Source organism: Amycolatopsis sp. NPDC045836 (assembly GCF_056431745.1).
This window is the reverse complement of record NZ_JBWKKF010000035.1, coordinates 1-56403: the sequence shown is the minus strand read 5'-3', so window position 1 is coordinate 56403 and position 56403 is coordinate 1. Positions and strand designations below refer to the sequence as shown.

Genomic DNA, 56403 nt, shown 5'->3' with positions numbered 1-56403 from the left:
TAGGGAGGCGTTCGAGCGACGCGTAAGGATCAGCGGACGAATCGACGGGCCGTGCGACGAACGGTTGACGAACGACCGCTCGTCCGCGATGAGTGGCCTGGATCACGGCCCAGCAACAGCCGCTGGTTCAGGTAGGGGCTGCGGCCTTCCCCGAGGTGCAGGCGCAACATCGCGTCGCGGGACCACGCCGGAGGACGGCCGCGCAGGGACACCAGCACCATGGTGGCGAAGGCGAGCGGCACCGACCACGGGGCCGGTTGCGCCACCAGAATAGCCTGCCAGCCGGTCAGCGCCGGGCCGGACAACGTGGTGGCGATGGCACCCGCCGACGCGGTCAGGCCGACCAGCACCCCGCTGATCGCCCCGGTGGTGGTCAGCCGCGGCCACCAGATGCCCAGCACCAGCAGGGGGCAGAAGGTGGACGCGGCCACGGTGAAGCCCCAGGTCACCAGCACCCCGGCGTCGAGCCGGGCGGCGGGCAGCGCCAGCAGCACCACCGCGGCGGCCGCGGCGAGCACGGTGAACCGCATCTGCCGCAGCCCGCCCGCCAGCAGGTCGTGGGAGATCGCCCCGGACACCGCGAGCAGCAAACCCAGTGACGTGGCGAGGAAGGCGGCGAACGCACCGGCGGTGAGCAGCACGGTGAACAGGGCACCCGCCGGTCCGGGGTCGACCACCGCGGGCAACGCGACCACCGCGGTGTCGGTGGCCTCCGACAGGTACAGGTGCGGCACCAGCACCGTGCCCAGCGCGCCGTACACGCCCGGGAACAGGTAGAAGGCGCTGAGCAGCAGCACGGTCAGCGCGGCGGTCTTCCTGGCCGCGCGGCCGTCGATGCTGGTGTGGAAGCGCATCAGCACGTGCGGCAGGCCCATCGTGCCGAGCATGGTGGCCAGCAGCACCGCCCAGGTGCTCAGCACCGGGTACCCGGCGTGCTGCAGGTCCAAAGTGGGCAGGTCCCAGCCCGCTCCGCCCGGTGCTTCGTTGCCCACCGACGGCGCCGGGGTGCCCGCCGGGAAGACGATGGTCCGGCCCGCCTCGATCTCCTTGGTACCGGCCGGGATCAGCTCGGGGGTGCCGTCGGGGGCCCGCACCGCGGTCGGCACCTGGAACTGCAGCGTGGCACCCACGCGGAATTCGATGGTGGTGTCGCGGGTGAAGTGGGTGAACTTCGCCGGGTCCACCGCCTGCGCCCGCACCTCGGGCCCGGCCTGCAGCACCAGCCAGGCCGCGGGCACCAGGAACAGCACCAGCTTCAGGAAGAACTGGAAGGCCTGCACGTAGGTGGCCGCGCGCATACCGCCCAGCGAGAGCGTGGTCGCCGCGGCCACCCCGGCGATCACCACGCCCACCCAGTACGGCGTGCCGCCGACCGCGCCGAGCACCAGGCCCGCGGTCCGGAACTGCGGCACCAGGTAGAGCCCGCCGATCACCAGCACCACCACCGCGGCGATCCGGCGCAGCACCGGGGAAGCCAGCCGCGCCTCGGCGAAGTCGGGCACGGTCAGCGCTCCCGAACGGCGCATCGGCGCGGCGACCAGCACCAGCATCGCCACGTACCCGGCGGTGAAGCCGACCGGGTACCAGAGCGAGCCGATGCCGTCCTTGACCACCAGCCCGGCGACGCCGAGGAACGAGGCCGCCGACAGGTACTCCCCGGAGACCGCGGCGGAGTTCAGCAGCGGTGACACCCGGCGGGAGGCGACCAGGAAGTCCGAAGTGGTCCGCATCGCGGCGACCGCCCGCAGGCCGACGAGCAAGGTCACCAACACCACCGGCGCCACAGCGAGCGCGGCGATCACCCGCGGCCCCCGTGTGCTCGACCCGCCGCGGTCGCCGGCGCCACCTCGGGCGCGCCACCCTGCGCAGACCCCACGGGCACCACCCGCCGCACCGGCGAGCCTCCACCGGGCACAGCCATCATCCGCGGCCCCCGGTGAGTCCGGCCCGCAGCCGCCGACGCGTCGACCACAGTCCTCCGCGGGCTCGGCCCGCCGACCGCAGCAGCACCGCGCTCAACACGGCCACCCGCCTCCCCGGGCACCTCGCCCACCGCAGCCGCGAACCGGCACCGCGGCTTCACCAAGAGCACAGCGGTCATCCGCGGTCCTCCGCGTGTTCCGAGCGGCGCAGTTGCCAGCGGGCGAGCAGGACCAGCACCGGGTACGGCAGCGCCGCCACCGCCAGCCACGAAACCGGGATGCCCAGCCACCGCACCTCACCGAGGACCGGCAGCAGCGAGAGCGCCAGCGGCAGGCCGAACAGGAAGGCGAACAGCAGCGCCAGCGCGGTCACCGCCAGCCGCCGCTGGGCGCGGTAGACCCGCACCGCGCGGTCGGCGTCGGCGGCCTCCAGCTTCGCCACCGGTGAGCGGGTGCGGGCACGACGGCGCGAGTGCGCCAGTCGTGTCTGCGGGCTGGTGACCGCGACCCGCTTGGTGCGCACCGGCTAGGCTCCCCGCTCCGGCCGGTCCAGTTCCCCGCGGTGGGCGGCGCTGAGCAGCTGTTCACGCAGTTCACGGGCGTGCCTGCGGCTGACCGGCACGTCGCCCAGCTCGGTGTGCGCGAGCAGGCCGCCGGCGGAATCGCTGCGCAGTTCCCGGACCGCGCCGAGCGCCACCAGGAAGCTCCGGTGCGCGCGGACGAAACCCGCGCCGCCCCAGTACTCCTCCATGCGTGAGATCGGGATGCGCACCAGGTGCACCCCCGACGGCGTGTGCAGGCGGACGTAGTCGCCGTGCGCCTCGACGAACTGGACCTCGCTGCGGCGCACGTACCGGGTGCGCCCGCCGACCTCGACCGGCAGCGCGGCCATCGCGTCGGTCTGGCGGGTGGCCGGTTCGGCCGCGCCGCCCCCGCGCGCCATCTTCACCACGCGCGCCAGGGTGGCCGAGAGCCGTTCCGCGCGCACGGGCTTGAGCAGGTAGTCGATCGCGCCGATGCCGAACGCGGCGACCGCGTGGCCCTCGTGCGCGGTGACGAACACGATCACCGGCGGTTCGCTCAGCTTGGCCAGCAACCCGGCCATCTCCAGCCCGTCCAGGCCGGGCATGGAGATGTCCAGGAACACCGCGTCGAACGGCTCGCTCTGGATCATCCGCAACGCGGTCAGCGCGTCCGGGGCGCCGCTGACCGCGGCCACCTCCGGTGCCTCCTCCAGCAGGCGGCACAGCTCGGCCAGGGCCGGCGGCACGTCGTCGACCGCGAGCACCCGCAAGCCGCCGGTCCTCACGGCAGCACCCCCGGCTGGAACCGGGGCACCCGCAGCACCACGCGGGTCCCGGCGCCCTTCGCGGTCTCCACCACCAGCCCGTACCAGGGGCCGTAGACGCTGCGCAGCCGCTTGTCCACGTTGGCGAGGCCGAGGCTGTCCGGCTCGCCCTGCCCGGCGAGGATGGCTTCGGCCTTCTCCGGGTCCATGCCGACCCCGTCGTCCTCCACGCTGATCACGCAGTCCGTTCCCTCGGCGACACCGGAGACGTGCACCACGCCCCTGCCCGGCGACGGTTCGATGCCGTGGCGCACCGCGTTCTCCACCACCGGCTGCAGCACCAGGTACGGCACCGCCACCGCGAGCACCTCCGGGGAGACCCGCACCTGCACGGTCAGCCGCTCCCCGAGCACCGCCCGCTGCAGCGCCAGGTAGGTCTCGATGGCGTGGAACTCGTCGGCGAGCGTGGTGTACTCGCCGTGCCTGGCCAGGCTGTACCGGATGTAGTCGGCGAAGTCCAGCATGAGCTCGCGTGAGCGGTCCGGATCGGACCGGACCAGCGAGGCGATCACGGTCAGTGCGTTGTAGACGAAGTGCGGGGAGATCTCGGCCCGCAGCGCCCGCAGTTCGGCGCGGGCGGCGTTCTCGGCGGAGGCCTCCAGCCTGCCGCGGTCCAGCGCGTCGGCCACCCAGCCGGCCACCTCGCGCACCGCCGCCCGGTCCGGCCTGCCGCAGACCACCAGCACCCCGGCCAGGTCGTCGCGGGCGTGCAGCGGGAGCGCCTGCGCCGGTGGGCGGCCGCTGGCGGCCTCGGCGTGCAGCACGTTGTGGACCAGTGCGTCCGCGTCCACCCCGGCGGGCGGGTGCCCGGCCCAGACCAGCGCACCGGAGAGGTCGGCCAGGCCGACGGCGTCGGCTTCGAGCAGCCGCCGGATGCCGCGGGCGGCGTTGCGCGCCCCGCGCCCGCCGAGCCCGCCCTTGAGCTCCGCGGCGATCTGCCTGGCGGCGTGCAGCACCTCGGTCGGTTCCGCCCTGGGCAGCGCGCGCAACACCGGCATGCGTGCTCCCCTCCTCCTCGAAGTGGAGTAGATCGTAGCCGCTCAGCGGGCAGTGAGCGCGTGACAGCGCGCTGCCAGAGCAAGGCCGTACAACTTTCAACGAACGTTCGAAACAAACGCACAGGGGTGGGGGCACCCGATGTTGAAGATTCATTTCAGTCCGGACGACCTGACCAGGGTCAAGCTGCTCGACAGCCCGGACCCGCTGTGGGAGACCGTGCTCAGCCTGCACCAGCTCCAGGACCGCAACCCGGACCTGCTGTTCACCGGCTGGCGCCGTCGCGCGCGCGAGCGGATCGGCCGCTCGCACCGCTACCTGGCCACGCTCGCTCCCCCGATCGGCTACACCGCCGACTTCCTCACCCCGGGAGCCGGCTTCTGCGATCTCGAAGCAGGGATCGACGAGCTGCTGCGGACCCCGAAGAAGCTGCTGGCCGAAGGCACCACGCTGCTCGCCGAGACCCGGCAACTGCCGCCGTGGAACGTCGACCTCGCCGAAGGCAGGCCCGCCGCCCGCAAGCAGCTCGGCGACGCCGTCCGGGAGTACTTCGCCGGCACGCTGGCACCGCACTGGGCGTCGATCCGGTCCACCGTGCGCAGCGACACCGCCGAGCGCAGCCGCACCCTGCTGCGCGGCGGGGTGGAGCGGCTGCTGTCCACCCTGCACCCGGCCATCCGCTGGCGTTCCCCGGTGCTGGAGGTGGACTACCCGGTGGACCAGGAACTGCACCTGCAGGGCCGCGGCCTGGTGCTGGCGCCGTCGTTCTTCTGCTGGCGGCTGCCGGTCACGCTGAAGAACCCCGAGCTGCCGCCCACGCTGGTGTACCCGGTGGCCCGGCAGCTGGGCTGGGACTCCCCGCCGAGCACCCGCTCGCTGGACAACCTGCTCGGCCGCACGCGCGCCACCGTGCTCGCCGCGATCTGCACCTCACCCGGGGTGAGCACCACCGAACTGGCCAAGCAGCTGGCCATCTCGGCGGCGGGCGCCAGCCAGCACGCCACCGTGCTGCGGCAGGCGTCGCTGGTGGAAACGCGGCGCGAAGGCGGCACGGCCCGGCATTCGGTGACCACGCTGGGCAGCGCGTTGCTGGAGTCGTCACTGGCGGTGTCCGAACTGGCCGGTTGCCGTAGTTAGGCCTCCAGGAAGACGATCCGCTCGGGGTCGGTGGTGAGGCGCAGTTGCTGGCGCCTCACCTCGACCAGGGTGGCCAGTTCGGTGGACCGGCCCTCGGGGGTGGTGAACAGCCGGTCGTTGCGCGTGTCCAGGTAACGCGCGAAGTTGGCCAGCGAGACCCCGCCGCCCTCGTCGAGGGCCAGGTAGTCGACCAGGCGCCGGAACAACTTGGGCAGCAGCACCACCTCCTCCTGCAACTGCTTGCGCGAGGTCAGCCGGAAGCCCGCCGTGGAGGCGTCGTGCGCCCAGATCCCGGCGTTCTCCTCGCGGGCGGCCACGGCGGCGTCGGCGAGCGCCTGCCGGAGGTCGAGGTAGAGCAGGGAGTAGAAAGTCGGATACGCGTGCCCGGCTTCCAGCAGTTCGTGATTCGCGGAATCGGCGACGCCCTTCGTGTCCAGGTGCACCTGGCTGCCGTCCTTCGCGCGCCCGCGCGAGCCGCGGAATGCGAATGCGACCGGGCGCCCGTACTTGTCGGCGAACCGGGTCAGGATGTGCCCCGGCACGCTTTCCGGTTTGGCCGAGGTGACCGTTCCCTCGTCGTCCCTTTCCACGGTTTTGAAACCGAGGTGTCTCAGCAGCGCGTCGGCCGCGGTTCTGGCCAGGGCGGGGTGCTGGTGCCACCCCCTCCCCCCGGAGCTTGGCTCTGGTAATGGGTTTCCAGCGCGTCGATGCCTTCGAGGCGCAGTTGTGCCCCGCCACGCGCGTTGAGCCGGACCCGCAGTCCGGCTTTGGTGAACGCGTCCACATCGGTTGGGTAGAACCGCACCGAATCACCGTCGGGCGACGCGCCGACGATTTGGAAACTGCCTTTGATCAAGGTGAGAGTCATGCGGCCATGCTAAGTAGCCGAGGTTGCGATTACACCGCTGTCAGCCGTTCAGCCCAATGAATGGAAGAATGTCGGGCGCCCTTCCAGCACGGTGGCGAGCACCGGAACCGCACGCAGGTCGGCGGTGCGCAAGTCCGCCGCCACCACGACCAGATCGGCCACGTCCCCCACCGCGACGGTGCCGCGCCCGCCGGAGGCCGCGGTCAACGCGGCTTCCAGTGGCAACGCCTGCTCCGGGTGCCAGCCGGGACGGTCGTCGTCGGTGCGGGTGACCGCCGACGCGATGGCGTCCCACGGATCCAGCGGCGCGACCGGTGCGTCCGAACCGAACTCGAGCTTCGCCCCGGCGGAAAGCAGGGCGCGGTAAGGGAAAGCGTCGGCGGTGCGGGAGGCCCAGTGGTGGTCGGCGACGTCGCGGTCGTCCGGCTGGTGCGCGGGTTGCACGCTCGCCACCACGCCGAGCCCGGCGAACCGCGGGAGGTCCTCGGCGCGGACCAGCTGGGCGTGCTCGATCCGGCCGCCGATGCCGAGTTCTTCGAAGGCGTTCAACGCCAGCGTGTTCGCGTGGTCACCGATCGCGTGCACCGCGGCCGAGATGCCGTGCTCGGCGGCCCGCCGCAGCAGGGCGACGAGTTCGTCGTAGGGCAGTTCGAGCAGGCCGTGGTCACCGCCTTCGTAGGCGTGGTGGCAGTAGGCCGTGCGCGTGTTGAGCGAACCGTCGACGAACACCTTGACCGGGCCCACGCTGAGCAGGCCGTCGGTGTCCCCGGTGCGCCTGCCGAGCGCGATGGCGGTGTCGAGCAGGTACCGGGCGATCACGCAGGACACCCGCACCGGCAACGGCCCGGCTTCGCGGCGGCGCTGCCAGGCACCCATCGTGTCGGTGTACTCGAAGTCGGCGATCTTCGTCACACCCAGCGCGGCGGCGGCCTCGGCGGCTTCGAGCACCCAGCGGTCCACCACCTCCGGCGGCGCCGAGGGCAGTTCGGCGGTGGCGCTCATGCAGTCCTGCTCCAGCAGCACCCCGGTCGGGTGCTCGCGGCCGATCAGCGCGAGCGCGGCCGGGCTCAGCCACACCGTGTGCAGGTCGGCGCTGAACAGGGCGATCGGCTGGCCGGGCAGCGCGCGTTCGAGCAGGTCCTTGTGCGGGGTGTCGGGCCAGAGCCCGTCGCGGAACCCGTGGCCGAGCACCAGTTCGCCCGGCCGGTGCCCGTGCCGGACGAGCGCGTCCACCACTTCGGCCGCCGACTTCGCCTCCTCCAGCGGAAGGCGACGACGTGAGCTGGCCCACTGTTCGCAGTGGACGTGCGAGTCGACCAACCCCGGCAGCAACGTGCCGCCGTCCCCGTCGATCACCTCGGCCCGCCCCGGGCCGCCGTCACCGATCTCGACCACCCGCCCACCGGCGATCCGCACGCCGACCAGCGGCCCGTCCAACCCCAGCCGCACGTCGCGCAGGAACAGCTCACCCACCGAACCACGTCCTTCCCGGTTTCCCCTCGACCCGATCATGCCCGGACGGGGGCACCCCCGGGTTTCAGCCGGTCCAGCGCCGCCTGGCTCCGCTCGTCCGCGGCGCGGTAGAGGACCAGCAACTGGTCCGGGTCCTGCAACGGCCGGAGGGTTTCGAACTGCACGGTGAGCACGCCGACCTCGGGGTGCCGCATGACCTTGCGCCCGCGGCCGCTGACCTTGACGTCCCGCTCGGCCCACAACCGCGCGAAGTCCTCGTTGCCGTCGGTGAATTCGGCGATGAGACCGGCCAGCGTCCCGTCGTCCGGGTGCGCGGCCCACGCGGCACGCAGGTGGGCGATCCCTTCCCGCACCACGCGTTCGCGGTCGGGGTAGAACTCGCGCACCCGGGGGTGCATCAGGCACAACCACATCGAATTGCGCTGCGACGGCAGCAGGGTGCCGAGGTCCACCAGCAGCGCGGCCATCTCGGCGTTCCAGGCCAGGATGTCGTAGCGGTGGTTCAGGAGCATGGCGGGCAGCGGGGACAGGTCGTCGACCAGCCGGGCCAGCGGCGGCGCCGGTACGGTGGCGAGCTTGTCGGCGTTGCGGGGGCGTTGCCGGGCCAGGTCGAACAGGTAGGCGCGTTCGTCCGGCGCCAGGTGCAGCGCCCCGGCCAGCGCCTCCACCACCTCCGCCGACGGCCGCAGCCCGCGTGCCTGTTCCAGCCGCACGAGGTAGTCGACGCTGATCCCGGCCAGCTCGGCGACCTCTTCGCGACGCAGTCCCGGGGTGCGCCGGGCCTGGCGGCGCGGCGGCAGCCCCGCGTCACGCGGATCCAGGCGCTCACGCCGGGTCCGCAGGAACGCGGCCAGCTCCCGGGTCCGGTCCACCGCTGCGGTTGTCATGGTCACTGCAACCGCCGGGGTGGGACCGCTGTTCCCAGGAAGTTCCCTCCCTTACCGCGCCCCCGCCGCGGTCGCAGACTCGCTGTCGACCACGGAGCACAAGCACAGGAGGACTTCCGATGTCGCTCACCCTCGACAGCTACCGGCTGCTGGGCCGGTCCGGGCTGCGGGTCTCCCCGCTGGCGCTGGGCACGGCGACCTTCGGCACCGAGTTCGGCTGGGGTGCCGGGAAGGACGAGGCACGCGAGCTGTTCGACACCTACGTCGAGCGCGGTGGCAACTTCATCGACACCGCGAACACCTACACCAACGGCAGCGCCGAGCGCCAGCTGGGCGGATTCACCCGTGACAACCGCGAAAGCCTGGTGCTGGCGACGAAGTACACGACGCTGCGCCGTCCCGGTGACCCCAATTCCGCCGGGAGCCACCGCAAGAGCATGTTCGCCTCGGTGGAAACCAGCCTGCGGCACCTGAACACGGACTACCTGGACCTGCTCTACCTGCACGTCTGGGATTTCACGACACCGGCCGAGGAGATCCTGCGCGGCTTGGACGACCTGGTCCGGCAGGGCAAGGTGCTGTACACGGCGATGTCCAACGTCCCGGCCTGGGAGGTCTCCCGCCTGCAGGCGATCGCCGACCTGCGTGGCTGGTCACCGCTGGTCGGGCTGCAGGTCGAGTACAACCTGGTCAACCGGGCCGCGGAACGCGACCTGATCCCGATGGCACGGGCGATGGGGCTGGGCGTGACCCCGTTCTCCCCGCTGGCGGGCGGTCTGCTCACCGGCAAGTACACCCGGGCGGACCTGGCGGCGGACGCCGGGGCGGGCACCCGCAAGAGCTTCAACGCCGGTCTGGGGCTGGTCACCGAACGGAACCTCGCCATCGCCGACGTGGTGCGGGAGGTCGCCGCGGAGGCGGGCTGCACCCCCGCCCAGGTCGGGCTGGCGTGGACCCTGCGGAACCCGGACGTGACCGCCCCGATCATCGGCGCCCGCACCGTGGCACAACTCGACGAGAACCTGGGTGCCTTGGAGGTCGAGCTCACCGCCGCCCAACTGGCGCGCTTGGCCGAGGCCAGCGCCATCGACCTCGGCTACCCGCACGACCTGCTGGCCAGCGACCACATCCGCACCGTCACCCGAGGCGACCTCAAGATCGACGCCCGCCGCTGAGGAACCCACCGCTCCCAAGCCCCCACCGCGGACGAAAGGTGAGCGCCCCCGAGCCCTCACCGGCACCGGGGAACGACAGGTGAGCAGACAGCCCACCCTCAAGCGCCGACCGGGAGCGGAGCAAAGCCGGAACCGGGAAGCAGGCACCCAACCCGCCAGCAGGGGCCGGAAGCCGGAACCGGGAAGCAGGCACCCGCCAACCGAGGCCAGCACCGGAAGCGGGCACCCAACCACCAACCGGGACCGGAGCCGAAACCGAGAAGCAGGCACCCGCCAACCGAGGCCAGCACCGGAAGCGGGCACCCAACCACCAACCGGGACCAGAGCCGAAACCGAGAAGCAGGCACCCGCCAACCGAGGCCAGCACCGGAAGCGGGCACCCAACCACCAACCGGGACCAGAGCCGAAACCGGGAAGCAGGCACCCGGCCAGCAGCCAAGGCCAGAAACCGGGAACGGGAAGCGGGCACCCGGCCGCTCACCCACCCCATCCCGGTCCGAAGCCAGAACACGGCGGAGGCCGGCTGGTCAAGGCGTCTTTCCCGCCTTGACCAGCCGACCTCCGCCGTCACACTGGAGAACCGTGGTGGATCCCACGGAACTCACATGTTGATCATGTGCCCGGCCAGCCCGTGCACCGCTTCCTTCACCGCTTCCGAGAGCGTCGGGTGGGCGTGCACGTTCCGCGCCACCTCGTGCACCGTCAGGTCCCACTGCTGCGCCAGGGTCAGCTCCGGCAGCAGCTCCGTCACGTCCGGCCCGATCATGTGCGCACCGAGCAGTTCCCCGTGCGTGTTGTCGCTGATGATCTTGACGAAACCGACCGGGTCGGCCAGGCCGTGCGCCTTGCCGTTCGCGGTGAACGGGAACTTCGCCACGTTCACGTCGAAGCCCTTCTCCCGCGCCTGCTCCTCGGTCCAGCCGAACGAGGCGACCTGCGGCTGGCAGAACGTCGCCCGCGGGATCATCACGTAGTCCAGTTCCATGGTCTCCGCACCGCCGATGGTCTCCGCGGCGACGATGCCCATGGACTCCGCCGCGTGCGCCAGCATCAGCTTCGCGGTCACGTCCCCGATGGCGTAGATGTTCGGCACGTTCGTCCGGCAGAAGCCGTCGATCTCGATGGCACCGCGTTCGGTCAGCTTCACGCCGGTGTTCTCCAGGCCGTAGCCCTCCACCCGCGGCTGGAACCCGATCGCCTGCATCACCTTGTCGGCTTCGAGCGTCTGCTCCTTGCCGTCCTTCGACACCGTCACGCGCACCTTCGCGCCCGACTCGTCGATCGACTCGACCCTGGTCGAGGTGAGCACCTCGATGCCCAGCTTGCGGTAGCGCTTGGCCAGTTCCTTGGACACCTCGGCGTCCTCCAGCGGCACCATCCGGTCGAGGAACTCGACGATGGTGACCTGGACGCCGTAGTTGTGCAGCACGTACGCGAACTCGACGCCGATCGCGCCCGCGCCGGCGATGATGATGCTCTCCGGCAGCTCGCGGGTGAGGATCTGCTCCTCGTAGGTGACCACGCGGTCGCTGACCGCGGTGCCCGGCAGCAGCCGGGTGGTCGCGCCCGCCGCGATGATGCAGTTGCCGAAGGTGATCGTCTCGCTGCCACCGTCGGTGAGCGCCACCTCGAGCGTGTTCGCGTCGGTGAAGCTGCCCCAGCCGGAGAACTCGGTGATCTTGTTCTTCTTCATCAGGAAGTGCACGCCCTTGACGCGCCCCTCCGCGACCTGGCGGCTGCGGTCGTGGGCCGCGCCGAAGTCGAAGCTCACCGACCCGTCGACCTGGATGCCGAACGTCTTGGCCTCGTGGTGGAACAGGTGGGCCAGCTCGGCGTTGCGCAGCAGCGCCTTGGACGGGATGCAGCCCACGTTCAGGCAGACCCCGCCCCAGTACTTCTCCTCGACGATCGCCGTCTTCAGCCCGAGCTGAGCAGCGCGCACGGCCGCGACGTACCCGCCGGGCCCCGCTCCCAGCACCACCACATCGAAATGAGCACTCATGCTCGCCAGCCTATGCCCCTAACGGGTGACGGGTGGGGTCTGGCCGCGTTCTTCACCGAGGAGGGTGGTGACGGCGGTCATGATCCGGTCGGTGGCCTCCCGCAGCACCGCGGCCGTCGGCTCGGCACCGGCCAGGTCGGACAGGTCGACCGGCGGCCCGGCCACCAGCCGCACCCGGGGCCGGTGGTGGAACCGCGGCAGCGGGCTGCCCTGCGGCAGCAGCTCGTGCGTGCCCCAGTTGGCCACCGGCACCACCGGCGCCCCGGTCTCCAGCGCGATCCTGGCGATGCCGGTCTTGCCGCGGGACGGCCAGTGGTCCGGGTCCTCGCCGAACCCGCCCTCCGGGAAGACCACCACGCACTCGCCGCGCCGGACCGCGCCCACCGCGTCGCGGTAGGCCCCCGACGCCGTCGGCTTGCCGCGGTGCACCGGGATGTGCCCGCCGCCGGACATGATCGAGCCGACCAGCGGCAACCGCCACAGGTCGGCCTTGGCCAGGTACCGCGGCACCCGGCCGGCCGACAGGCAGAACGCGGTCAGCGTGGTCGGGTCGGCGTAGGACAGGTGGTTCGACGCCACCACGACCCCGCCGGAGGCGGGCAGGTGCTCGGTGCCGCGGAAGCTCAGCCGCGTGCCGAAGACCAGCATCGGCCAGATCACGTCGATCGCCAGGCCGTAGAAGAACCCGCGGCGACGGCGGGGGAACCGCCTGGTCGCCGCCCACAGTTCAGCGGGTGTGAGCGGACCCCGCCCGGTTTCGAGCGGGGTCCACCGAAGACTCCTCCTGCGCAGCACCTCGGACCTCAGCGGTCGGAATCGGCTTCCACCGGCCAGTCCGCGAGCTCGCGCACGATGCGCTGCGCGCGGGCCAGCCCCGGCACCTCCGCGGGGTTCAGCTCGCCCCGCTCGGCCTGCCGTTCGGCTTCGGCGAGCTTGGCCAGCAACCCGGCGACCTCGATGCTCGAGTCCTTCGACATGGTGCCTGCGCTCCCTGGGGGTGTCAGCTCTGGCGTTCCAGCACGACCACGGGGATCGGCCGGTCGGTCTTCTTCTGGTAGTCATCGTAGTCCGGCCACACCGCCACCATCTTCGGCCACAGCACCGCCTTCTCCTGCTCGTCGGCGGTCCGCGCCCGCGCGGTGAACTTGTCCGCCTTGACCTGCACCTTCACCTCGGGGTTCTCCTGGAGGTTGAGGTACCAGCCGGGGTGGGAGTCGGCGCCGCCCTTGGAGGCGACCACCACGTAGTTCCCCTCGTGCTCCTGGTAGATCAGCGCGAACTTGCGGTCCTGCCCGGTCTTGCGGCCCTTGGTGGTGAGGATGAGCACGGGGGCGCCCTTCTGCCAGTCGTGCCCTTCTTCCCCGTCGGTCTCCTCGTACCGGCGGACGTGCTCGTCACCGAACAGCATGGAAAAGCTCCTCTCCGTCACAGGTTGTCTCGTCGGCAACAGACGCCGGAGCGGACCCGGCTATTCCGCGGCGCGGATTGGCCCAATCCACCCGGGGCAGGATTGGACCTCCTGGTCGGCCAATGCGACTCCTACCGTTGCTGCCATGAGCGTTCTCCCCCACCCTGGCCCACCTCGCGTGCTCGCGCTCGCCCAGCTGATCAACTCCTTCGGCGACGGCGCCTTCTACGTCACCTCGGCGCTGTACTTCACCCGGGTGGCCGGCCTGTCGGCGGCCGAGGCCGGGTTCGGGCTGACCGCGGGCTGGGCAGCCGGTTTCCTGGTGAGCGCCCCGCTCGGCGCGTTCGCCGACCGGCGGGGCCCGAGGGGCACGGCGGTCGCGCTCGCGCTGGGCACCGCCGCCGCGGTCGGCGCCTTCGTGTTCATCGGCTCGTTCGTCGCTTTCGTCCTGGCCGCCTGCGTTTACGCGGCCATGCAATGTGGACTGTCGGCGGCCCGCCAGGCGCTGCTCGCGGCGCTGGTGGACGCCGCCGACCGCACGGCGACGCGGGCGCACCTGCAGTCGAGCACGAACGCCGGGCTCGCGGTGGGTGCCGCGCTCGGCGGGCTGGCGCTCTACGCCGACACCCGTGGTGCGTACCTCGCGGTGTTCGCCGTGGACGTCGCCGGGTTCATCGCCGCCGCGTTGCTGCTGCTCCGGCTGCCGCCGACCCCGCGGGCCCCGGCGAGGACGGCCGGGGAGCCGCGGCTGGCCGTGCTGCGGGACAAGCCGTACGCGCTGGTCTCGCTGTTGAACCTGGTGCTCCAGCTGCACATCCCGATGCTCGGGCTGGCCATTCCACTGTGGATCGTCCAGCGCACGCAGGCGCCCGGCTGGACGGTGTCCGCGCTGCTGGTGCTCAACACGGTGAGCGTGGTGCTGTTCCAGGTGCGCGTGGCCCGGCGGGTCGGGGACCTGGCCACCGCGGCGCGCACGGTCCGGTACGCGGGTGTGCTGCTGCTCGCCTCCTGCGGGGTCTTCGCGTTGTCCGCCACCGGTTCCTCGGCCTGGACCGCGGCCCTGGTCCTGCTGGTCGCGGCCGCGTTGCAGGTGGTGGGCGAGATGATGCAGGCCGCCGGCGGCTGGGAGCTCAGCTTCGCGCTGGCCCCCGAGGGCAGGCACGGCCAGTACCAGGGCTTCTTCGGTTCCGGGTTCGCCGTCGCGCGGATGATCGGGCCGCTGGTGCTGACCACGCTGGTGCTCTCCGGCGGCGCGCTCGGCTGGCTGCTGCTCGGCGGTGCCTTCCTCACCGCCGGGCTCGCCATGGGCCCGGCGGTGAGGTGGGCTGCCGCGAACCGGCCGCTAGAAGCGGACGTTCCGCAGGTACTCGTAGCTGCGCGCCGCTGAGGTCAGCGGCACCCCGGGCTGGTCGTGCTCGACCACGTACTCCCGGATCCCGGACCGGGCGTACTGGCGGAAGATCGACGGCCAGTCGAGGGTGCCGTGCCCGACGTCCTCGAACGAACCGTCCGCCGCCATGTCCTTCACGTGGTACACCGGGAACCGGCCCGGGTACCGCGCGAAGTAGTCGAGCGGGTCGTACCCGCCCTGGTAGCACCAGTAGAGGTCCAGTTCGAAGTTCACGAACCGCGGATCGGTCTCCTCGACGAGGATGTCGTAGAGCACCTCGCCGTCGACGGTCTTGAAGTCGACACCGTGGTTGTGGAACAGGAACTTCAACCCGGCGCTGCGGGCGAGCACACCCCACCCGCCGAACTCCGACGCCGCCAGGCGGTACCCGGCGACCGTCTGCAGCGAGCCGGGCAGCGACGGCACGACGAGGTAACGCACCCCGAGCACCCGCGCGGTCTCGATCTCCTTGACCGCGTTGGCGCGCATGGCGTCCCAGCTGGTGTGCGTGAGCACCGCCCGCAGACCAGCCTTGTCCAGCATCGCGCGGAACGCCTGCGGGCTGTGCCCGTAGAGCCCGCTGACCCCGACCGTGGCGTACCCGATGGCGCTGAGCGCGCCGAGCGTGCCCTGGGCGTCGTTCTGCATCAGCGCGCGCACGGTGTACAGCTGGATGCCGATGTGGTCGGGCGGCACCGCGTGCAACGGCTCGGCCGCCGCGATCCCGCTGGTCAGCCCCATGGCCGCGGTGGTGCCGACGGCCAGCTTCAGAAAGGTACGACGTGATTCCACAGCTGCTCCCCTCAGTCGACCGTCACGACGACATGACCGTTGCTGGTGACCCCGGTGTCGTCCACCACGGTCAGCCGCGCGGTGTAGCTGCCCTTGCGCGGGTAGGCGTGGCTCGCGGTCTGGCCGTCGGCCTTGGTGTTGTCGCCGAAGTCCCAGTGGTACTCGGCGATCGTGCGGCCGGCCGGCGGGGTGGCCTTCGCGCTCAGCGCCACGGTCAGCGGCGCCGGTCCCGATGCCGGGGCGGCGCTCACCGCGACTTCGGCGTTGATGCCCGGCAGGGTCGCGCCCCGGCCGTTGAACTGCAGCCAGTCCAGCGAGAGCAGGTCCGCCTTGGCCGGGGTCCAGTCCGGGTTCACGAACACCGCGTGCAGCTTGACCGGCCGTCCCGGATCGGTCAGCGGCACCGTCGGTGAGACCAGGTTGCCCCAGCCACCGGTGTTCGGCACGGCCACCGAGCCCAGCAGCTGCCCGGCCGGCGAGTCCGCGCGGAACTCGATGGTGCCGCCGAGGCCACCGGAACCGGCACCGACGGTCACCGAGCTGATGCCCTTGAGGTTGATCGGGTCGTAGGCGACCCAGTCGCCGTGCTCGATCTCCCCGAGCCGCTTGCCCGCCGACGCGCCGCTGTTGCTGATCGTCTGCGTGCCGCCGCCGTCCCCGCCGGTGCCCTCGTGGTGCTCGGCCTCCTTGCGCTTCGGCTCCAGCGTCAGGTGCGCCGACCCGACCAGGCTCGGCGCGCCCCGGCCACCGGCGTCGGTGTAGGTGGCGCTGAGCGCGGCGTACAGGTTCTGGCCGGGGCCGTGGCTGCCGCCCGCGTCGGTCTGCACGGTGCCGGTGCAGCCGGTCACGTTGTCCATCGGGTGCAGGTGCGTGTCGTGCCCGAGCTGGGACTGGACCACGACCTTCGAGCAGTCGATCCGGCCGTCCTCGCGGTCGGTGACTTCCACGGTGAACGGGATCTTGTCGCCGAAGTCGAACATGCCGCCGTGCACCGGTGTGCTGACCTTGACCTCGGGGCGGGTGTTGCCGGGCGTGATCTCGGCGACCGCGACCCCGGTGAGGTCGTTCGTCGTGCTGGTCACCGTGAGCCGGGCGGTGAACCGGCCGGGTTCGGTGTAGACGTGCGTCGGGTTCGGCTCGGTGGAGTCGACGGTGCCGTCGCCGTCGAAGTCCCAGGCGTAGGTGATCGGCTCGCCGTCCCCGCCGCCGGTGCCTTCGCTGGAGAAGTTCACCGTCAGCGGCACGCGCCCGTTGTCGGCCGACGGGGTGATCTTGGCCGACGGTGCGCGGCCGTTGGCCACGTAGTCGATGCGGTAGATGCCGGCGCCTTCGTTGCTGCCACCGCGGCCGGTGCCGCTGCCCTCGCCGAAGTCGATCACGTACAGCGAGCCGTCCGGGCCGAACTCCGCCTCGAAGGGCTGGATCCAGCTCATGCCGCCGAGCACGCCGTTGATCGAGTTCAGGTCACCGGCTTTCACCGGCGGGAACTTCGGGTCGGTGAAGCTCTGGTCGGCCTGCTGGACCGACATCGCCTTGAACCACTTGCGGGTCAGCTCGTAGTTGAGCCACTTGCCGTCGAAGTACTCCGGGAACTTGGTGACCAGCGGGTTGGCCGGGTCGTAGTCGTAGACCGGGCCGCCCATCGGGCCGCCGCCACCGGTGCCGAGCTCGGGGAACTCCGCCGAGGCCGAGTAGGCGTACCACATCCACGCGGGCGTGGCGGGCGGCAGCTCGGTCAGGCCGGTGTTGTTCGGCGAGTCGTTGACCAGGTTGCCGCAGTCGAACTTGCCCTTCGACCGGTTCGTGGCGAAGTCCCAGTCGTTGAACGGCGTGTTGTCGCCGACGCAGTACGGCCAGCCCTGGTTGCCCGCCTGGGTGATCCGGTCGAACTCGACCGTGCCCTCCGGGCCGCGGTCGGGGTTGGCGGCCCGCGAGTCGGGGCCGTAGTCGCCGACCAGCAGGGCACCGGTCTGCGGGTCCACGGTGATGCGGAACGGGTTGCGCATGCCCATCACGTAGATCTCGGGCCGCGTCTTCTCGGTGCCCGGCGCGAACAGGTTGCCCTCGGGCACGGTGTAGGTGCCATCCGGCTGCGGGGTGATCCGCAGGACCTTGCCGCGCAGGTCGTTCGTGTTGCCCGCGGTGCCCTGGGCGTCCCACGCCCGGCGGCCTTCGCGTTCGTCGATCGGGGCGAACCCGTCGGAGGCGAACGGGTCGGTGTTGTCGCCGGTGGCGATGTAGAGGTGGCCGTCCTTGCTCATCGCCAGCGAGCCGGCCATGTGCGAGTTGGCCCGGCCCTCACCGCGGAAGGTGGGGATCTCCAGCAGCCGCTTCTCACTGGCCGGGTCGACGGTGTCGCCGGTGACGGTGAACCGCGAGACGTTGAGCCGCTTCTCCACCTTGTCCGAGTACAGCAGGTACAGGTGGTGGTTCTCGGCGAAGCCCGGGTCGAGCGTCAGCCCGAGCAGGCCGTCGGACTGGCTGGTCATCTCCGAGCTGTACTGGAAGTCCAGTGCGGTGCTGACCTTCAGCGTCTGCTGGTCGATGATCTTCAGCGCGCCGGTGCGCTGGATGTAGAACACCCGGCGGTCCGGGGCCACGGCCAGTTCGAACGGGTCGGCCAGGCCCTGGGTCTGCAGCGGCACCCGCTGGAAGTTCTTGTCCTGGGTGGCCCCGCACTCACCCGGCTTCGCCCCGGAAGCCCACTCGATGCCGCCGAGCAGGTGGTTCCGGAACAACGGGTCGCTGAACTTCTCCTTGGCGTGCCCGCCCGCGGTGAACCAGGAGCGGCCGCCGTCGTAGTTCTGGCACCACGACCACGGGTGCTCCAGGCCCTGGTCCAGACCAGGCAGGCCGTCCCCGATCTTGATCTGGGCCAGCGTGTGCACCTTGCCGGTCGGGTTGACCTTCCAGTTGTACCACTCTTCGTGCTGCTCCCAGAGTTCCGGCAGGTCCTTCGTGGACGGGTGCACCCGGTCCAGCACCTTCACCCGGCCGGCCTGGGGCGCCGGGTGGTGCGTGAAGATGGCGCCGACGAGGCCCTCGTACCAGGCCCAGTCGCGCTCGCTGGCCGAAGCCGCGTGGATGCCGGTGTAACCGCCGCCCGCCCGGATGAACCGCTGGAAGGCGGCCCGCTGCCCGGCGTCGAGCAGATCGCCCTTTTCGGGCGTGGAGTTGGTGTTGTTGAACACGATCGCGTCGAACCGGGCGAGGTTCGTGTCGGTGAACGCGGCGGCGTCGTCGGTGGCCTCGACGTCGAAGTCGTGCTCCGCCCCGAGCTCCTCGATCGCCGCGATCCCCGCCGGGATCGAGTCGTGGTAGAAGTTCGTGACCTTGGAGAAGACCAGGACCGCGAACCTGGCCTGTGCCGCGGCCGGGGCCGCGGTGAGCGCGGCGGCCATGGCCGTGGCCAGCAGCAGCCCGGCCAGCGCCGGCCACCTGGTTTTTGCACGGGACTTCACTCGCATCACGGGGTCCAACCTCTCTGTTGGCAATCGCAGCGAAGCCGTGGCACGGCACCTGGTGGGTGCCGTGCCACGGTTGGAGCTACTTCCCCAGCCCGGTCAGCGCGGTGTGGCTCGGATCAGAGCTGAGCGGGCCCAGCGACGGCGGCCGCGTTCTCGGCGGCGGAACGGCGCTGGTCGACCTTGGCCTGGGCCTCGGCCTCGGGGCTGACCGCGGCCGACCGGGCGGCGAACCCGGAAGCGGTGGCGGACAGGTTTTCGAACTGCCCGGAGACGGTGCCGCGAACGCGGTTGTCCGCTCCGGTCGGAGCCGGGGAGTTGCCCGTGCCGGCGAGGTTGCCCCGGATGATGTTGTTGCTCACGCGCACGTCGGCGGTGTTGTCGGAGATCGTGACGTTCCCGCCCCAGTAGCTGGCCTGCGTGCAGGCGATGACCGGGCCGTCGGCGCCGATCTGCAGGGTGTGCGAGTTGCCGGTGTAGGTGGCGTTGCCGTAGACCTCACCACCGCAGAACACCGAACCCAGCTCGGCACCGGTGACGCTGAGGTCGGCGCCGACCACCGAGTTGGTCAGGTCCAGGTAGGACACCCCGGTGCCGGTGACCGACTTGGCGAACTCGGAGTTCTCCGCGTAGACCTCACCGACGGTGGAGGTGAGGTCACCGGCCACCTCGGCACCGCTGAGGAAGGCGTAGGTGGAGCGCTCCGGGTGGGCCGCGGCGTTCACCGTGACCTTGCCGCCGACCGGGCCGCCGGACAGGAACGTGCCGTAGGCGTCGGTGAGGACCACGTCACCGGCGATCTTGGTGCCCTGGGCGTCGAAGAAGCCGTCGTCCTGCACGGCCACGCCACCGTCGAAGGTGCCGCCGGTGACGACCAGGTTCGCACCCGGCTCCACGGTGACCGAGCCGGTGACTCTGGTGCCGTCCAGCACGCACGACTTGCCGGTGGCCACGCGCAGCTCGCCCGGCACGGTCACCGCGCCACCGCTGCCCTCGCAGAAGGTGACAAAACCGGCGCTGGCCGGGGTGGCCAGCGCGACCAGGCCCAGGCTGGAGCTGGCGGCAGCCAGGGTGAGCGCGGCCAGCGACTTGCTGCGCGAGGGACGGGCGCGGCGCGCTCCTTTGAGGGCGGTGGCGGGAGACGGGAGGGCACGACTGAGACCGAACATGGGGACCTCTTCCGTTTCAGCGTCGTTTTAGTTCCGGTTGAGTGCTATTCAAGAATTCGAAAAGAAAGCGCTATCAGTTACCCCTGTAAGACATTAGATTCGGATGCCTTGAAGTCAATCGAGCATTCGGGGCAACAGACCCACGCAATACCTACAGCCTCAAATCCGGAACGTCAAGACGCCTGCCCTCACGCCAGGCCCGTAATCCCAGTTCAGCGAGCTGGACCCCGCGTGCGCCGGCGAGGAAATCCCAGGGGAATTCTTCACCCGAAACCACGTGCTTCAGGAAAAGCTCCCACTGAACCTTGAATCCGTTGTCGAACTGTTCGTTGTCCGGGACCTCCTGCCACTGGGCGCGGAAGTCCTCCCCGGCGGGCAGGTCCGGGTTCCACACCGGCTTCGGCGTCATCGAGCGGTGCTGCACGCGGCAGCGCCGGAGCCCGGCCACCGCACTGCCCTCGGTACCGTCCACCTGGAACTCGACCAGCTCGTCGCGGAACACCCTGGTCGCCCAGGACGAGTTGACCTGGGCGATGATGCCGCCGTCGAGCTCGAAGATGCCGTAGGCCGCGTCGTCCGCGGTGGCGGTGTAGGGCCGTCCCGCCTCGTCGACCCGCCGCGGGATGTGCGTGGCGCCCTGGCACTGGACGGTCCGCACGCCGGCGAAGACCTCCTCCAGCACGTACCGCCAATGACAAAACATGTCCACGATGATTCCGCCGCCGTCTTCGGCGCGGTAGTTCCAGGACGGCCGCTGCGCCTCCTGCCAGTCGCCTTCGAACACCCAGTAACCGAACTCACCACGCACCGACAGGATCTGCCCGAAGAATCCGCCGTCGACGAGCCGCTTCAGTTTGCGCAAACCGGGCAGGAAGAGCTTGTCCTGGACCACCCCGGCCTTGACCCCGGCGTCGCGGGCCAGCCGGGCCAGCTCCAGCGCGCCCCCGGTGTGCTCGGCGGTCGGCTTCTCGGTGTAGACGTGCTTGCCCGCGGCGATGGCCTTCTTGATGGCGTCCGCCCGCGCGCTGGTCACCTGGGCGTCGAAGTAGATCTCGGTGCCGGGCAGGGCCAGCGCCTCGTCCAGGTCGGTGGTCCACCGGTCGATGCCGTGGTCCTTGGCGATCAAGGCCAGCTTCGCCTCGCTGCGCCCGACCAGGATCGGCTCGGGGACCAGCACGGCGCCGCCGTCGAGCCGGAGCCCGCCCTGCTCGCGGATGGCCAGGATGGACCGCAGCAGGTGCTGCCGGTAGCCCATCCGGCCGGTCACGCCGTTCATCACGATCCCGATCGACCGCTGTTCAATCCCGGCCATCAGCCAGCCCTTTCCGGAACTTCGAAACTTCGAGGTGGGGTGCTCAGTCGGCCGCGGCGGCCGAACCGAGGTGGTCGCGGATCACCCGGGTCGCCCGCGCGAACTCCGGTTCCGCCATGGTCTGGGCGTAGTCGCGCTCGACCGGCAGGTCCACGTCGACCACGCCGGCGATGGTGCCGGGGCGCGCGGTCATCATCACCACGCGGTCGGCCAGGTAGACCGCCTCCGCGATGGAGTGCGTGACCAGCAGGATGGTGGTGCCGGTCTCCTGCCAGATGCGCCGCAGCTCGACGTTCATCTGCTCCCTGGTCAGCGCGTCCAGCGCGCCGAAGGGCTCGTCCATCAGCAGCACGGGCGGGCGGTGCAGCAGTGCGCGGCACAGCGCCACGCGCTGCTGCATGCCCCCGGAGAGTTCGTGCGGGTAGGCGTCCTCGAACCCGGCCAGGCCGGTCATCTGGATCAGCTCGTCCGCCCGGCGCCGCGCCGCGTCCGGTGCCATCTTGCGCATCTCCGCCTGCAGCAGGATGTTCTTGCGGGCCGAGCGCCACTCCAGCAGCGCCGCCCGCTGGAACACGTAGCCGATGTCGCGGCGCGGCCCGGTGACCTCCGCGCCGAGCACGCGCACCCCGCCGGTCGACGGTCTGAGCAGGCCGGACGCCAGCTTCAGCAGCGTCGACTTGCCGCAGCCGGAGGGGCCGACGATGGCGACGAACTCACCCGGCTCCACCTGCAGCGACACCTCGTGCAGTGCGGTGACGTCCCGCTTCTTGGTGCGGAAGCGGACCGCGACGTCGGTCAGCTCGACCGCGTGCGAGGTGCCCGTCGAGGTGATCGGGGTGGCTTCAGCCGTGCTCATGTCGTCCGTCATCCCTTCGGGGCGAGCCCGCCGTCCCAGTACGCACTGGGCTCCTCGGCCTGCTGGATCACACCGGCGCCGGCGAAGATCTCGATGGTCCTCCGCCAGTCGGCCTCGTCGTTGACCCCGGGCGCCTTGCCCTGCGTCGCCGGGGTGTTCAGCAGTTCCAGCGTCTTGGCGAACTGCTCGGTCAGCACCGCCTTCGACGGCAGCTGCTCCGAGGAGCCCTGCATCGCGTCCACCGCCGCGGCCTGGTCGCCCTTGGCCGCGGTCCAGGCCTCGCTCGACGCGGCGACCATGCGCTGCACCAGGTCCTTGCGCTCGCTCAGCGTCTTCTGCGAGGTGAGCAGGCCGTTGGAGTAGAAGCTCAGCCCGTGCTCGGCGAAGCGGAGGTAGGAGACCTGCTTGCCCGCCTTCTCCTGCATGGTCGGGCCCTGGTCGGTGGCGTAGCCGAGCAGCGCGTCGGTCTGGCCGGACATGACCGCGGCCATCTTGCCCGCGGCGTCGGTGTTCTGCAGGGTCACGTCGCCCTCGGCGAGCCCGTTCGCCTTGAGGAAGGCGGGAAAGGTCTTGCTCAGCGCGTCACCGGCGGTGCTGGCGATCTTCTTGCCCTTGAGGTCGGCCGGTGAGGCGATTCCCTTTTCCGAGAAGAACTGCACCGAAGAAGGCGTGGTCTGGAGGAAAACGCCGATGCTCTTGACCTTCATGCCCTGTCCGACACCGGCCAGCACGGCCGGGGTGTCGGCCCAGCCGAAATCGGTCTGGTCGGCCGCGGTCGCCTGCACGGTTTTCTGCGAACCCTGCCCGGCGCGGATTTCCAGGTCGATCCCGTGCTTTTCGAAGATCTTCTTGTTCTTGCCGTAGTAGAACGGGGCGTGTTCGCCGTACGGGTACCAGTTCAGCGTGAGCGTGACCTTGTCCAGCGCCTTCCCGTCGGCACTGGTGGACTGCGGCGTTTCCGAGCCACCGCAACCGGTGGCCAGCAGCAGCACCGCGGCGGCTCCCGCGGCGAGAGCGCGGAGTTTCATCTGTTCACGCCTCTTCTCTACAGCGTTGTAGTGACGTTGTCGGCACGGCGGCTCGCGTGCCACGGCAGCACGAGCGCCTCCAGCCATTCCACGACCAGGAAGAGCAGCACACCCATCAGCGAAATGATCACCAGGCCGGCGAACAGCGTCGGGGTGTCGAAGTTGCCGTTGGCCTGCTGGATGATGAAACCGAGCCCTTGTTCGGACCCGACGAACTCACCCACCACGGCCCCGGTCACCGCCATCGTGGCGGCCACCTTCAGCCCGGAGAACAGGTGCGGCAGCGATGCCGGGAACCGGATCTTCCAGAACGTCTGCCACGGTTTGGCCCCCATGGTGGCGGACAGTTCCAGCATTTCCGGGTCGATCGACTTCAGGCCGGTGACCATCGAGATGACCACCGGGAAGAAGGCCATCAGCACCGCGACGATCACCTTCGGGCCGAGCCCGAAACCCAGCCACACCACGAAGAGCGGGGCAACGGCGATCTTCGGGATCACTTGGGCGAACAGCAGCAGCGGGTACAGGCTCTTCTCGATGGTCGACGAGTACACCATCACCACCGCCGCGAACACGCCGATCACCGTGGCGATCACGAAACCCAGCAGCGTTTCGTAGGTGGTGGTCCAGGCGTGGTCGAGGAAGTAGCCGGGTTTGGCGAAGATCGTTTCGAGGGTGACCCCCGGCGAAGCGACCTCGTAGGGTTCCACCAGTTCCGCCGCGGTGATCGCCCACCAGCCGGCGAACAGCAGTGCCAGCAACACGAACGGGCGCCACGAGCGCTCCAGGAAGCGGGCGAAGCGATCGCCCGCGCCGGGCCTCGCCCGTTCGGTGACGCCGCCCGGTGAATCCGCTGTGTTCTCCGTGTTCTTCTTCGGCTGCCCGAGTCCCTCGGTCGGGGTTCGCGTGACCATGACCCTCCGTCCTGCGACCGACACCCGAAGGTGCGTTTCCCGGCCCTGAATGCGCTTTCTGAATGCGCTTTCAGGTAGAGTATGCACACCTGCCAGACCGGTCAAGGATTCGTTGAGGGGAGCCGTGATGAACGGTCGTCCGCACGTCACGCTCGAGGACGTGGCCCGCGCCGCCGAGGTTTCCCTCGCGACCGCGTCCCGAGCGCTGAACGGCACCACGAAGGTGCGCGCCGACCTGCGGGAACGCGTGGTCGCGGCGGCGGAGAAGCTGGCCTACACGCCGAACGCGCACGCGCAGGCGCTGGCCGGGGCCTCCCACCGCACGGTCGGTGTCATCTGCCACGACGTGAGCGACCCGTACTTCGCCGGCATCGCCCGCGGGGTGATGCGCGTGGCCGGGGACAACGGGCTGCTGGTGATGCTGGCCAGCACGTTCCGCGACCCGCAGAAGGAAATCGCGTACGTGTCCATGCTCCGGGCGCAGCGGGCCTCGGCGATCCTGCTGATCGGGTCCGGCTTCGAGGACCGGGCGTGGGAGAAGGCGCTCGCCGCCGAGATCGACCCGTACCGCCGCGGTGGCGGGCAGGTCGCCGTGGTCAGCAGGCACCGCAGCCTGCGGGTGGACACCGTGCAACCGGAGAACCGCGAGGGCGCCACCGCGCTGGCGAAGGCCCTGCTGGCCCAGGGGCACCGGCGGTTCGCCGTGCTGACCGGGCCCCGGGCACTGACCACAGTGGTCGATCGCCTCGGCGGTTTCCGCGACGGCCTGGCCGAAGCCGGGATCGAACTCGCCGAACGCGACATCGTCGAGGCGCCGTTCACCCGCGACGGCGGTTACGAGGCGATGAACGAGCTGATCGGGCGCGGGCTGGACACCGGCTGCGTGTTCGCGGTGACCGACGTGATGGCCATCGGCGCGCTCACCGCGTTGCGCGAGGCCGGCATCTCGGTGCCCGGCCAGGTGTCGCTGGCCGGGTTCGACGACATCCCGGTGGTGCGCGACCTCGACCCGCCGCTGACCACGGTGGCGCTGCCGCTGGAGGAACTCGGCGAAAGGGCGATGGAGCTGGCCATCAAGGGCACCCGGAGCACACGCAGCCGCATCCTGCGGTTGTCCGGCGAGGTGGTCCTGCGCTCGAGCACGGCGGCGCGGCGGTGAAGGGCCTGGTGGTCGAGCGGGTCGAGACCTTCGCCGTGGCGCTGCCGACGCTGCGTTCGTTCGGCGTCGCCGGTGGTGCGGTCGCGGTGGCCGGGCGGCCGAGCGTGCGGGTGCTGGTCAAGGTCAGCGCGGACGGCGTGAGCGGCTGGGGTGAGGCGACGCCCATTCCGGCGTGGACCTACGAGACCGCCGAATCGATCGTGTCCACCATCGACCGCTACCTGGCGCCCGCGATCCTCGGCCGGCCGTGCTGGGACCTCGACGGGGTGACCGGGGCGTTCGACCGGGCGGTCAACCGCGGTTTCTCGATCGGTGCGCCGCTGGCGAAGTCCGCTGTGGACGTGGCGTTGCACGACCTGCTGGGGCGGGCGCTCGGGGTGCCGGTCGGGGTGCTGTGGGGGCAGCGCCGGACCGAGGAGATCGAGCTGGGCTGGATGGTTTCCGGGCAGTCCCCCGGCGAGGTGGCCGAGCGGGTCGCCGAGGGCCGTGAGGCCGGGTACCGCGCGTTCAAGGTGAAGATCGGGCTGCACGACGAGGACCTCGACGTGGTCAGGGCCGTGCGGGAGTCGGCGGGCCCCGGCGCGCCGCTGTGGGTGGACGCGAACCAGGCGTACGCGGTCGACGAAGCCGTGCGGATCTCCCGCGTTTTGTCCGAGTTGGACGTGCACGCCTTCGAGCAGCCGTTGCCCGCCAACGACGTGGTCGGCCTCGGGCGGCTCCGGGCCGGATCCGCGGTGCCGGTCGCGCTGGACGAGAGCCTGCGGCACCCGAGCGATCTGGCCACCTTCGTGAAACTGGGTGCGGTGGACGTGGCGATCGCGAAGGTGCAGCGCAGCGGCGGGTTGACGCTGTCGCGCCGGTTGTGCGCGCTGGCCGAGGACAGCGGGGTGCGGTTGATGGGGTCCGGGCTGACCGATTCGGACCTGGGGCTGGCCGCCTCGCTGCACCTGTTCGCCGCGTTCGGCATCGGCACCCCGGTCGACCTGAACGGCCGCCAGTTCGTCGGATCCGCTTACGCCACCGGGGAAACCGTGCGGGTCGACGGCGGGACGGCCCACGTGCCCACCGGGCCGGGGCTCGGGGTGGAGGTCGACGAACGGGTGGTGCGGGAGCTGTCCGTGGACGTGTTGCGCGCAGGAGTGCCCTGACGGCCCCTTGTCGTTCCGCGCGATTTTGCCTACCTTGTTGAGACAGCGATGAGAAAGCGCTTTCACCATCACGGGAGTCCGCCGATGAGCCCACTGCTGTTGCCCACGCGCGAGCGGACGCTCGAGCCCTTCTCCCCCACCGGCCGGACCACCCCGCTGCCGTCGCCTTCGCCGAGCACGTCGCGGGTGGCCTACGCGGCCGCGCACGTGGTCGCCGATCCGCTGGCCGCCGGTGACCCGTCGGCCGAGGTGGCCGTCGACTGGGACACCACGCTGCGCTTCCGGCACCACTTGTGGAACTGCGGGCTGGGCGTGGCCGAGGCGATGGACACCGCCCAGCGCGGCATGGGCCTGGACTGGACCGCCACGCAGGAACTCATCCGGCGCACCGGCGAGCAGGCGCGGGCGACGGGCGGGCGCTGGTGCGCCGGGGTCGGCACCGACCAGCTGCCCCCCGGACCGGCCTCGCTGGACGCCGTGGCCGAAGCGTGGCGAGAGCAGTTGGCGCTGGTCAGCGCGGCGGGCGCGGTGCCGGTGATCATGGCGAGCCGGGCGCTGGCAGCGGTGGCGAAGGGCCCGGAGGACTACCACGAGGCGTATGGCCGGGTGCTCGCCGACGCCGACGGGCCGGTGCTGCTGCACTGGCTCGGCGAGCAGTTCGACCCGGCGCTGGCCGGTTACTGGGGCCACGCCGACGTCCGCGACGCCGCCGTCGAACTGGCGAAGCTGTGCGCGGAACACGCGTCCGCCATCGCCGGGGTGAAGGTCTCCGTGCTGGACGCGGCGGTCGAGACCGATTTCCGGCGGTCCCTGCCCGCGGGGGTCTCCTGCTACACCGGCGACGACTTCAACTACCCGGAGCTGATCGCGGGCGACGAGCAGGGGCACAGCGAAGCGCTCCTGGGCATCTTCGACCCCATCGCGGGGGTGGCCGGTGCCGCGTTGCACCGCCTCGACTCCGGTGACACCGCGGGGTTCCGCGAATTGCTCGACCCGACCGTGGCGCTGTCGCGGGAGATCTTCCGTGCCCCGACCCCGCACTACAAGGTGGGCGTGGTGTTCCTGGCTTACCTGATGGGGCACCAGGACCACTTCCGGATGATCGGCGGACTGGAGTCGGCGCGCTCGATCGTGCACCTGTCCGACGTGCTGCGCCTGGCCGACGCCGCGGGGGTGCTGGCGGACCCGGACCTCGCGGTGGCGCGCATGCGCTCGGTGCTGACCGTGGCGGGGGTCGCCTGATGGACCGGTTGAGCCTGAACCAGATCACCACGAACTCGTGGTCGCTGCCGGAGGCCGTGCGCGGCTGCGCCGAAGCGGGCGTGGGCTGGATCGCCTGCTGGCGGGACAAGGTCGCCGAGGTCGGCGTGGACGAGGCCGCGCGGCTGGTCAAGGCCCACGGGTTGCGGGTTTCCTCGTTGTGCCGCGGTGGTTTCTTCACCGGCGTGCGGCCGGACGGGTCCGCTGTGGACGGTGTCGCGGACACACGGGTGGCCATCGACGAGGCCGCGAGACTGGGTGCCGAGGTGCTGGTGCTGGTGGTCGGCGGCATCGCGGGCAACGACCTGGTGCGGTCACGGCGGATGGTCGCCCAGGCGGTGGAGGAACTGGTGCCGCTCGCCCTGGACCGCGGGGTGCGGCTGGGCCTGGAGCCGCTGCACCCGATGCAGTGCGCCGAGCGCTCGGTCCTGTCCACCTTGGACCAGGCACTGGCGATCGCCGAGCCGTACCCGGCCGAGGCGGTCGGTGTGGTGGTGGACGAGTTCCACGTCTGGTGGGACCCGCGCATCGAGGACCTGATCGCGAAGGCGGCCGGGCGGATCGCCGGTTTCCACGTGTGCGACCAGCTGGTCCCGCTGACCGACACGCTGATGGGCCGGGCGCTGCCGGGGGACGGCCCGATCGACCACCGGCGGCTGCGGTCCTGCGTCGAAGCCGCCGGTTACCACGGCCCGATCGAGGTGGAGGTGTTCAACTCGGAGCTGTGGGCGCGGCCGGGCGCCGAGGTGCTGGCCGAAACCATCGAGGCGTACCGGGAGCACGTCGCCTGACACCGGAAGCCGTTCTTCCTCGGGGATCACCGCACCGGCTCGAGGTCGTCTGCTGCTCCTGGCTTCGGCGTCACGCGGGTGTCCACCACGAGGCGGGGGTTGGTGCTCTGGGTGGTGAGCACAGCGGAGCCGTCCGCGATGTCCCCACCGCCCGGAGCGCCCGGCCCCGCGCCGACCTCGGTTACCAGCCGCGCGTGGCTACAGCGAGGTGACCGCGATCGCCCGTTCCTCCAGGCTGCCCAGGTACAGCAGCCCGTCCCGCTCCCGGATGCCGGTGGCCAGGTGGAAACCGGGGATCTCCCCGCGGAAGGCGTGCACCACCTTGCCGTCGACGGTGATGCCGAGCGCCCCCGTGGTCCGCGCGGGCGAGGGTTGCAGGCCGGTCGGCAGCCGCCGGACGCCGAGGCGCAGCGGGCCGGGCAGCCGCCGGACCAGGTCGAGCGCGGGCACCCGCGGACTGGCCTGGGTGATCCAGATGAGCCCGTCGCTGCCGGTGGAGATGTTGTCCGGGTAACCGTCGAGGTCCGCGGCCAGCAGGTCCTGGCGGCCCGAACCGTCCAGCCAGTACCGCCGCACGGCGAACGCGCCGGTCTCGGCCACCGCCACGAACGACTCGTCGGGCGCCAGCGCGACCCCGTTGGCGAACTGCAGCCCCTCGCCGACCAGCGAAATGGTGCCGTCGGGGGCCCGGCGCAGCAGCCTGCCGCCGGCGTGCTGCTCGATCAGGTCCTCCCGCCAGGCGGACAGCGGGAAGCGGTCCGAGGAGTCGGAGAAGTAGATGGTGCCGTCGGTGGCCACCGCGGCGTTGTTGCAGACCAGGATCGGCCTGCCCAGCGCCGAGGTGGCCAGCGCCTTCGTCGCCCCCGACGCCGGCGAGACCAGCAGCAGGCCGCGGGAGGCGTCGCAGACCAGCAGGTCGTCGCCGTACAACTCCAGGCCGAGCGGGCGGCCGCCGGTGTCGGCGACCAGGTCGATCCGGCGTCCGTCCTCGGACACCCGGATGATCCGGCCGTCGTCGAACCCGGTGTAGACCGCCCCGCCGGCGTCCACCACCACGTCCTCCGGACCGTGCCCGTTCACCGGGATCACGCGCACCTGGCCGAACGGTTTCATGCGGAACTCCTTCAGCGGTAGGTCAGCAGGGCTTCGGCTTCCCCCGAGAAGTGGGCGTGCTCGTTGAACGAGAGCAGGCTGATCCCGCCGCGTCCGGAGACGAGCTTGGTGATGCCGCCGTTGACCGTGACCCGGTTGAACCGCACCAGTCCGGCTTCCGGGGTGCCGGTCAGCGCACCGCACAGCACCGCGATCACCCCGCCCGAGGTGAACACCACGCCATCCTGCCCCTTGCCGAGCGAACCGGCCAGGTCCGCGAGCGCACCGGAGACCCGGTGGAAGAACGCGGGCCAGCTCTCCGCGCACGGGCTGCCGTCCCCGGCGCGCACCCAGTCGTCCAGTGCCCGGTCCAGCGCTGCCTGGAAGGCCCGCGGATCGGCGCTGTCCTGCGAAATCCCGCCGCCGTGGTGCTTGGCGATGTCCACGTGGTCGTACTCGTTCCAGCGCGGGTCCTCACCGATCTCCGGTGGGCCGCCCAGCACCTCCAGCGCACTCGCCGCCGTCGCCCGCTGCCGCGCCAGTGAACCGCAGCGCGCCTGGGCGAAGGCCAACCCGCGGCGCGCCAGCTCGCCGCCGACCACCTCGGACTGCCGGACGCCGAGTTCGGAGAGGCGGTCGTAGTCCGCCGCGCCGAACGACGCCTGCCCGTGCCGGACCAGGTAGATCGCCCCCATCAGGCGAACCGCCGCAGGACCGGGATCGGCGCGAACCGCACGACCAGGCTCAGCGGCAACCAGGGGAAGGCCGGTACGAAGGCCCTCGCCGGTTCGCGTTCGATGGCCCGGACCATCGCCAGCGCCCCCGCTTCCGCACCGGTCTGCAGCGGGTTCCGGCCTTCCTTGCGCGCGCTCATCTCCGATTCGATGTACCCGGGCAGCAGCGTGGTCACCTTGATCGGCTTGCCCGCCACGTCCGCCCGGATGCCGTCGGCCAGCGCGGACAGCCCGGCCTTGGAGGCGGCGTAGGCGGTCAGGTTCTTCGGCAGGCCGCGCAGCGCGCTGAACGAGGAGACGAAGACGAGGTGGCCGGCGCCCTGGTCGCGGAAGATGGCCATGCTCGCCTCGGCCTGCGCGAGCGCGGCCACGAAGTTGGTCTCCAGGGTCTGCTTGTTGGCGTCGAACCGGCCGGTGCCGATCGGCTGGCCCTTGCCGAGACCGGCGTTGACGATGATCCGGTCGAGCGTGCCGAACTCCTCGCGGAACCCGTCGAACACCTCGAACACCCGGTCGTGGTCGTTGACGTCGAGCGCCTCGGTCAGCACGGTCACGCCGTGCCTGCTCCGCAGCTCGGCGGCCAGCGCGTCCAGCCGGCCGGTCCGGCGCGCGCACAGCGCCAGATCCCGCCCGCGAGCGGCGAACTGCCTGGCCATGCCCTCGCCGAGGCCGGAGCTGGCACCGGTGATCAGGATCCTCTTCCGCACGGTCATGCCCCATACCGTACTAGCAAGTAACAAGCGGGGCCCGGCACGAACGCCGGGCCCCGCTCGGGGGTCAGCTCCGGCTCACTCGCCGGTGTAGAGCAGCTTGTTCGGCGTGCCGGAACCCGGGTTGGTGATCTTGTCCGGGGTGGCCGCGCCGGTCAGCGCCTCGGCGACCTGGGCCGGGGTGGCCGAGGTGTTCGCCGACAGGTACAGCGCCGCGGCGCCCACCACGTGCGGGGTGGCCATCGAGGTGCCGCTGATGGTGTTCTCGGCGCCGTCGTTCCAGGCCGAGGTGATGTCCGTGCCCGGGGCGTAGATGTCGACGACCGAGCCGAAGTTCGAGAAGCTCGACTGCCCGTCCTGGTCGTCGCTGGAGGCCACGGTGATGGCTTCCTCGACGCGGGCCGGCGAGTAACCGCTGGCGTCGGCCGAGTCGTTGCCCGCCGCGACCGCGAAGGTCACGCCCTTGCCGATGGCGCCCTGGACCGCGGCGTCGAGCGCCTCGTCCGGGCCGCCACCCAGGCTCATGTTCGCCACGGACGGGCCGCTGGCGTTCTCGGCCACCCAGTCGATGCCGGCGACGACCTGCTCGGTGGTGCCGCTGCCGTTGTCGTCGAGCACCCGGACCGGCACGATCTTGACGCCCTTGGCCAGGCCGTACTCCTTGCCGCCGATGGTGCCCGCCACGTGCGTGCCGTGGCCGTTGCCGTCGGACGGGTCGTTGTCGTCGTCGATCAGGTCCGCGCCACCGGACACGCGGCCCTCGAAGGTCGGGTGGTCGGCCAGCACCCCGGTGTCGACCACGTAGGCGGTGACGTTGTCGGCGGTGGTGTCGTAGTTGTAGGCGTCGTCCAGCGGAAGGTCCTTCTGGTCCACCCGGTCCAGGCCCCACGACGGCGGGTTCTGCTGGGTCTCGGTGGCGTGCACCGTCTTGTTCTGCGAGACGAAGGCGACCTTCGAGTCGGCGGCCAGCTGCTTGGCCTCGGCCTCGGTGGCCTTGACCGAGAAGCCTTCGAGCGCCGAGCTGTAGGTCCGGCCGACCTCGGCGCCGTACTGCGAAGCCAGGGTCTGCGCCTGGGTGCTCACCGCCGCCTTGACGTCGCCGCCGGCCTGCGTGCTCTTCAGCACGACGAGGTAGCTGTCCGCGACGGCGTTGGCGTCGTTGGCGCCGAGGATCTGGCCTTCAGCCGCCTGCACGGGGGCCGCGGTGAAAGCGGCGACCGCCGCCGTGATGCCCGCGGCGGCGACACCAGCCGTGGTCCCGCGCCGAAGCTTCCGAGAGTTCGCCATGAGCTGCCTTTCTCGTTCCCGACCTGGTTGCGTGGCAGCCATGCAATCCCGGCGGCCGAGGCCCCGGCAATGATTCACAGTTACCAGTACTGGGCCGTTCACCCGTATGTGGCTACTCCGTTCGGAGTATAGTTTAGCACGAAGCTACCAACCGGAGTCGTTACAGATCACTGCTAATGTTGTCCCTATCGTTACCGACGAGTAGCCGGAGTCTGGGGGCGGGAATCGGGTGAACGAGGAGCCGAACGCTTTCGCCACCGCGCTGCGGGGAGCCATTTCGGTCAGCGGCCTGAGCCTGGACCGCGTGCAGGCCCGATTGCAGTCGCGCGGGGTTTCGGTCAGCGTGACCGCGCTCAGTTACTGGCAGTCCGGAAAGCGGCAGCCGGAACGGGCCAGTTCCATTTCCGCGGTGCGGGTGCTGGAGGAGGTGCTGGAGCTGACCAGCGGCGCCCTGCTGGGCCTGCTCCCGCCGCCCCGGCCGCGTGGTGCGTCGTCGCGCCGGGGCCGCTCCGTGCCCAGTCCGGCACAGACCGTGCTGCAGCCGATGCTGGCGCGCATCGGCGCGCCCCACGCCCTCGAAGGGCAGCAGCCCCTCAAGCTCGTCGGCCTGCACGACCACTGTGCGGTGTCGGAGGATGACGGTCAGCGGGTGGTCACCGCGCGGGCGGTGTTCCAGGCCACCGCGGACGGGCAGGACCGGTGGCTGCTGGTGCACGACCAGGGGCAGCCGGCCGCTCCCGAACTGACCGCCCTGCGCAACTGCCACGTCGGCCAGGTCGAGGTGGATCCCGAGCACGGGCTGACCGTCGCGGAACTGCTGTTCGACCGGCCCATCGACCGCGGTGAGACGCAGCTGATCGAGTACTCCGTGGTCGACGAGGGACCGCCGCGGGTGCAGTTCCGCGAATTCCACCGGCCGGTGCGCGAATACCTGCTGGAAGTGCGTTTCGAGAAGGACAATGCACCGGACAAGTGCTGGCAGTACACCCGGCGGAACGCCGGCGGGCCCGAAGCCCGCCGGGAACTGAAAATCGACGACGCGAACGCGGTCCACGCGGTCGCCCTCGACTTCGGCCCCGGCGTCTTCGGCATCGAGTGGACCTGACCTACTAAAGTATTGGCTTCGCCTCCGGCGAAGCGGCGAGGTCGCTCTTGAGCCGATCATCGGAGCACGCCGTGCCGCTGGGCGGCCCGACGCCCCACTCCGATGACCGGCGCGACCTCGCGGTGAGGCGAGGGCAGCTATTTCAGCGCTGACCGGAGCACCTTGCCGGTCGCGTTGCGCGGCAGCTCGCCGAGGAACTCCACCTCGCGCGGCACCTTGTACCGCGCCAGGTTCGCCTTCACGTACGCCCGGATCTCCTCTTCGCCCAGGTCAGCACCCTGAGCCGGGACCACGAACGCCTTGAGGCGCTGGCCGAACTCCTCGTCGTCCACCCCGATCACCGCGGCCTCAACCACGTCTTCGCGTTCGACGAGCAGGTTCTCCACTTCGATCGGGAAGACGTTCTCACCACCCGAGACGATCATCTCGTCATCGCGCCCGTCGATGAACAGCAGGCCGTTCTCGTCGAAGTGCCCGACATCACCGCTGGACAGCAGGCCGTCGATGATTTCCTTGTGCCTGCCGTCGGTGTAGCCGGTGAAGCTGAGGCCGCTGCCGACGAACACCCGCCCGGTCACCCCCGGCTCGGTGATCCGCCGCCCGTTCTCGTCGTAGAGCGCCACCTTGCAGCCGACCGGCGCCCGGCCGACCGTGCCCGGCGCCCGGCGCCAGTCCTCCGGGGTGGCCACCGTGGCCACCGCGACCTCGGTGGAGCCGTAGAGGTTGTGCACCACGTCGCCGAACAGCTTGGTCGCGCGGTTGCCGAGGTCCGGCGAGAGCGCCGAACCGGCGACGAAGATGATGCGCAGCGACGAGGTGTCGTACCGGCCGATCACCTCCGGGCCGAGGTCGACGATCCGCTGCAGCATGGTCGGCACCACCACCAGCGCGGTGCACCGGTGCTCGGCGATCCCGCGCAGCGTGGCTTCCGGGTCGAACTTGCGGCGCAGCACCACCTTCGAGCCGAGCGCGAAGGACAGGATGGACTGCGAGAGGCCGGTGGCGTGGAACATCGGCGCGGCCAGGAAGGTGCTCTCCCCCACGCGCAGCGGGACGCGGTCGAGCAGCTGCGCCGAGTCGAGCCCGGAGATCTTCGGCCGCGGTGCCCCCTTCGGCGTGCCGGTGGTGCCGCTGGTCAGCAGCACGAACCCGCCGGGCTTGGCCGGGGCGGGCAGCGGGCGGTCGTCGGTGCCGGCGATCAGCTCGTCGAGCACCGGCACGTCCTGGCTCCTGGCGCCCTCGGTCCAGGCGAGGTACCGGTCGCCTTCGGCGACGTCCACGCCGTCGAGCAGCTCGGTGAACTCCTCGTCGTAGACCAGCGCCTTGACCCGCTCGCGGCGGGCCACGTCGGTCAGCTGCGGTTTGGCGAACCCGGTGTTCATCAGCAGCAGGCGGGCGCCGAGCTTGCCGGTGGCCAGCGTGGCGAGCACCAGGCCGCGGTGGTCGCGGCAGAGCGCGGCGACCATGGTGCCGACCCCGATGCCGCGGTCCGCCCAGGCCCTGGCCAGTGCGTTCGACCGGTCGTCGAGCTGTTTGAAGGTGAGCGGGCCCAGTTCGTCGACCAGGCCGACCGCGCTCGGGTCGCGGCGGGCGGAGATGTGGTTGGCCCCGGCGAACGGGCCGAACTTGCGCACCGCGACCAGCGACCGCAGCCCTTCGTCGAGCCGGGGGAAGGGGACGAGGCCGGCCTGCCACAGCACCCCGACGCTCCGCGCCGTGTCCGTCACCTTGGTGACCAGCTCGGAAACAGTGGTCGGGTATCTCATCCGGGCACCTCCGTTGCTGCAGCGGCCGAGATTTGCCATACCGTCGGTATGCGCAGTTCGACAGTATTCGGCGCGCCGCGCCCTTGTCGAGGGGATCGGTTTCTGTCGGTGGTGAGGCGCACAATATTCGGCGTGCACATGTTGGTGGCGGACGAAGGAGAGGGGAAGTTCTCGCTGCGTGAACGCGGCTCGGCCGAACCGGCCGAAGTGGACGCGGCCGGGCTGGCCGAGCGCGTCGCCGAGCTGGAGCGGGCGCACCGGCCGCGCTGGGTGTTCCCGGCGGCCGACCAGGTGTACCCGGTGCTGCTGCGGGCCGGGGTGCGGGTGGCGCGCGGGCACGACCTGTCCCTGGTCGAAGGGCTGCTGCTGGCGGCGGAGGGCCGGTCGGGCGAGCCGAAGGGGCTGGCCGGGGCGTGGGCGCGGCTGCACGGGCTGGAGCCGCCACCCGATCCCCCGCCACCGCACGAGTCGGCGCAGGAGGCGTTGTTCGACCCGCGCGGGTCCGGGCTGCCGCCGGGCACGCGGGCGGTCGACGCGGCGGAGGCGGTGCTCGACGCGCAGGAGCGCCGGATCGCGGCGACCCCGCACCCGGAGCGGTTCCGGCTGCTGACCGCGGCCGAGTCGGCGAGCGGGCTGGCCGCCGCCGAGATGGCGCACGACGGGCTGCCGTGGCGCGCCGACGTGCACGACGAGCTGCTCACCGAACTGCTCGGCCCGCGGGTTCCGGCCGGGCAGCGGCCGCGGCGGCTGGTGGAGCTGGTGGAGGAGATCAGCGCGGCCTTCGGCGGCCGGGCGGTCAACCCGGACCACCCGCCGGGTGTGGTGAAGGCGTTCGCGCACGCGGGCATCGACGTGCCGTCGGCACGGGCGCACGTGCTGCGGCGGATCGACCACCCGGCGGTGGCGCCGCTGCTGGAGTACAAGGAACTGGCGCGGCTGCACTCGGCCACCGGGTGGGCGTGGCTGGACACGTGGGTGCGGGGGAACCGGTTCCGGCCGGTGTGGGTGGTCGGCGGGGTGGTGTCGGGGCGGTGGGCCAGCGGCGGGGGTGCCGCGCTGCAGATCCCGCGGACGCTGCGGGTGTGCGTGCGGGCGGATCCGGGGTGGAAGCTGGTGGTCGCCGACGCGGCGCAGCTGGAGCCGCGGGTGCTGACCGCGTTGTCCGGGGATCGCCGCCTGGCCGAGGTGTCCGGGGCGACGGACCTGTACACCAGCCTGGCCGAGGCCATGTTCGCCGGTGGCCGGACCGTGCCGGGCCCGCGCACCGGCGACCTGGACGACCGCGGCCGGGCGAAGATCGCCATGCTGTCGGCGATGTACGGCGGCACCTCCGGGGAGGCGGGCCCGCTGCTGGCCCTGCTGCGCCAGCGCTTCCCGGCGGCGGTGTCCTATGTGGAACACGCCGCGGTGGCGGGCGAACGCGGTGAACGCGTGGTCTCGCGCCTCGGCCGGACCTCACCGGCCCCGTCGGCCGCCTGGCGCGCCCTCACCGGTGACGCCTCCGGCTCCGCCGACGCCCGAGCCCTGCGCGCCGCCCGCGACTGGGGGCGGTTCACGCGGAACTTCGTCGTGCAGGCCAGCGCCGCGGACTGGACGGCCGTGCTGATCGCCACCCTGCGGCTGAGCCTGCCCGCCCCGGCGCACCTGGTCTTCTTCCAGCACGACGAGGTCATCGTGCACACCCCCGCGGAGCTGGCGGCGGAGGTGGAGCGCCGCATCACCGAGGCCGTCGAAACGACTTCGGCGCTGGTCTTCGGCGCTTCCTGCCCGGTCCACTTCCCCCTCCACATCGCCACCGTCGACAGCTACGCCGACGCCAAGTGACCGCGCTGGGCCGGGCCCCGGTTCGCTGAGCCGCCTGGCCGCGCGATGCGGGGTTTGCGGTAGAGGAGATTCGCGCGAGCTGCTTCGGGGCGTGGGCGTCCAGCAGGAGGGCGAACCGATGACGGCTTCGACGGTGATCGCCACGTCACCACGCGACAGCACATCGGCGTGGCAGGCGGCCTGGTCACCGCGGCGGCCAGCGCGCGCAGCTCGGCCGCCCGGCCGACCAGCACCACCGGGCCGTGCTCCCGCACCCGGCGCACCACGTCGATCACGTGCGCCACCCCGTCGGCGAAGGTGACGCCCGCCATCGCCGAAGGTGCCCTGGTCGACCGCGAGTGAACGGTGCCCGAGCAACGCCAGTTCACGCTGGACGCCGGTCCACGACGCGCCGCTGGAGCCGTGCACGAGTACGAAGGTCATGGCAACGATGCTCGTCACCCCGGCCGCGTCGCACCCTCCCCGACCTTCGGGTTCTGCTCAGAAGGAGACCTTCTCCACGCTGTCGGTGCGCAGCACGGATTCCTGCTCGTAGTAGCGCTTGTAGTCCTCGCGGATCTCCTGGATCTCACCGTTGGCGGCCCGGTCGCCCACCGGGTAGAGCAGGATGAGCACGTACGACCGCTCCTTGACGATCTGCCCGCTCGCATCGCGCCACTGGCCGTTGCCTTCGAGGCGGGTGAGGCCGTCCGGGAACGCCGGGGTGACCTCCTTGTCCACGAAGACCTCGAACTCGGCGGGCGTGACCTCCGAACCGTCCGGCTTCACCGAGCCGAAGTACAACTCGGTGCGCTTGTACGCGTCACCCGGCACCCCGGCCGAGGACGACGAGGGCCCGGCCGCGGCCACTCCCCCGCCGACTCCGGCCGCCAGCGCGACCGCCGCCACCGCGATCAGCTTCTTCATGTCCGCTCCCCTGCCTCAGGCGGGGACCACCGCGTCGTCCATGGCGCGCAGCACCCGCTTCACCGATACCGGATAAGCGGTGCGCAGCGTCTGGGCGAAGAAGCTGACCCGGAGCTCCTCGATCATCCAGCGCACGTCCCGCAGTGCCGCCGAGGATGTCCCACGGGGTTGCGCGTCCACAAGGGATCGGTACTCGTCTCTCAGCCAGTGGACTTCACGCAGGCGCTCGACGTCGCGGGCGGGATCGCTGGGCAGCTTGTCCAGCCGCCGCTCGATCGCCCGCAGGTAACGCACCAGGTCCGGCAGGCGCGCCGACCCGGTGGCGGTGACGAACCCGGGGAACACCAGCTCACCGAGCTGCTCGCGGATGTCGGCGAGCGACTCCGCCAGCGCCGGGCCGCGCACCTCGGCCAGCCGCGTCTCCACGTCGATCGAGGCCCGCAGCACCTGCTCCACGTCGGCGAGCACCCGCACCACCGTGGCGTTCAACCCGGCCCGCACCCGCTGCAGCAGCACGGCGAAGCCGGCCTCGTCCCAGGTGGGCCCGCCGCCGGCGGCCATCAGCTCGTCGATCGCGCAGTTGACGCAGTCCTCCAGCAGCGCCGCCACGCTGCCGTGCGGATTCCGGTTGAGCACCAGCTTCGCCTGGTTGCCCAGGTTCCGGTTGATGAACTTCATCGGCGACGGCACGTTGAGCCGCAACAGCTTCCGCGTGCCGAGCCACATCGAGTGCGCCTGCTCGGCCGGTGTCTCCAGCATCCGGACGGCGACCGTCTCACCCTCGTCCACCAGCGCCGGGTACGCCTTGACCTCGAGTCCGCGCTGCTTGCGCTCGAACACCTTCGGCACCTCGCCGAACGCGGGCGAGCTGACCGCGCGCTCCACGTTGTCGGCGGCCTTCGAGATCGACGCCCGCAGCTCGCCGGTCAGCCGCTGCCGCAGCGCTTCGAGATCCTTGCCCTCGGCGAGGGTCTTCTTGCCGTCGACCACCCGGAAGGTGACCTTGAGGTGTTCCGGCACGGTGCCGAGCTGCCAGGAGTCCGGCGGGATCGGCACCCCGCGCAACGCCTCCAGCTCGTCGGCCAGCACGTCGAGCAGCGGGCCGTCGGCCGGGCCGACCCGCGACAGCGCCAGCTTCGCGGTGTCCGGGGCGGGCACGAAGTTGCGGCGGATCGGCTTCGGCAGCGACTTGATCAACGCGGTGACCAGTTCCTCGCGCAGGCCGGGCACCTGCCAGTCGAAACCGTCGGCGGTGACCTGGTTCAGCACCGGCAGCGGCACGTGCGCGGTCACGCCGTCGGCGTCGGTGCCCGGCTCGAACTGGTAGGTCAGCTTCAGCCGGATGCCGTCGGGTGTGGTCCAGGTGTCCGGGTAGTCGGCGGCGCTGACGTCCCCGGCGGTGGCGTTGATCAGCATCGACTTCTCGAAGCTGAGCAGGTCGGGCTGCTCGCGCCGGGTCTTCTTCCACCAGGTGTCGAAGTGGCGGGCGGAGACCACCTCGGCACCGAGGCGCTGGTCGTAGAACTCGAACAGGGTCTGGTCGTCGACCAGGATGTCGCGGCGGCGGGCCCGGTGCTCGAGGTCCTCGACCTCGGCGAGCAGCGCCCGGTTCTCGTGGAAGAACCGGTGGTTGGTCTGCCAGTCGCCCTCGACCAGCGCGTTGCGGATGAACAGGTCGCGGGACAGCTCCGGATCGATGCGCCCGTAGTTCACCCGGCGGTCGGCCACCAGCGGCACGCCGTAGAGGGTGACCTTCTCCAGCGCCACCACCGCGCCCTGCTTGCGCTCCCAGTGCGGCTCGGAGTAGGTGCGCTTGACCACGTGCGCGGCCAGCGGCTCCACCCAGTCCGGCTCGATGCGGGCGTTGACCCGGCCCCACAGCCGCGAGGTCTCCACCAGTTCCGCGGACATCACCAGGCGCGGCTGCTTCTTGAACAACGCCGAACCGGGGAAGACGGAGAACCGCGCGCCCCTGGCACCGAGGTAGTCGCCCTTGGCGGGGTCCTTGAGGCCGATGTGCGAGAGCAGTCCGGAGATCAGCGCGGTGTGCACCTGCTGCGGGTCGGCGTCGGTGGTGTTCGGGGTGACCCCGAGCTGCTTGGTCAGCCGCCGCAGCTGGCTGTGCACGTCCTGCCACTCGCGCACGCGCAGGTAGTTGAGGAACTCCGCCTTGCACAGCTTGCGGAACTGGTTGCCGGACAGCTCGCGCTGCTGCTCGTGCAGGTAGTTCCACAGGTTGAGGTAGGCGAGGAAGTCCGAGGTCTTGTCGGCGAACCGGGCGTGCTTCTCGCCCGCCGCCTGCTGCTTGTCCGCCGGGCGCTCGCGCGGGTCCTGGATGGACAGCGCGGAGGCGATCACCAGCACCTCGCGCACGCAGCCGAGCTTCGCCGCCTCCAGCACCATGCGGCCGAGCCGCGGGTCCACCGGGAGCTGGGCGAGCTTGCGGCCGACGTCGGTGAGCCGGTCCCCGACCTCGGTCGCCGAGGCGGTGGAAGCACTGAAAGCGCCGAGTTCCTGGAGCAGGTTCACGCCGTCGGTGATCTGGCGGCGGTCCGGCGGCTCGACGAACGGGAAGGCGGCGATGTCGCCGAGGCCGAGCGAGGTCATCTGCAGGATGACCGAGGCGAGGTTGGTGCGCAGGATCTCCGGGTCGGTGAACTCCGGCCGGGCGAGGAAGTCGTCCTCGGAGTACAGCCGGATGCAGATGCCGTCCGAGGTGCGCCCGCAGCGGCCCTTGCGCTGGTTGGCCGACGCCTGCGAAATCGCTTCGATCGGCAGCCGCTGCACCTTGGTGCGGTGGCTGTACCGGGAGATGCGCGCGGTGCCCGGGTCGACCACGTACTTGATGCCCGGCACGGTCAGCGAGGTCTCGGCGACGTTGGTGGCCAGCACCACCCGGCGCCCGGTGTGCCGCTGGAACACCCGGTGCTGCTCGGCCGAGGACAACCGCGCGTACAGCGGCAGGATCTCGGTCCCCCGGAGGTCCTGTTTGGACAGTGCGTCGGCGGTGTCGCGGATCTCGCGCTCCCCGGAGAGGAACACCAGGATGTCGCCCGGCCCCTCGGCGGACAGCTCGGCGACCGCGTCCGAGATCGCCGAGATCTGGTCGCGGTCGGCATCGGGGGCATCAGCGTCGTCGGGGTCGGTGATCGGCCGGTACCGCACCTCGACCGGATAGGTGCGGCCGGAGACCTCGACGATCGGGGCGTCGTCGAAGTGCCGCGAGAACCGCTCCGGGTCGATGGTGGCCGAGGTGATGATCACCTTGAGGTCGGGGCGGCGCGGCAGCAGCTGCTTGAGGTAACCGAGGATGAAGTCGATGTTGAGGCTGCGTTCGTGCGCCTCGTCGATGATCAGCGTGTCGTACTGCCGGAGCATCCGGTCGCCCTGGATCTCGGCCAGCAGGATGCCGTCGGTCATCAGCTTCACCAGGGTGTTCTCGTCCCCCTGGTCGGTGAAGCGCACCTTGTAGCCGACGGTCTCGCCGACCTGGCTGCGCAGCTCTTCGGCGATGCGCTCGGCCACCGTGCGCGCGGCCAGCCGCCGCGGTTGCGTGTGCCCGATCTGGCCGAGCACCCCGCGGCCGAGTTCCAGGCAGATCTTCGGCAGCTGCGTGGTCTTGCCCGACCCGGTCTCCCCCGCCACGATCACCACCTGGTGGTCGCGGATGGCCGCGGCGATGTCGTCCTTGCGCTGGCTGACCGGCAGCTCCGCCGGGTACTCCACCTCCGGCACCGCGGCCCGGCGACCGGCCACGCGCTGCTCGGCGGCGGTGATGTCCGCCTCGATGCGGGCCGCGACCGCTTCGAGGTCACGCGCCTTGCGGGCACCTTCGAGCCGCCGCCGCAGCCGGGCCCGGTCGCGCGGCATCAGTTCCGGCAGGCGGGACCGGAGGCCATCGAGGGGGGTTTTCGCAGACATACGGCATCAAGAATACCGCCGGGTGATCGCCGTTGCCGCCGAATTACCGCGTCCCGTGACCCAGCGCACGGCCGAGGCAATACCCTTGTCGGCCGTGACCGGTGAAACGCTCCCTCGCTGGCAGCCCCGCCTGCCCGGCCTGATCGCCGTGGTGGCGGGGCTGGTGCTGGCCGCGACCGCCTCCGCCGGGCCCTGGGTGACCGCGGAACTGACCAGGCAGAACGCGCCCGGGATCACCTCGAAGATCGAGGGCAGGATCGAAGTGAGCTGGGGGCTCAGGGGCCTGCCCGAGGTCACCGAGGTCGCCGGGCCCAGCGCGGCGAACGCGGACGCGGCCTCGCTCGCCTCGGTCTACCAGAGCGCGATCGAGCGCGAACCCGCACCGGAACTGGATTCGGGGCCCGGTTTCATCCTCGACTCCCTGCTCACCATGCTCGGCCTGACCGCGGCCGGGATCGGTGCCTTCCGGGTGTTCGGCGCGGGCAGCCGGGCGCTCTACCGCGGGGTCGCCGCCGCCGGTGCGGCAGGTGTGGTGACCAGCGTGGTGCTCGGTGACATGGCTGTCTCCTCGCTGTACTGGTACCTGGTCGACCTGCCGACCGGCGTGTGGCCCGCCACCACCTACCACACCGACGTCGCCTGCGTGCTGGCGATTTCGGCGGGTGTGGTGCTGTGCCTGGCCGGCTGGCTGGGGGCCCGCCGCCCGCTAGGCCCGCGCGAGCACCTCGGCGCCGAGCGCGGCGACGTCGGCGTTGCCTGACAGCCCCATGGTCATGTCGAAGTCGGCGAGCAGGCCGCGCAGCACGTGCCGCACGCCGTCCTCACCGGCGTGCGCCAGGCCGTAGACGTACGGGCGGCCCAGCAGCACCGCCTTCGCCCCGAGCGCCAGCGCCTTGACCACGTCGGCGCCGGTGCGCACGCCCGAGTCGAACAGCACCTCGATCCGGTCGCCGACGGCGGCGGCGATGCCGGGCAGCGCGTCCAGCGAGGCGATCGCGCCGTCGACCTGGCGGCCGCCGTGGTTGGACACCACGATGCCGTCCATGCCCGCGTCCACCGCCTTCCGCGCGTCGTCGGGGTGCTGGATGCCCTTGAGCACGATCGGGCCGTCCCAGTGCTCGCGCAGGAAGGTCAGCTGCTCCCAGGTGCGGTCGCTGCCGGTGATCAGCGAGATCCAGCGCAGGATGGCCGAGGGCGGGTCCTCCTCCGGGGTCTTCTCCAGCAGCGCGCGGAACGCCGGGTCGGTGAACGGCACGGCCATGCCCTCGCCGCCGAGGAAGGGCAGGTACGCCTGGTCGAGGTCGGCCGGGCGCCAGGCCAGCGTCCAGGTGTCCAGGGTGACCACCAGCACCGTGTACCCCGCCTTCTTCGCCCTGGCCAGGATGCTGGCGCAGACGTCGGGGTCGCCGGGCCAGTACAGCTGGAACCAGCGCGGGCCGGCGCCGTTCGCCGCGGCGACCTCTTCGATGGAGGTGGACGAGGCGGTGGACAGGATCATCGGCACCCCCAGCGACGCCGCCGCCCGCGCGGTGGCCAGTTCGGCATCGGGGTGCACGATCGACTGCACGCCGATCGGCGCGAGCACCACGGGCGCGGGCAGCTCGGTGCCCAGCACCGACGTCGACAGCTGCCGGTCGGTGGCGCCGGTCAGCATGCGCGGCACGATCCGCCAGCGGTCGAACGCCTCGCGGTTGGCGCGCACGGTGGCCGCCGAGCCCGCGCCACCGGCGACGTAGGCGTACGGCCCCGGGTCGAGCAGGTGTGACGCCGACTCCTCCAGCTTGGTCGGATCGGTGGAGAACAGCGGCTTCGCGCCGCCGAGCCCCTGAAGGTAGATCTCGTTCTGGTAGCCGCCGAACCGGGTCACCGCTGCCTCCTCGTCTTCACTGGCAGCAGCCTACGGGTGAGCCACTCCGAACGGATCACCGCGAGCGGGCCGATGATCGCCAGCAGCAGCACGTAACCGGCGATGAACGGGGCGACCCTGGCGTCCAGTCCGGCCGCGGTGGCCATGGTGGCCAGCACCAGGGAGAACTCGCCGCGGGTGAGCACGGTCAGCCCGACGTTGACCCCCTGCTGGCGGTCGAAGGAGTGCAGTCTGGCGGCGAACGCCCCGGCCGCCAGGTTCAGCACCACGGTCAGCGCCACCGCGACCAGCACCGGTACCACCACCGTGCCGACCGCCCGCGGGTCGATGCTCAGGCCGAAGATGAAGAAGAACAACGCGCCGAAGGCGTCCCGCAGCGGCAGCACCAGCTGGTGGATGCGCGGGGCGGCCTTCGAGCCACCGAGCATCATGCCGACCATGAACGCGCCGATCGCGTCGGACACGCCGACCTCCTCGGCCAGCGCCGCCCCCAGCACGGCGACCCCGACGAAGCAGACGGTGAGCAGTTCGTCGTCGGCGGAGCCGAACAGCTTCGACACCACGCGCCCGCCCCAGCGCGCGAGCGCGGCCAGCACCAGCAGGAAGGCGAACGCCTTGCCGAAGTCGGCGAGCGCGGCGAGGAAGTCGTCGGCACCGCTGAGCACGGGCTGCAGCAGGGCGAGGTAGAGCGCGAGGAAGACGTCCTCGATCACGATGATGCCCATGGTCAGGCGGGACTCGGGATTGTTCATCCGGCGGGTTTCCAGCAGCAGCTTGGTCACGATCGCCGAGGACGAGATGCCGATGGCACCGGCGATCACCAGTGCCTCCCTGGTGCCCCAGCCGAGCGCGAAGCCGAAGGCGAGCCCGCCGCCGATGTTCAGCACCAGGTAACCGATCCCGGCGCCGACCAGCTTCTTCCCACCGGCCAGCAGGTCGTCCAGGGAGAACTCCAGGCCGAGGTAGAACAACAGGAAGACCAGGCCGAGCCCGGCCAGCACGGACAGCTCCCCCGGGTCGTCCACCAGTGACAGCCCGGGGGTGTTGGGGCCGAACAGGAAACCGGCCAGCATGAACAGGGGGATGGTGGGCAGCCCGATCCGGGCGCCGAGGCGGGCGAGCAGGCCGGCGGCGAGGAAGGCACCGCCGACCGCGAGCAGGGCATGACCGGTGGCCATGGGGAACTCCTTTGGTGCGCAGCGGGAACACCCGTCGCCGCGGCGACGGGTGCGAGGACGTGGATCCGCTAGCGCGAAGGCGGGCCGCGGGCGCCCGCCGGATCACCGGGGTGGCCGGGATCGGCGTGCGGTGGCGCGATGTGCTCGGTGCGGTGCTCGACCGGTGCGGGCGGTGCCGCGGCCTCCGGCGGCAGCACGGCTATCTGGGTGAAAACCGGCGCGGGGGCGGACCGGCTGGTGAGCGGTTCCGGCAGGGGTTCGGCGGCCAGCGAGCCGAGGTGGTGCGGCTCGTGCACGACCGGCGTCCCGGTCGGCGCCGCGGCGATCCACAACTGCACGACCAGCAGGAACAGGATGAGGGTGGACCGGTGGCGCGTGCGGAACGCGTCGCTTCGGCCCATGCTTCCCTTCGGTTGGGTGCACTACAAGCGTACCGGTCTCCCAGCCCAGTGCGGTGGCTCACAGCCGGGAATATTTAGTGGCGCTATGCAAGTTAGCGGGGGAAGCTGAGTTCGACGGCGGGGAGCGTGCATGAGTACTACCGAACAGGTCCAGGCGGTCGGGGGCGTGCGCCCGAGCAAGCAGCGGGGCCTCGCGCGGTACGTGCTCATCCTCGGCGGGCTGTCCGCGTTCGGGCCGCTGTCGATCGACATGTACCTGCCCGCGCTGCCGGTGATGACCAGCGACCTGCACACCTCGGACGCCACCCTGCAGCTCACGCTCAGCGCGTTCATCGTCGGGCTGGCGATCGGCCAGATCGTGCTCGGCCCGCTCTCGGACGCCGTCGGCCGCCGCAAGCCGCTGGTCGCCGGACTGGCGATCTACGTGGTGGCCTCGGTCCTGTGCGCCCTCGCCCCGACGGCCGGCCTGCTCATCGCCGCGCGCACGCTCCAGGCGGTCGGTGCCGCGGCCGGCATCGTGATCGCCAGGGCGACCGTGCGCGACCTGTTCTCCGGCATCGCGATGACGCGGTTCTTCTCGATGCTGATGCTGGTCAACGGCCTGGCGCCGATCCTGGCGCCGATCGTCGGCGGCCAGGTGCTCAACTTCACCTCGTGGCGCGGGGTCTTCGTGGTGCTGACCGTGTTCGGCGCGCTGCTGATGGTCGTCTCGGCGTTGTTCCTGCCCGAACCCCTGCCGGTGGAGCACCGTCGTCCGGCCCGGTTCAAGCCGATCATGCGCACCTACGGCGGGCTGCTGCGCGACCGGAACTTCGTCGGCTACGCGCTGGCGTCCGGCCTGCTGTTCGGGGCGGTGTTCGCCTACATCGCCGGTTCGTCGTTCGCGCTGCAGGACGTCTACGCGCTGAGCCCGCAGCAGTACAGCCTGGTGTTCGGCCTGAACGGCATCGGCATCGTCGCGCTGGGGCAGGTCAACGGCCGGGTCGTCGGCCGGTTCAGCGAACGCGCGCTGCTGCGGTTCGGCCTCGGCCTGGCCAGCGTCGGCGCGCTCGGCGTGCTGCTGGCGACCTCGCTGCACCTGCCGCTGGCGGTGCTGCTGCCGCCGTTGTTCCTGCTGGTGGCCAGCATCGGCTTGATCATGCCGAACGCCACCTCACTGGCGATGGCCGAGCACCCGCGCACGGCCGGGTCGGCGTCGGCGCTGCTGGGCGTGCTGCAGTTCGTCGTCGGCGGGCTGGCCACGCCGCTGGTCGGCCTGGGCGGTCAGGGTTCCGCGGTGCCGATGGCCGTGGTGATGACCGGGTTCACGCTGGCCGCGCTGATCGCCTTCCTCACCCTGCCGAAGCGCCCCTAACCGAACTCCCCGCGGCGCAACTGCTCGTCGGTGACCGGGGTGCCGCTGTCCACCAGGTGCTCGAGCGCGTCCCCGTGGTCCCAGACGTTGACGTTCATGGCCGCGGTCACCCGGGCACCGTTCAGCCAGAAGGCGATGAACTCCCGCGAAGCCAGGTCGCCGCGCACCACCAAGCGGTCGGAGGCCGGGTCCGCGAGACCCCGGTACTCGCAGCCCAGGTCGTATTGATCGCTGAAGAAGTAGGGGGTTCGCCGGTACGGTTCGTGCTCGCCGAGCAGGTTCCCGGCGACGTGTTCCCCCTGGTTCTTGGCGTTCGCCCAGTGTTCGACCCGGATGCGCCGGTCGTACCCCGGGTGGAAGTGGGAGGCGACGTCCCCGGCGGCGTAGACCTCCGGCGCCGCCGTGCGCAGGGTGGCGTCGACGCAGACGCCACCGTCCTCGGCCAGGTCCAGCCCCGCCACCTGCGCGAGCCCGGCCTCCGGCGCGGCGCCGACGGCGAGCAGGACCACGTCGGCTTCCAGCACCGCGCCGCCGGTCAGCCGCACGCCGGTCACCGCGCCCTCGTCACCGACGAAGTCCGCCACCGACGTGCCCAGCCGCCACCGCACCCCCTGCTCGGCGTGCAGGTCGCGGAACACCCCGCCGACCTCGGCGCCGAGCACGCGCTCCAGCGGCGTGGCCTCCATGCCGACCACCGTCACCTCGGCACCGTGCCGTCGCGCGGCCGCGGCGGCCTCCGAACCCAGCCAGCCCGAGCCGATGACGACCACCCGGTCGGCCTTGGCGAACGCGGCCCGCAGCGCGAGCGCGTCGTCGAGGGTGCGCAGGGTGTGGATGCCGGCCAGGTCCGCGCCCCGCACCGGCAGCGAGCGCGGCCTCGAACCGGTGGCCAGCAGCAACCGGTCGTACCGGTGCTCCCCGCCGGCGGCGTCCAGCACCAGCCGCGCGCCCAGCTCCACCCGGGTGACCCTGGTGCCGAGCCGCAGGGTGATGTCGTGCTCGGTGAAGAAGTTCTGGTCGCGGACCCAGTCGGGTTCCTCGGCCTCGCCGAGCAGCAGCCCCTTCGACAACGCGGGCAGCTCGTACGGCCGGTGCGCCTCCGCGCCGAACAGCAGCACCTCGCCGCGGTGGCCGCGGTCGCGCAGCGCCGCGGCGGCCCCCGCCCCGGCCAAGCCGCCGCCGATGATCACGATCCGCCGGGGTCCGGACATCACCCGCTCCTTCGCGCGTTGGCTCCCCCATCGACGGTAGTTCTTTCGGGTCACCCGCGTCACGGCTCCGAACGGTGTGCATCCCAGTACCGAGGAGGCGAGTGCGAAATGCGACATCGACGCAAGGCCCGCCCGGCCGTGGCCGCGCGGGACGAATGGGCGGTGAGCTGCCGGGACCTGTCCGGCCGCAAACGCGATCTGACCGTTTTCGTCAGCAGCGACAGCGTGGTGCTGATGGCTCCACCGGGTGAGGCGGCGGTGCTCGCGCCGCTGGACGTCGGGCGGCTGCGGGCCGTCCTGCGCGACGCGGTGGTGACCGTCGCACAGAACGACACGGAGTAGCTTACCTACTCGCCAGTAGGTAAGCTCCCCGGCATGACCAGCTACTTCGTCACCGGGGCCACCGGATTCCTCGGCAAGCGCCTGGTGGCGCGCCTGCTGACCAGGCCGGGCACGGAAACCGTGTACGCGCTGGTCCGCGAAACCTCGCGGGCCGGGTTCGCCGCGCTGTCGCAGCGCTGGCCGGACACCGCTCGGCTGGTGCCGGTGACCGGCGACCTGACCGAACCGGGCCTCGGTGTCGACGCCGGAGCGCTGGGCCGCATCGACCACGTGGTCCACCTCGGCGCGGTCTACGATTTCACCGCCAGTGCGCAGGCCAATCGCGAAGCCAACGTGGACGGCACGCGGCACACCCTGGAACTCGCCCGTGCCACCGGCGCGCGGGTGCACCACGTCTCCTCGATCGCCGTCGCCGGGGATCACGCCGGGCGGTTCACCGAAGCCGACTTCGACCTCGGCCAGAGCTTCTCCTCGCCGTACCACGCGACGAAGTTCGAGGCCGAGAAGCTGGTCAGGGAAAGCGGGCTCTCGCACACCATCTACCGGCCGTCCGCGGTGGTCGGCGACTCGCGCACCGGCGAGATGGACAAGGTCGACGGGCCGTACTACTTCCTCCCGGCCATCTCCCGGCTGGCCGCGCTGCCCCGGCGGCTGCCGCTGGCCGGGCCGCACCTCGGGCACACCAACCTGGTGCCGGTCGACTACGTGATCGCCGCGATGGACCACCTGATGCACACCGAACTGCCCTCGGGCAGCACCTTCCACCTGGCTTCCCCGCGACCGCAGTCGCTGACCGAGGTCTACAACGCGTTCGCGCGGGCGGCAGGCGGCCCGCGCATCGCCGCGCACGTGCCGGGCGCGAACCTGCTGCGGTCCGCCGGGCACCTGGCCGCGACCGGGGTCGACCGGCTGCCGGGCGGCCGGTCCGCCCGGCGCGCGGTGCTGGAGGAACTCGGCATCCCGATGCAGGTGCTGCCGCACCTGAGCACGGCCGTCCGGTTCGACACCGCGGCGACCACCGAAGCGCTGGCCGGCAGCGGCATCGAACTGCCCTCCCTGCACGAATACGCGAAACCGCTCTACGACTACTGGCTGGCCAACCTCGACCCCGACCGCGCGCGCCGCGGTGCCCGCCTGCGTGGCCGGACGGTGCTGGTCACCGGCGCTTCCTCGGGCATCGGGAAGGCGTCCGCGCTGGCCATCGCCGAACGCGGGGCCAAGGTGCTGCTGGTCGCCCGCCGCGGGGACGAGCTGGCGCGGGTGCGGGACCAGATCGTCGCGGCCGGTGGGCAGGCCGCCTGCCACCCCTGCGACCTGACCGACGGCGACGCGGTCGACGCGCTGGTCAAGGACGTGCTCGCCGAGCACGGCGCGGTGGACATGCTGGTGAACAACGCCGGCCGGTCGATCCGGCGGTCGGTGCTGCTGTCCACCGAGCGCTTCCACGACTTCGAGCGCACCATGGCGATCAACTACTTCGGCCCGGTGCGGCTGATCCTCGGCCTGCTGCCGTCGATGGCCGGCCGCGGGTTCGGGCACGTGGTCAACGTCACCACGCAGGGGCTGCAGACCGACACCCCGCGGTTCTCCGCCTACCTGGCGTCCAAGGCGGCGCTGGAGGAGTTCGGCCTGGCGGCCGGTCGCGAAACGCTGTCCGACGGCATCACCTTCAGCTCGGTGCGGATGCCGCTGGTGCGGACCGACATGATCGCGCCGACCGGCCTGTACCGCACGCTGCCCGCGGCCAGCCCGGAAAGCGCGGCGAAGCTGGTGGTGAAGGCGCTGGAGCAGCGGCCGGAGATCGTCAGCCGTCCCGAAGGCACCGCCGCCGAACTGGCCACCCGCGCCGCGCCCCGGCTGGCGCGGTTCGCCGCGCACCTGGTCTACCGGGTGGTGCCGGAATCGGCGCCGGAGGCCCGCGGCCACCGTCAGCGCCCGCCGCTGGCCGCCGTCGCCGGTGCGCTGACCCGGCTGGCCTGGCGCCGCGGCACCGGACAGTAGGTTAGCCTAACTTGGTGACCACGATCGCTGACTCGAACCGGCTGCGTTCCGATGCGCTGACCCTGGCTTACGACGGCCGGACCGTGGCCGAAGACCTCGCGGTCGAGATCCCGGACAACTCCTTCACCGTGATCGTCGGGCCGAACGCCTGCGGCAAGACCACTCTGCTGCGGGCGCTGTCCCGGATGATGAAGCCGCGCAAGGGTTCGGTCTACCTGGACGGGCAGGCGATCACCTCGCTGCCCGCCAAGCAGGTCGCGCGCAAGCTCGGGCTGCTGCCGCAGAGTTCGATCGCGCCGGACGGCATCACCGTGGCCGACCTGGTCGCCCGTGGCCGGTACCCGCACCAGAAGCTGCTGCGGCAGTGGTCGGCGGACGACGCCGAGGTGGTCGCCGAGGCGATGGCCGCCACCGGGGTGGACGGGCTGGCCGAGCGGCTGGTGGACGAGTTGTCCGGCGGGCAGCGGCAGCGCGTCTGGCTGGCCATGGCGCTGGCCCAGCAGACCGACCTGCTGCTGCTGGACGAGCCGACCACGTTCCTGGACATCGCGCACCAGATGGACATCCTCGACCTGTGCGCGGACCTGCACGCCAAGCAGGGCCGCACGCTGGTCGCGGTGCTGCACGACCTGAACCACGCGGCCCGCTACGCCACGCACATGATCGCCATGCGCGACGGCCGGATCATCGCTTCGGGCACCCCGGACGAAGTGGTCACCGCGGCCCACGTGGAGGAGATCTTCGCGTTGCCGTGTTCGGTGCTGCCGTGCCCGGAAACCGGCACGCCGCTGGTGATCCCCAAGGCGAACCGCCGCGGCTGAGTAGGTTGGCCGGTATGGACCAGCAGACTTGGACCGCCGTCGACCAGTACTTCACCAGCGCCCTGCTCCCGCCGGACCCGGTGCTCACCGCCGCGCTGGAGGCCAGCGACCGCGGCGGGCTGCCGCCGATCGCGGTCTCCCCGCTCCAGGGGAAGCTGTTGTTCCTGCTGGCGAAGCTGGCCGGGGCGAAGTCGATCCTGGAGATCGGCACGCTCGGCGGGTACAGCACCATCTGGCTGGGCCGGGCGCTGCCCGCCGACGGCAGGCTGATCACCCTGGAGTACGAGCCGAAGCACGCCGAGGTGGCCAGGGCGAACCTCGAGGCGGCCGGGCTGGCCGACCGGGTGGAGGTCCGCGTCGGGGCCGCGCTGGACACGCTGCCGGAGCTGACCGGCCCGTTCGACCTGGCGTTCATCGACGCGGACAAGGTGAACAACCCGGCGTACTTCCGGTGGGCGCTGGAGTACTCGCGGCCGGGCAGCGTGATCGTGGTGGACAACGTGGTGCGGGGTGGCGCGGTCACCCGGGCGGACAGCGAGGACCCGTCGGTGCGGGGCGTGCGGGAGCTGCACGAGCTGATCGCCGGGGAGCCGCGCGTGGACGCCACCGCGTTGCAGACCGTCGGCGACAAGGGTTACGACGGCCTCACCGTCGCGCTGGTCACTTCCTGAACGCCCGCCAGATGTTCGACGGCAGGGTTTCGCCGGTGACGCGGTTGTTGGCGGCGTCCCGCAGGCGGCGTTCCTCGTCGGCACCCACCCAGACCACCGTGGACAGTCGAGCGGCCGGTGCGGCCAGCCAGGCACCGGCGTTGTCACCGGTGTCGCCGAACCGGTGCGAGCCCGCCTTCGCGACGCCGTCTTCGCGGCGCAGCGCCTCGAGCACCCCCGCGGCGACCCGGGGTTCGACGGCGGGGGTGGCCGCGCCCTGGTGTTCGTAGAGCACCGTGCCCTCGCCGTCGAGGACCCGCTGCACGAAGTACGGCTCGGCCCGCTGACCGCCGGCGGCGAACGTGCCGTAGGCGGCGGCGAGGTCCAGCGGGCGCACCGGGTAGGCGCCGACGGCGATGCCGGGCCCGATCGTCACCCCGTCGGGTTCCCGCAGCGTCGGCGTGCCGTCGAGGTCCGCGGGAATGCCGGCGTCCCTGGCGGCCTGGCTGACCGCGGCCGCCCCGAAGCGCCTGGTCATCTCGATGAACGGCGTGTCCACCGAACTCCGGACCGCGTCGCGCACCGAGCATTCGGGCGCCCCGCACCCGGACTCGTTCTTCACCGTGCGGCCGCCGTAGTCCAGCCTGTCCGGTGCCGGGTACCTGCGGTCCAGGTCCTCGCCCTGCCGCAGTCCGGCCGCGACGACGAACGGGTGGAACGCCGAGCCGGGTGGCTGCGGTGCGGCGGCGTAGTCGCGCACGCCCCACCGGCCGCCCTGGTAGGCCCGGATGGCGCCGGTGCCCGGTTCGACCGCGACCAGTGCGGCACGCAGGTGATCGGGCTGACCGGCCAGCTGGTCGGCGACGGCCTTTTCGCCGTTGGCCTGGGCACCGCGGTCCAGCGTGGTTTCGATGCGCAGGCCGCCCTGGCGCAGCCGGTCGAGGCCGAAGCCGTGCTGCTCCAACTCGGCCAGCACCCGCCGTTTCACGTGGTACTCGGAGTAGGTCAGCCGTCCCGCCCGGGTTTCGGCAGGCGGCACGACGGCGTCGCCGGGGTAGCGCATCTCCGCGCGCTCGGCTTCGCTCACGTAACCACGCGTGACCAGCTTCTCGGCGACGTAGTTCCAGCGCTTCTCGGCGTGTGCGTGGCTCGACGCCGCTGGGTCGTGCGTCGACGGCGACTGGATCATCCCGGCGAGGAAGGCCGCTTCGTTCCAGCCGAGTTCGGCGAGCGGCTTGCCGAAGTAGGCGTTCGCCGCCGAAGCCGGGCCGAAGGTGCCGCGGCCGAAGGAGATGATGTTGACGTAGCTCTCGAAGATCTCCTCCTTGCCGCGCTGCTGGGTGAGCTTGGTGGAGAGCACCAGTTCGGAGAACTTGCGGAAGTAGCTGGCCTGGTCGTTGCCGGTGGAGTTCTTGATGTACTGCTGGGTGATGCCGGAGCCGCCACCGACCCCGGTGACCGCGGCCCGCAGGATGCCCAGCGGGTCGAAGCCCTCGTTCTGCCAGAACGTCGGGTCCTCCACCGCGATGATCGCGTCGCGCAGCTTCGGCGGCACGTCGGCGTAGCGGACGTAGAGGCGGTCACCGTCTTCCGGTACCACCTTCATCAGCTCGGACCCGTCGGCGTAGGCCAGGCTGGCGGTCTTGTCCAGACCGGCGAGCACCTCCTGCGGGCTGCGCACGTCGAGCACCAGGTAGGCGAGCACGAAGGCGGTCAGCGGCAGCAGGATGACCAGCGACAGCACCGCGTACCCGATGCGCCGGACCCGGCGCCAGGTGGTGGGCTGCTCCGCGGTCTCCACCTCGTCGTCTTCCACGTCTTCAAGGACGCTTGAACAACTCCGGAGTTGCGTCCGGCGTTGTTCAGCCGCCGTTCGCCTTTCGCGGAGCGGGCATTAACCGGGCCCGGACATCCTTTGCCAAGCGGGCCGAATTGCGGTGAAAACACCGGAAAGGGCAGCTCGCGGATTTTCTGGGGTGATTTCAGATATGCGTGAAAAGGTGGCCAAAGGGCTTGCGATTCTCGGCCTGGTGCTGACCGCGGGCACCGTTTCGGCGGGTACCGCGGCGGCGACCCCGCTGCGGTACTACGACACCTTCTACGGGGAGAACGCCTGGTGGTCCTGCCTGCAGCGGGGTTACCAGGGCATCAGCAACGGCGAGTGGTACGACTCGCAGTGCCGCCAGGGCAACGGCTGGGTCGATCTCTACATCCAGGTCGCGCCGTAGTCAGTTGAGGAAACCGCGCAACAACGACGCGGTTCCGTCGATGTGCTCGGCCATGACGCGGCGCGCCATGGCCGGGTCACCGGCGAGAATGGCTTCGACCACGGCTTCGTGCTGGGCGTTGGAATGCTCGAGATTGGGTTCGAGCAGCGGGATTTCGTCGAGCAACTGGTTGACCCGCATCCGCACGTCGGCGACCGCGGTGGTCAGCGATTTGGAGGCGGTGACCTCGGCGATCGCCAGGTGGAACCGCGAGTCGCGGCGGCGGTAGTCGGCCAGGTCGCTGGCCGAGGTCTCGGCGAGCGTGCCGGTCAGGTGCTGGCGCTCGCCGGGGGTCAGCGACCGCGCCGCCGCCATCTCGGCGGCGCCGGTCTCCAGCACGTGGCGCAGGCAGAGCGTGTCGTCGAGGCGCTCGGGATCGATCTTGCGGCCCTTGCCGCGCGGGGCCGGCAAACTGGCGTTGACGAAGGTCCCGCCGTACCGCCCCCGCCGGGACTCCACGTACCCGGCGTCGGCCAGCGCCCGGATGGCCTCCCGCAACGTCACCCGGCTGACGCCGAGGCGCTCGGCCAGTTCCCGCTCCGACGGCAACCGCTCACCCGCCCCGACCACGCCGAGCCGGACCGCCTGGAGCAGCCGCTCCACCGTCTCCTCGAACGCGTTGCCCGCCCGGACCGGCCGGAACAACGCCTCCCCGGCACTGGCGACCACCGGACGCTCGGGCTGCGCACTCACGGCACCTCCGCTTTTTCGCCGGACATGCGGTGAGGGTAATCCAGGCACCCGGCCGGTGGGCCAAGCGCGCTATCCCGGGCTGCGGTTTTGCAGGTGGCCGCCCATCTCAGCAACGCACGCCGGTTCGGCGGCACTGCGAACCACCGCATCCTGGCGGAGTTCGTGGGGCGAGGGCCGGTGTCCCGGCGGAGTCGCTCCGGCGGTCAGCACTCGATGACGTTGACGGCCAGGCCGCCGCGGGCGGTTTCCTTGTATTTGATTTTCATGTCCGCCCCGGTTTCCCGCATGGTTTTGATGGCTTTGTCCAGGGTGACGACATGGCTGCCGTCGCCGCGCATGGCCATTCGGGCGGCGTGGATGGCCTTCGACGCACCGACGGCGTTCCGTTCGATGCACGGGATCTGCACGAGGCCGCCGACCGGGTCGCAGGTCAGGCCGAGGTGGTGTTCCACGCCGATCTCCGCGGCGTTCTCCACCTGCGCCGGGGTGCCGCCGAGCACCTCGGTGAGGCCGGCCGCGGCCATCGCGCACGCCGAGCCGACCTCGCCCTGGCAGCCGACTTCGGCGCCCGAGATCGAGCCGGTCTGCTTCAGGATCGAGCCGAGCGCACCCGCGGTGAGCAGGAACGTCACGATGCCGTCCTCCGAGGCACCGCGGATGAAGCGCTGGTAGTAGTGCAGCACGGCGGGGATGATCCCGGCGGCACCGTTCGTCGGCGCGGTGACCACCCGGCCACCCGAGGCGTTCTCCTCGTTCACCGCCAGCGCGTACAGGCTCACCCAGTCCATCGCGTACAGCGCGTCACCGACACCGTCTTCGGCTTCCAGCTTCTGGTACAGCGAACGCGCCCGCCGCGGCACCTTCAGCCCGCCCGGCAGCACCCCGTCGTGCTCGCAACCGGCCCGCACGCAGTCGGCCATCACCTGCCAGATCTCCAGCAGCCCGGCCCGCACCTCGTCCCGCGTCCGCCAGACCAGCTCGTTGCGCAGCATGATCTCGCTGATCGGCAGCCCGGTCGCCACGCAGTGCGCGAGCAGGTCGGCCCCGGTGCGGAACGGGTACGGCAGCTCGGTGCTGTCCTCGACCACCACGTGGTCGCTTTCGTACGACTCGTCCCGCACGAAACCGCCGCCGACCGAGTAGAACGTGCGCGACCGCAGCACCGCCCCGTCGGCTCCGAACGCCTGGAAGGTCATGCCGTTCGGGTGCGCGGGCAGCGACTTGCGCCGGTGCAGGGTGAGATCGGTGTCCGGGTCGAAGTCGATCTCGTGCTCACCGCGCAGGCTGATCCGCCCGCGTTCCCGCATTCCGGCGACCACCTCCGGTACCCGGTCGGTGTCGACCGACTCCGGGCGTTCACCGGCCAGGCCGAGCAGCACCGCCTTGTCGCTGCCGTGGCCGTGGCCGGTGGCGCCGAGCGAGCCGAACAGCTCCGCCTTGATGCGCACCGTCGCACCGAGGTCGCCGTCCGCGGCCAGACCGTCCACAAAGGTCAGTGCGGCCCGCATCGGCCCGACCGTGTGCGAGCTGGACGGGCCGATGCCGATGGAAAACAGGTCGAACACACTGATCGCCATTGATCCGCTTCTCTCTACCGGCTCAGGAGGCTGGTGGCCTCCTGGGCGGCGGGGCCCTGCGCAGCCAGGTGCGCCAGGTTCTCCGGCAGCTCCTCACCGCGATGGGCCTTGGTCTGCGCGTACAACCGGCCCGCCCGATACGACGAACGCACCAGCGGACCCGCCATCACCCCGGCAAAACCCATCGCCTCGGCAGC

The 56403-nt window shown here is 71.3% G+C and carries 50 protein-coding genes and 1 pseudogene; 17 read left to right on the top strand and 34 right to left on the bottom strand.

What is annotated here, in order from left to right; genetic code table 11:
- Positions 1 to 29: 29 nt before the first annotated feature.
- From AC07EG_RS38110 to AC07EG_RS38095, 4 genes are all read right to left on the bottom strand, one after another.
- Positions 30 to 1802, bottom strand: coding sequence for a sodium/solute symporter (locus AC07EG_RS38110; RefSeq protein WP_478258144.1), 1773 nt, complete (start codon positions 1800 to 1802; stop codon positions 30 to 32).
- 295 nt (positions 1803 to 2097) lie between these two features.
- Positions 2098 to 2445 carry a hypothetical protein gene (locus AC07EG_RS38105; RefSeq protein WP_478258143.1) on the bottom strand — a complete coding sequence of 116 codons (348 nt, stop codon included), beginning with the start codon at positions 2443 to 2445 and terminating at the stop codon, positions 2098 to 2100.
- 3 nt (positions 2446 to 2448) lie between these two features.
- Complete coding sequence (locus AC07EG_RS38100) at positions 2449 to 3231, bottom strand: LytR/AlgR family response regulator transcription factor (RefSeq protein WP_478258142.1); 783 nt, start codon at positions 3229 to 3231, stop codon at positions 2449 to 2451.
- Positions 3228 to 4268 (bottom strand): sensor histidine kinase, encoded by a 1041-nt coding sequence (locus AC07EG_RS38095; RefSeq protein WP_478258141.1) that lies wholly within the window; start codon positions 4266 to 4268, stop codon positions 3228 to 3230. Before AC07EG_RS38095 ends, AC07EG_RS38100 begins: the two co-directional genes overlap by 4 nt.
- Before the next feature lie 139 nt (positions 4269 to 4407).
- Between AC07EG_RS38095 and AC07EG_RS38090 the strand changes: the two genes are divergently transcribed.
- Positions 4408 to 5403, top strand: a complete 996-nt coding sequence (locus AC07EG_RS38090) for a winged helix-turn-helix domain-containing protein (RefSeq protein WP_478258140.1) — start codon at positions 4408 to 4410, stop codon at positions 5401 to 5403.
- On the opposite strand, the gene AC07EG_RS38085 is transcribed toward AC07EG_RS38090, so the two are convergent.
- The 4 genes from AC07EG_RS38085 to AC07EG_RS38070 are packed head-to-tail and all read right to left on the bottom strand — an operon-like array spanning position 5400 to position 8631.
- The gene (locus tag AC07EG_RS38085) at positions 5400 to 5993 is read right to left on the bottom strand and encodes a hypothetical protein (protein WP_478258139.1); all 594 of its coding nucleotides are present in this window, start codon (positions 5991 to 5993) and stop codon (positions 5400 to 5402) included. The genes AC07EG_RS38090 and AC07EG_RS38085 overlap by 4 nt on opposite strands.
- 20 nt (positions 5994 to 6013) lie before the next feature.
- Complete coding sequence (locus AC07EG_RS38080) at positions 6014 to 6271, bottom strand: hypothetical protein (RefSeq protein WP_478258138.1); 258 nt, start codon at positions 6269 to 6271, stop codon at positions 6014 to 6016.
- Between the two features lie 48 nt (positions 6272 to 6319).
- Entirely contained in the window at positions 6320 to 7744 is a 1425-nt protein-coding gene (locus AC07EG_RS38075) for an amidohydrolase (RefSeq protein ID WP_478258137.1), read from the bottom strand.
- 35 nt (positions 7745 to 7779) lie between these two features.
- Complete coding sequence (locus tag AC07EG_RS38070; protein ID WP_478258136.1) at positions 7780 to 8631, bottom strand: helix-turn-helix domain-containing protein; 852 nt, start codon at positions 8629 to 8631, stop codon at positions 7780 to 7782.
- A gap of 119 nt (positions 8632 to 8750) precedes the next feature.
- On the opposite strand from AC07EG_RS38070, the gene AC07EG_RS38065 reads away from it, so the two are divergent.
- Complete coding sequence (locus AC07EG_RS38065; protein ID WP_478258135.1) at positions 8751 to 9806, top strand: aldo/keto reductase; 1056 nt, start codon at positions 8751 to 8753, stop codon at positions 9804 to 9806.
- 601 nt (positions 9807 to 10407) lie between these two features.
- On the opposite strand, the gene lpdA is transcribed toward AC07EG_RS38065, so the two are convergent.
- The 4 genes from lpdA to AC07EG_RS38045 are packed head-to-tail and all read right to left on the bottom strand — an operon-like array spanning position 10408 to position 13216.
- Positions 10408 to 11808 (bottom strand): dihydrolipoyl dehydrogenase, encoded by a 1401-nt coding sequence (gene lpdA, locus AC07EG_RS38060; RefSeq protein WP_478258134.1) that lies wholly within the window; start codon positions 11806 to 11808, stop codon positions 10408 to 10410.
- A gap of 18 nt (positions 11809 to 11826) precedes the next feature.
- Entirely contained in the window at positions 11827 to 12603 is a 777-nt protein-coding gene (locus AC07EG_RS38055) for a lysophospholipid acyltransferase family protein (RefSeq protein ID WP_478258133.1), read from the bottom strand.
- 8 nt (positions 12604 to 12611) lie between these two features.
- Complete coding sequence (locus AC07EG_RS38050) at positions 12612 to 12785, bottom strand: hypothetical protein (protein ID WP_478258132.1); 174 nt, start codon at positions 12783 to 12785, stop codon at positions 12612 to 12614.
- A gap of 23 nt (positions 12786 to 12808) precedes the next feature.
- Positions 12809 to 13216: a nitroreductase family deazaflavin-dependent oxidoreductase gene (locus AC07EG_RS38045; protein ID WP_478258131.1), complete on the bottom strand. Its 408-nt coding sequence runs from the start codon at positions 13214 to 13216 to the stop codon at positions 12809 to 12811.
- A 145-nt stretch (positions 13217 to 13361) separates the two neighbouring features.
- Between AC07EG_RS38045 and AC07EG_RS38040 the strand changes: the two genes are divergently transcribed.
- Complete coding sequence (locus tag AC07EG_RS38040) at positions 13362 to 14603, top strand: MFS transporter (RefSeq protein ID WP_478258130.1); 1242 nt, start codon at positions 13362 to 13364, stop codon at positions 14601 to 14603.
- Here the strand turns inward: AC07EG_RS38040 and AC07EG_RS38035 are convergent.
- From AC07EG_RS38035 to AC07EG_RS38005, 7 genes are all read right to left on the bottom strand, one after another.
- Positions 14559 to 15398, bottom strand: a complete 840-nt coding sequence (locus tag AC07EG_RS38035) for a sugar phosphate isomerase/epimerase family protein (RefSeq protein ID WP_478258129.1) — start codon at positions 15396 to 15398, stop codon at positions 14559 to 14561. The two genes, AC07EG_RS38040 and AC07EG_RS38035, sit on opposite strands and share 45 nt — an antisense overlap.
- An 11-nt stretch (positions 15399 to 15409) precedes the next feature.
- Complete coding sequence (locus AC07EG_RS38030) at positions 15410 to 18865, bottom strand: ThuA domain-containing protein (protein WP_478258128.1); 3456 nt, start codon at positions 18863 to 18865, stop codon at positions 15410 to 15412.
- A gap of 116 nt (positions 18866 to 18981) precedes the next feature.
- Entirely contained in the window at positions 18982 to 20031 is a 1050-nt protein-coding gene (locus AC07EG_RS38025; RefSeq protein WP_478258127.1) for a hypothetical protein, read from the bottom strand.
- A 151-nt stretch (positions 20032 to 20182) separates the two neighbouring features.
- Positions 20183 to 21343: a Gfo/Idh/MocA family protein gene (locus AC07EG_RS38020; protein WP_478258126.1), complete on the bottom strand. Its 1161-nt coding sequence runs from the start codon at positions 21341 to 21343 to the stop codon at positions 20183 to 20185.
- 43 nt (positions 21344 to 21386) lie between these two features.
- The gene (locus AC07EG_RS38015; RefSeq protein WP_478258125.1) at positions 21387 to 22199 is read right to left on the bottom strand and encodes an ABC transporter ATP-binding protein; all 813 of its coding nucleotides are present in this window, start codon (positions 22197 to 22199) and stop codon (positions 21387 to 21389) included.
- A gap of 8 nt (positions 22200 to 22207) precedes the next feature.
- The gene (locus AC07EG_RS38010) at positions 22208 to 23227 is read right to left on the bottom strand and encodes an ABC transporter substrate-binding protein (RefSeq protein WP_478258124.1); all 1020 of its coding nucleotides are present in this window, start codon (positions 23225 to 23227) and stop codon (positions 22208 to 22210) included.
- Positions 23228 to 23244: 17 nt separating this feature from the next.
- A complete protein-coding gene (locus AC07EG_RS38005; protein ID WP_478258123.1) occupies positions 23245 to 24141 on the bottom strand; it encodes an ABC transporter permease in 897 nt (298 codons plus the stop codon).
- Positions 24142 to 24268: 127 nt separating this feature from the next.
- On the opposite strand from AC07EG_RS38005, the gene AC07EG_RS38000 reads away from it, so the two are divergent.
- The 4 genes from AC07EG_RS38000 (at position 24269) to AC07EG_RS37985 (ending at position 28499) form a co-directional block, all read left to right on the top strand.
- Positions 24269 to 25300 (top strand): LacI family DNA-binding transcriptional regulator, encoded by a 1032-nt coding sequence (locus tag AC07EG_RS38000; protein ID WP_478258122.1) that lies wholly within the window; start codon positions 24269 to 24271, stop codon positions 25298 to 25300.
- A complete protein-coding gene (locus AC07EG_RS37995) occupies positions 25297 to 26448 on the top strand; it encodes a mandelate racemase/muconate lactonizing enzyme family protein (RefSeq protein ID WP_478258121.1) in 1152 nt (383 codons plus the stop codon). The genes AC07EG_RS38000 and AC07EG_RS37995 overlap by 4 nt, the downstream gene beginning before the upstream one ends.
- An 84-nt stretch (positions 26449 to 26532) precedes the next feature.
- Complete coding sequence (locus AC07EG_RS37990; protein WP_478258120.1) at positions 26533 to 27690, top strand: dihydrodipicolinate synthase family protein; 1158 nt, start codon at positions 26533 to 26535, stop codon at positions 27688 to 27690.
- Positions 27690 to 28499, top strand: a complete 810-nt coding sequence (locus AC07EG_RS37985; protein WP_478258119.1) for a sugar phosphate isomerase/epimerase family protein — start codon at positions 27690 to 27692, stop codon at positions 28497 to 28499. Before AC07EG_RS37990 ends, AC07EG_RS37985 begins: the two co-directional genes overlap by 1 nt.
- Before the next feature lie 198 nt (positions 28500 to 28697).
- On the opposite strand, the gene AC07EG_RS37980 is transcribed toward AC07EG_RS37985, so the two are convergent.
- The 4 genes from AC07EG_RS37980 to AC07EG_RS37965 all read right to left on the bottom strand — a co-directional run bounded on the left by AC07EG_RS37980 (position 28698) and on the right by AC07EG_RS37965 (position 32322).
- The gene (locus AC07EG_RS37980) at positions 28698 to 29612 is read right to left on the bottom strand and encodes an SMP-30/gluconolactonase/LRE family protein (protein WP_478258118.1); all 915 of its coding nucleotides are present in this window, start codon (positions 29610 to 29612) and stop codon (positions 28698 to 28700) included.
- Between the two features lie 11 nt (positions 29613 to 29623).
- On the bottom strand, positions 29624 to 30286 hold the full coding sequence (locus AC07EG_RS37975; protein WP_478258117.1) for a histidine phosphatase family protein: 663 nt from the start codon (positions 30284 to 30286) through the stop codon (positions 29624 to 29626).
- Positions 30286 to 31038: an SDR family oxidoreductase gene (locus AC07EG_RS37970; protein WP_478258116.1), complete on the bottom strand. Its 753-nt coding sequence runs from the start codon at positions 31036 to 31038 to the stop codon at positions 30286 to 30288. Before AC07EG_RS37970 ends, AC07EG_RS37975 begins: the two co-directional genes overlap by 1 nt.
- A 75-nt stretch (positions 31039 to 31113) precedes the next feature.
- A complete protein-coding gene (locus AC07EG_RS37965) occupies positions 31114 to 32322 on the bottom strand; it encodes a S8 family peptidase (RefSeq protein WP_478258115.1) in 1209 nt (402 codons plus the stop codon).
- 229 nt (positions 32323 to 32551) lie between these two features.
- Here AC07EG_RS37965 and AC07EG_RS37960 point away from each other — a divergent pair, with 229 nt between their 5' ends.
- Positions 32552 to 33427, top strand: a complete 876-nt coding sequence (locus AC07EG_RS37960; RefSeq protein WP_478258114.1) for a hypothetical protein — start codon at positions 32552 to 32554, stop codon at positions 33425 to 33427.
- A gap of 137 nt (positions 33428 to 33564) precedes the next feature.
- Here AC07EG_RS37960 and AC07EG_RS37955 read toward each other — a convergent pair whose 3' ends face one another.
- Positions 33565 to 35193, bottom strand: a complete 1629-nt coding sequence (locus AC07EG_RS37955) for an acyl-CoA synthetase (RefSeq protein ID WP_478258113.1) — start codon at positions 35191 to 35193, stop codon at positions 33565 to 33567.
- Positions 35194 to 35325: 132 nt separating this feature from the next.
- Here AC07EG_RS37955 and AC07EG_RS37950 point away from each other — a divergent pair, with 132 nt between their 5' ends.
- Together AC07EG_RS37950 and AC07EG_RS37945 are read left to right on the top strand one after the other, a co-directional pair.
- A complete protein-coding gene (locus AC07EG_RS37950; protein WP_478258112.1) occupies positions 35326 to 37017 on the top strand; it encodes a bifunctional 3'-5' exonuclease/DNA polymerase in 1692 nt (563 codons plus the stop codon).
- Positions 37018 to 37185: 168 nt separating this feature from the next.
- On the top strand, positions 37186 to 37359 hold the full coding sequence (locus AC07EG_RS37945) for a hypothetical protein (RefSeq protein WP_478258111.1): 174 nt from the start codon (positions 37186 to 37188) through the stop codon (positions 37357 to 37359).
- A gap of 138 nt (positions 37360 to 37497) precedes the next feature.
- Here AC07EG_RS37945 and AC07EG_RS37940 read toward each other — a convergent pair whose 3' ends face one another.
- Together AC07EG_RS37940 and hrpA are read right to left on the bottom strand one after the other, a co-directional pair.
- Positions 37498 to 37923 carry a DUF3574 domain-containing protein gene (locus AC07EG_RS37940; protein ID WP_478258110.1) on the bottom strand — a complete coding sequence of 142 codons (426 nt, stop codon included), beginning with the start codon at positions 37921 to 37923 and terminating at the stop codon, positions 37498 to 37500.
- Positions 37924 to 37938: 15 nt separating this feature from the next.
- The gene (gene hrpA, locus AC07EG_RS37935; RefSeq protein ID WP_478258109.1) at positions 37939 to 41844 is read right to left on the bottom strand and encodes an ATP-dependent RNA helicase HrpA; all 3906 of its coding nucleotides are present in this window, start codon (positions 41842 to 41844) and stop codon (positions 37939 to 37941) included.
- Positions 41845 to 41938: 94 nt separating this feature from the next.
- Here hrpA and AC07EG_RS37930 point away from each other — a divergent pair, with 94 nt between their 5' ends.
- Positions 41939 to 42604 (top strand): hypothetical protein, encoded by a 666-nt coding sequence (locus tag AC07EG_RS37930; protein ID WP_478258108.1) that lies wholly within the window; start codon positions 41939 to 41941, stop codon positions 42602 to 42604.
- On the opposite strand, the gene AC07EG_RS37925 is transcribed toward AC07EG_RS37930, so the two are convergent.
- The 3 genes from AC07EG_RS37925 to AC07EG_RS37915 all read right to left on the bottom strand — a co-directional run bounded on the left by AC07EG_RS37925 (position 42551) and on the right by AC07EG_RS37915 (position 45290).
- On the bottom strand, positions 42551 to 43711 hold the full coding sequence (locus AC07EG_RS37925) for a lactate 2-monooxygenase (protein WP_478258107.1): 1161 nt from the start codon (positions 43709 to 43711) through the stop codon (positions 42551 to 42553). The genes AC07EG_RS37930 and AC07EG_RS37925 overlap by 54 nt on opposite strands.
- Positions 43708 to 44889: a cation:proton antiporter gene (locus AC07EG_RS37920; protein WP_478258106.1), complete on the bottom strand. Its 1182-nt coding sequence runs from the start codon at positions 44887 to 44889 to the stop codon at positions 43708 to 43710. Before AC07EG_RS37920 ends, AC07EG_RS37925 begins: the two co-directional genes overlap by 4 nt.
- A gap of 68 nt (positions 44890 to 44957) precedes the next feature.
- Positions 44958 to 45290: a hypothetical protein gene (locus AC07EG_RS37915; RefSeq protein ID WP_478258105.1), complete on the bottom strand. Its 333-nt coding sequence runs from the start codon at positions 45288 to 45290 to the stop codon at positions 44958 to 44960.
- A gap of 130 nt (positions 45291 to 45420) precedes the next feature.
- On the opposite strand from AC07EG_RS37915, the gene AC07EG_RS37910 reads away from it, so the two are divergent.
- Positions 45421 to 46644, top strand: a complete 1224-nt coding sequence (locus AC07EG_RS37910; protein ID WP_478258104.1) for a multidrug effflux MFS transporter — start codon at positions 45421 to 45423, stop codon at positions 46642 to 46644.
- Here AC07EG_RS37910 and AC07EG_RS37905 read toward each other — a convergent pair.
- A complete protein-coding gene (locus AC07EG_RS37905) occupies positions 46641 to 47855 on the bottom strand; it encodes an NAD(P)/FAD-dependent oxidoreductase (protein ID WP_478258103.1) in 1215 nt (404 codons plus the stop codon). The two genes, AC07EG_RS37910 and AC07EG_RS37905, sit on opposite strands and share 4 nt — an antisense overlap.
- A gap of 138 nt (positions 47856 to 47993) precedes the next feature.
- Here AC07EG_RS37905 and AC07EG_RS37900 point away from each other — a divergent pair, with 138 nt between their 5' ends.
- Genes AC07EG_RS37900 through AC07EG_RS37885 form a run of 4 tightly spaced genes read left to right on the top strand, consistent with a single transcriptional unit; the run spans position 47994 to position 51690 of the window.
- The gene (locus AC07EG_RS37900) at positions 47994 to 48197 is read left to right on the top strand and encodes a hypothetical protein (RefSeq protein ID WP_478258147.1); all 204 of its coding nucleotides are present in this window, start codon (positions 47994 to 47996) and stop codon (positions 48195 to 48197) included.
- Positions 48198 to 48230: 33 nt separating this feature from the next.
- Entirely contained in the window at positions 48231 to 50198 is a 1968-nt protein-coding gene (locus AC07EG_RS37895) for an SDR family oxidoreductase (RefSeq protein ID WP_478258102.1), read from the top strand.
- A 14-nt stretch (positions 50199 to 50212) separates the two neighbouring features.
- Positions 50213 to 51019 carry an ABC transporter ATP-binding protein gene (locus AC07EG_RS37890; RefSeq protein ID WP_478258101.1) on the top strand — a complete coding sequence of 269 codons (807 nt, stop codon included), beginning with the start codon at positions 50213 to 50215 and terminating at the stop codon, positions 51017 to 51019.
- Positions 51020 to 51033: 14 nt separating this feature from the next.
- Positions 51034 to 51690: an O-methyltransferase gene (locus AC07EG_RS37885; RefSeq protein WP_478258100.1), complete on the top strand. Its 657-nt coding sequence runs from the start codon at positions 51034 to 51036 to the stop codon at positions 51688 to 51690.
- Here the strand turns inward: AC07EG_RS37885 and AC07EG_RS37880 are convergent.
- Positions 51680 to 53485, bottom strand: a complete 1806-nt coding sequence (locus tag AC07EG_RS37880; RefSeq protein WP_478258099.1) for a transglycosylase domain-containing protein — start codon at positions 53483 to 53485, stop codon at positions 51680 to 51682. The two genes, AC07EG_RS37885 and AC07EG_RS37880, sit on opposite strands and share 11 nt — an antisense overlap.
- A gap of 184 nt (positions 53486 to 53669) precedes the next feature.
- Here AC07EG_RS37880 and AC07EG_RS37875 point away from each other — a divergent pair, with 184 nt between their 5' ends.
- Positions 53670 to 53897 carry a hypothetical protein gene (locus tag AC07EG_RS37875; RefSeq protein WP_478258098.1) on the top strand — a complete coding sequence of 76 codons (228 nt, stop codon included), beginning with the start codon at positions 53670 to 53672 and terminating at the stop codon, positions 53895 to 53897.
- Here AC07EG_RS37875 and AC07EG_RS37870 read toward each other — a convergent pair whose 3' ends face one another.
- From AC07EG_RS37870 to AC07EG_RS37860, 3 genes and pseudogenes are all read right to left on the bottom strand, one after another.
- Positions 53898 to 54629: a FadR/GntR family transcriptional regulator gene (locus tag AC07EG_RS37870; protein WP_478258097.1), complete on the bottom strand. Its 732-nt coding sequence runs from the start codon at positions 54627 to 54629 to the stop codon at positions 53898 to 53900.
- Positions 54630 to 54832: 203 nt separating this feature from the next.
- A complete protein-coding gene (locus AC07EG_RS37865; RefSeq protein ID WP_478258096.1) occupies positions 54833 to 56206 on the bottom strand; it encodes an L-serine ammonia-lyase in 1374 nt (457 codons plus the stop codon).
- Between the two features lie 14 nt (positions 56207 to 56220).
- Positions 56221 to 56403: pseudogene (locus AC07EG_RS37860) on the bottom strand (lipoyl synthase); the annotation flags it as partial.

Excerpts from the sequence above, each read along its gene's own strand:
- AC07EG_RS38095 (WP_478258141.1), bottom strand. The coding sequence starts at position 4,268 with ATGCCGGTGTTGCGCGCGCTGCCCAGGGCGGAACCGACCGAGGTGCTG.
- AC07EG_RS38090 (WP_478258140.1), top strand. The coding sequence starts at position 4,408 with ATGTTGAAGATTCATTTCAGTCCGGACGACCTGACCAGGGTCAAGCTG.
- AC07EG_RS38080 (WP_478258138.1), bottom strand. The coding sequence starts at position 6,271 with ATGACTCTCACCTTGATCAAAGGCAGTTTCCAAATCGTCGGCGCGTCG.
- AC07EG_RS38070 (WP_478258136.1), bottom strand. The coding sequence starts at position 8,631 with ATGACAACCGCAGCGGTGGACCGGACCCGGGAGCTGGCCGCGTTCCTG.
- AC07EG_RS38065 (WP_478258135.1), top strand. The coding sequence starts at position 8,751 with ATGTCGCTCACCCTCGACAGCTACCGGCTGCTGGGCCGGTCCGGGCTG.
- lpdA (WP_478258134.1), bottom strand. The coding sequence starts at position 11,808 with ATGAGTGCTCATTTCGATGTGGTGGTGCTGGGAGCGGGGCCCGGCGGG.
- AC07EG_RS38050 (WP_478258132.1), bottom strand. The coding sequence starts at position 12,785 with ATGTCGAAGGACTCGAGCATCGAGGTCGCCGGGTTGCTGGCCAAGCTC.
- AC07EG_RS38045 (WP_478258131.1), bottom strand. The coding sequence starts at position 13,216 with ATGCTGTTCGGTGACGAGCACGTCCGCCGGTACGAGGAGACCGACGGG.
- AC07EG_RS38040 (WP_478258130.1), top strand. The coding sequence starts at position 13,362 with ATGAGCGTTCTCCCCCACCCTGGCCCACCTCGCGTGCTCGCGCTCGCC.
- AC07EG_RS38030 (WP_478258128.1), bottom strand. The coding sequence starts at position 18,865 with ATGCGAGTGAAGTCCCGTGCAAAAACCAGGTGGCCGGCGCTGGCCGGG.
- AC07EG_RS38025 (WP_478258127.1), bottom strand. The coding sequence starts at position 20,031 with ATGTTCGGTCTCAGTCGTGCCCTCCCGTCTCCCGCCACCGCCCTCAAA.
- AC07EG_RS38020 (WP_478258126.1), bottom strand. The coding sequence starts at position 21,343 with ATGGCCGGGATTGAACAGCGGTCGATCGGGATCGTGATGAACGGCGTG.
- AC07EG_RS38015 (WP_478258125.1), bottom strand. The coding sequence starts at position 22,199 with ATGAGCACGGCTGAAGCCACCCCGATCACCTCGACGGGCACCTCGCAC.
- AC07EG_RS38010 (WP_478258124.1), bottom strand. The coding sequence starts at position 23,227 with ATGAAACTCCGCGCTCTCGCCGCGGGAGCCGCCGCGGTGCTGCTGCTG.
- AC07EG_RS38005 (WP_478258123.1), bottom strand. The coding sequence starts at position 24,141 with ATGGTCACGCGAACCCCGACCGAGGGACTCGGGCAGCCGAAGAAGAAC.
- AC07EG_RS38000 (WP_478258122.1), top strand. The coding sequence starts at position 24,269 with ATGAACGGTCGTCCGCACGTCACGCTCGAGGACGTGGCCCGCGCCGCC.
- AC07EG_RS37990 (WP_478258120.1), top strand. The coding sequence starts at position 26,533 with ATGAGCCCACTGCTGTTGCCCACGCGCGAGCGGACGCTCGAGCCCTTC.
- AC07EG_RS37985 (WP_478258119.1), top strand. The coding sequence starts at position 27,690 with ATGGACCGGTTGAGCCTGAACCAGATCACCACGAACTCGTGGTCGCTG.
- AC07EG_RS37980 (WP_478258118.1), bottom strand. The coding sequence starts at position 29,612 with ATGAAACCGTTCGGCCAGGTGCGCGTGATCCCGGTGAACGGGCACGGT.
- AC07EG_RS37975 (WP_478258117.1), bottom strand. The coding sequence starts at position 30,286 with ATGGGGGCGATCTACCTGGTCCGGCACGGGCAGGCGTCGTTCGGCGCG.
- AC07EG_RS37970 (WP_478258116.1), bottom strand. The coding sequence starts at position 31,038 with ATGACCGTGCGGAAGAGGATCCTGATCACCGGTGCCAGCTCCGGCCTC.
- AC07EG_RS37965 (WP_478258115.1), bottom strand. The coding sequence starts at position 32,322 with ATGGCGAACTCTCGGAAGCTTCGGCGCGGGACCACGGCTGGTGTCGCC.
- AC07EG_RS37955 (WP_478258113.1), bottom strand. The coding sequence starts at position 35,193 with ATGAGATACCCGACCACTGTTTCCGAGCTGGTCACCAAGGTGACGGAC.
- AC07EG_RS37940 (WP_478258110.1), bottom strand. The coding sequence starts at position 37,923 with ATGAAGAAGCTGATCGCGGTGGCGGCGGTCGCGCTGGCGGCCGGAGTC.
- hrpA (WP_478258109.1), bottom strand. The coding sequence starts at position 41,844 with ATGTCTGCGAAAACCCCCCTCGATGGCCTCCGGTCCCGCCTGCCGGAA.
- AC07EG_RS37920 (WP_478258106.1), bottom strand. The coding sequence starts at position 44,889 with ATGGCCACCGGTCATGCCCTGCTCGCGGTCGGCGGTGCCTTCCTCGCC.
- AC07EG_RS37915 (WP_478258105.1), bottom strand. The coding sequence starts at position 45,290 with ATGGGCCGAAGCGACGCGTTCCGCACGCGCCACCGGTCCACCCTCATC.
- AC07EG_RS37910 (WP_478258104.1), top strand. The coding sequence starts at position 45,421 with ATGAGTACTACCGAACAGGTCCAGGCGGTCGGGGGCGTGCGCCCGAGC.
- AC07EG_RS37905 (WP_478258103.1), bottom strand. The coding sequence starts at position 47,855 with ATGTCCGGACCCCGGCGGATCGTGATCATCGGCGGCGGCTTGGCCGGG.
- AC07EG_RS37895 (WP_478258102.1), top strand. The coding sequence starts at position 48,231 with ATGACCAGCTACTTCGTCACCGGGGCCACCGGATTCCTCGGCAAGCGC.
- AC07EG_RS37885 (WP_478258100.1), top strand. The coding sequence starts at position 51,034 with ATGGACCAGCAGACTTGGACCGCCGTCGACCAGTACTTCACCAGCGCC.
- AC07EG_RS37865 (WP_478258096.1), bottom strand. The coding sequence starts at position 56,206 with ATGGCGATCAGTGTGTTCGACCTGTTTTCCATCGGCATCGGCCCGTCC.